Raw genomic sequence first — 56,793 nt, 5'->3', positions numbered from 1 at the left:
CCATGTTATACTTTACTTGCAAGCAGGTATTGTAAACATGGGTTAGTTATAAAGGAGGATAACTGACAATGAAACAACAGATTTACAATACTGCACTTTATCTTAGGTTGAGCCGAGATGATGAATTACAAGGCGAAAGTTCCAGCATTACCACACAAAGAAGTATGTTGCGTCTATATGCAAAAGAACATCATTTGAATGTGATTGATGAATATATTGATGACGGCTGGTCAGGAACAAATTTTGAAAGACCGAGTTTTCAAAGAATGATTGAGGATATAGAGGCAGGAAAAATCAACTGTGTTGTAACAAAAGACCTTTCTCGACTTGGCAGAAATTATATTATGACAGGACAATATACAGAATTGTATTTTCCCAGCCATAATGTTCGTTACATAGCGATTGACGACGGTGTGGACAGCGAAAAAGGCGAAAGTGAGATTGCACCATTTAAGAACATCATCAACGAATGGGTGGCAAGAGATACGAGCCGTAAAGTGAAATCAGCCTTTAAAACAAAATTTGCAGAGGGTGCGTATTATGGGGCTTATGCTCCGTTAGGATATAAGAAACACCCCGACATCAAAGGAAAACTGTTGGTTGATGAGGAAACAAAATGGATTGTTGAAAAAATCTTCTCTCTAGCCTATCAAGGTTACGGTAGTGCAAAAATCACAAAGATACTGCGAGAAGAAAAAGTCCCGACAGCGTCTTGGTTGAATTTTACAAGGTATGGTACTTTTGCACATATCTTTGAGGGAAAGCCCGAAAGCAAGCGTTATGAGTGGACGATTGCACAAATCAAAGGAATTTTGAAAAGTGAAGTCTATATCGGAAACAGCGTTCATAATCGACAATCAACCGTTTCTTTCAAAAGCAAGAAGAAAGTACGAAAGCCTGAAAACGAATGGTTTCGAGTAGAAAGTACCCACGAACCGATTATTGACAAGGAAATGTTCTATCGTGTGCAGGAACAGATAAAATCAAGGCGTAGACAGACAAAGGAAAAGGCAACGCCGATATTTGCAGGGCTTGTTAAGTGTGCGGATTGTGGCTGGTCTATGAGATTTGCAACAAATAAGGCAAATAAGACGCCTTACAGTTATTATGCTTGCAGTTACTACGGACAGTTTGGCAAAGGTACTTGTTCTATGCACTATATCCGTTATGATGTGTTGTATCAAGCCGTATTGGAACGATTGCAGTATTGGGCTAAGGCAGTACAGCAAGACGAAGAAAAGGTGTTGCATAAGATACAAAAGGCTGGGAATGCAGAGCGAATACGGGAAAAGAAGAAAAAGGCAAGTGCCTTGAAGAAAGCCGAGAACCGACAAAATGAGATTGACCGTTTATTTGCGAAAATGTATGAAGATAGAGCCTGTGAGAAGATAACAGAACGAAACTTCATTATGCTGTCGGGTAAATATCAAAAGGAACAGATAGAACTGGAACAGCAGATAACCAACCTAAGAGAAGAATTAAGTAAAATGGAACAGGATATGATAGGTGCTGAAAAGTGGATTGAGTTAATCAAGGAGTATTCCGTACCAAAGGAACTGACAGCACCGTTATTAAATGCAATGATAGAAAAAATACTCATTCACGAAGCAACAACGAATGAGGAGAACGAAAGAATACAGGAAATAGAGATATACTACCGATTTATTGGAAAAGTAGACTGATAAATAGGGTTCATATCTTTAACTAAGGGAAACTGGTGAGGGCGAGCTGGATCTGGATGTCCGTTTTCCTGCTCCCCAGACGGAGGACACCCTGGACTGCACTCTGCTGGAGGGCGAACTGGCGTCTAAACTGCTGGCAGCTCTGCGGGAGCAGGATCTCTTGGAGCTGGCTGCTGAAATTGCCCCAGGCTGGGATCTGCCCGCCAAGGTGGTGCAAAGCGGACTTGAAACGCTGCGCTCCCATCTGGAACTGGTGCGGGGCAATACAGCCCGGCTGTATGAGATGGTGTAGAAAATGATTTAGGGGATGAATAGCTATGGAGCAAAAACGCCCGGCAGATATATTTCAGGAGCTTCTGGACTACCTATGGAACGGCCTGGATCTGGAGGAAAAGGGCTGGAAGCAGCTGAAAAAAGGCGACTTCAAAAAGAAAATGAAAAACGGGCTGACCTATCAGATCTGCTTTGACCGGAGCCGCTACAACTACATAGACTACGAAATCGGCCATGGAAATGTGGAGATGGGCTTTACCTGTATCATAAAGCAGGGAGATGATTACCTTTACTCTTTCAAAATAGAACCGACAACAGGCGGTTCATTCTTTCGGATGCTGACAGAGGACCTGTGGCTGGACACCAGGCTGCTGAACACCTTCCTGCCCCTGATTAAAGCCCACTACCTCAATTTTATTGACTGCTTTGAAGCAGACCCAGTAGGGGCGCTCCAGTCGGTCTGCGCCCCCTTTACCCAGCCGGAGGATTACAGCTGGCGCATTCATGTGGATGAGCAGATGGTGGAACGGTACGGAACACCGGAGCAGCTGGCGGAGTACCGCCATCAGGCGGAATTGCGCGGAACGCCTGAACACAAGGCAAAGAACTGGATAGGTTCGATGTTGTTCCACCTCTCCCACGCCAACGATGTGGATCAAGCCTGGGCCTCAAGCCGCACCAGAGAGGAGCTGGACCAGGTGGTGGAACCCTTTGTGCAGGCCAAGCGGCAGACAGGACAGTGGACGCAGGAGGATGAGGCGGGCTATCAGCTCTACCGGCAGGAAACAGATTCGAAGAAGCGCACCTTTCGGGTATGGTATCTCATCGCCACCCCCCGCGGCCTGCCGAAAGAGTTTGTCCAGAAAGAGCTGGAGTTTCGGTGGAAGTTGTTCCCAGAAAAGAAGGAGGAAACCAAATGAGCAATAAAGCTTTCCAGAAAAAACTGGACGACAAAAAAGATCCCCGGCCCGGTGGTCCCTATCTCATTCAGATGCTGTTCAAAGAGCAGGTAGAAATGCCGGATAAAGAAAAAATGACTGCCGTAATGGAGAAGCACATCGGATCGACAGAGTGCTTCTGTTATGATAAGAAAATGGCCGGCTTTGCCGCACAGGAGCATATTGCAGAGTTCAAGGAGGGAAAATGCCCGGTGCAGCTGATGGTGATGAAATGCGACGAGTTCAAGGGCAAAGGCTTTGATGCCTTCCCGATGAGCCAGATGTGGGACTGCCAGGAGAACCGGGAGCGGATCTTCCGGGAGTGTAAATATCAGGTGGTAGCCACCGATATGCTGGCAGCGGCGCTTCCGGCGCTGGAGCGTGCCAATCTGGATGCCGACTTTTTGGAGGCTCTGGCGGAGCTGTACCCCACCTGTGAGGCATTCTATTTTCAGAACTGCGGCAAGCTGTTTCTGGCAGAGGATGTGCGCTCTCATCAGATTGAGGGCTCGGATCGGTTCATCCGCTTTGGTGTCAATGTCCGATTCTTCAACATTGAGGGCACGGAAGATATGCTCATCGACACGGTGGGTATGAGCACCCTGCTCCTGCCTGACCTCCAGTACCACTTCCACGACATGAACCCCAACTGGGTGGTAAACCACGCCTACAATGTGGCATCGTACATATTGGAGCATGATAACCCCATTCAGGATGGGGAAACCATAGACGGCGTGGCGGATGGCCAGATGTGCCGGGAGATTCAGTGGAAGTGCCAGTATGAGGACGCCCTGATCCAGCCGCCCAGAGAAGTATTGGATATTTGTATGGGAGAATATGCTGCAGGGAGACGGTAAGAGATGAATGGAATTATAATTGTAATGGGCATTTTGCTGATTTCCATGATGATACATCTGCTTTTGAGAAGAAACTGGCTTGGATTACTTGTATTTTTCTTTGTTCTGTTTCTGATATTTGGTACAGGACATCGTACATGATACCAGAAATGAGACTTTGTTTACATGGCCAGTACCCATTTTCGAAATTTATTCAGGAAGTCTACATTTCGTAGGTTGTTCCCTGTAAGCACTGGGGGGGCTGATGACGACAAGTTCTACGGCATTCAGTCTGATTTTTTCTTGAAGCTTTTTTATGAAACAGGACAATTTTTTCCATGTTTTGTTTTTGCAGCCACACACCCATCAAAACCGAATCGTTTTACAACCAAATAATGCAGAAGTCTAAAAATGAACAGTGCCCCTCCTGAAAACCAGGAGAGGCGCTATTTTTAAAAGAAAAATGTGATCATTTCAATCAAACATAAAAATGTCCCAAAACCTAAGAGTGGACGGTATTCTAAAGAATACCACCCCAACTCTTGACAAAGAGCCAAAAAATTAGGACGCCGTCGCAACGCCGCCCATATAAAAACCGTAAAACAGTTTTTTTATACTGTCTATAGTATATGCTGTACTCATGAAAAAGTCAATCCAGAAAGAAATCTCGTTTCTGGCAAATTTCTCCCGTTTTCCGTCGTAGTACTAGGAAATTTCCGTCGTTTTCTTCTTGTCATTTTTTTATTTCTTTTCCTGCATCTCGATTTTTCCTTTATTTACAGCAAATTTTCAATGCCCTTTTGGGGCTTTTTTTATTAAAAAAAATTTTTTGATATGTTATAATAATAGCACTCTATAGCACTTTATTCGGAGATCGGTTATGGCATACTATTTAAGAAAAGAGAACAAGAAAAAAGGTACCTATTTGCAGATGTATGAATCTCACTGGGATAAAGAAAAGAAACAGCCGCGTTCAAAAAGTGTCATATAAGAACGGGAAAAAGATAACTCCTGTGATAGGAATTGATAAAGAGAAGGTTAATGAGGATCTGAAGTATGCAGGATACAACCTTATGGTCACCTCAGAGTTGGATATGGAACCGCTCCAAATCTATGAGACCTACCACAGCTTATGGAAGATCGAAGAATCCTTCCGGATCACAAAGTCTTATCTGGATGCACGCCCGGTTTACGTGCACAAAAAAGAAACAATCTATGGGCATTTTTTAATCTGCTACTTTAGCTTGTTTCTTTTAAGAGTGCTTGAGATTAAAGTTTTTAAAAATCAGATTAATTCTTATGATCTGATTGATTTCATACGGGACTTCCGGATTGTCAATAAAGGAGATGGCTCTTATATTAATATTTCTCGAAACCAGACAGTAAACGAAAAAGTCAAAAAAGCTACTGGCCTAACGAATCTTGATGCTTTGTTTCTCACTGAAAAAGAAATCAACAATCTTTTTCAGAACTGTATCCTCCTGGACTCCTGAGTACTATGTTTTGAGAGAAACGACGGAAGTCAGGGTATATGATTTATTCTATCCGATTTCATATACAGGTCAAGTATTTTTGTAATTTTCCCCCTTGACATCATCCGGATTATGAAGTATAAATAGTAAAAAAGCAGGAACCACATTTCAGACAGGTCTGTCTTTTTCTTATGAATTTCTTTGAAATCAAAATTTTTTCTTTATTTTCAAAATTTCCACTATTTTATTCAATTCAAAATTTTCCATTCATAAAAGTATTCTATTTCCAGGGAGGAGTCTAAAATTGAAAAAAATAATAGCCTTTTTGAAAGGAAATCTGGTATTTCTGATTCTTTTGGCTGCCATTTTGTATGGAAATCAGCGTTTTGACCGCTATCTGATCCGTACGGGTTCCATGGAACCGGAGCTGCAGACAGGGGCAATTGTGGCAGCGGATTCTCGAAGAGCGCCTGAAAAAGGGGAGATTGGCGTTTATTTTTCAAATGGAAACGCAGTGATCCATCGTGTGATTGATATTACGGAGGATGGATATTGGTTTCAGGGAGATGCGAACCCGGAGCCGGACACAGTTTGTATTTTGAAAAAGGATGTAAAGGGAACCGTAGTCTTCCGGCTGAATGCAGCGGCTCCGATCCTGAGAGAGGTATTCAGGTTGTCCGAAATAGGATGATAACACAGGTGGCTTCCTCCGGCGTTTCAGGATGCGGTCATCGTTGTTATAAAATATAATAGCCCGGTTGGGCGGAAGGAGATTTTTATGGGATTCAGCAAAAAAACGAAAGCAGCAGTTTTGGCAGGAGCAATGACGCTTGGAGCAGTCAGCGGTGCATATGCGTATTTTTCTGGCACGGCAGAAACAAAGTCCAATGTGTTTAATATTGTGGCAGGCCAGTCGGATCAGAAGGATACGGCAGGTACTATTTTGGAGCCGGGTTGGAATCCGGCAAACGCCGTGGATCTGGAGCCGGGGCAGGAGGTAACAAAGGATCCGTCTTTAAAATCAAATGTGGAATATCAATCATGGGCATTTTTACAGGTGGAGATTCCGGCAGTTACTGCACAGAAGAAGGGAGATCTTTCAGATCAGGTGTATGATGCGGTGGTTTTGAATGGGATTGATGGTGCAAAATGGGAGAAAATCAGGGAAGATATTTCCGGAGAGCCGGGGACGGACAGCGTGTATATTTACGGACTGAAAGATCCCCTGGCCCCAGGAGCGGAAACACCTAAGCTTTTTACCAGCTTTACGGTGCAGGATTTTACGAAATTAGAGGCCGTATCAGATTCTGTCAATGTATCGGGAAGCCTGATCCAGACCACAGGACAGCCTACATTGGATGCGGCTGCAGCAACACTGGGGCTAAAGTAGGAATAGGATGAGAAAGAGAAGGTTGTGTACAGTTTTGGCGATCATGTGCCTTACAGGGGCTTTTCCTGTATACGCCTCCGAAACTTCACAGGTAGCCATTGAGCTGGATGCAGAAACAGATGGGGCAGAGGAATATTTTCCCGGATCAACAGCAGGATACAGGCTGACGCTTAAAAATAAGCTGGGTCCATCCTGGGTACGGGTAAAGTTTCGGTTTTCCAGAAAAGGCCTGAATGCCCCTTTTTCAGATAAAAACCTCATGATCCTTAAAGGCTGGGAAAAACACGGGGAATATTACTATTATACAAAAAAAGCAGAAGCCAGGACGGATATCCCTGTGACAGATGGGATTCTGATTCCGGATGCCCACTTAGTCTTAAAAGGAACGCAGGTAGAAGTGGCTGTTGATGCACAGGCTGTACAGTACAGTGCATTTCGCCCGGATTTTTCCGGAAAAAATCCATGGAAAGGGGCGGAGATTATCCATTCTGCATCCATATCCAAAGGACACGGTGGTTTTAAAGGAGGCTCAAAGTTTTATCCATACCCGTCTCCTCAGGAAAAGGCAGAGTGCTCTATGGGAAAATGGGAACTGGCGGATGAGAGAAAGAGGCAGTGGAAATACGGTGACGGCAGGGGAAATTATATAAGAGATGCCTGGGTTTATACGCCCAATCCCTATGCTCCGGTAAAGAATACGTGCAGCTGGTTTCATTTTGGAAAAGACGGGATCATGACGGTTGGCTGGTATCAGGCGTCAGATGCTCTGTGGTACTATACCAGTGAAGTAAGTGATGGGAATTTGGGAATGCTGATCAAGGGATGGCACAAGGACGGGCAGGACGGCAAGTGGTATTTTCTTGACCGCAGGACAGGAATCATGCTGTCAGGCTGGCAGGAAATAGACGGAAAAAGTTATTATTTTGCCGCAGAAGAGGACATTCCCGGACAGACCTGGTTTTGGAAAACGGGACTGGGAAAATGGATCTATGAAAAGCTGGGATATAAATCATACGGCAGTATGTATATGGACGAAAGGACGCCGGATGGCTGTCTGGTAGATAAAAATGGAGTCTGGGATGGCAAAATGGGGATGGAGAAAATGGATGAGAGCAGATAGGCGATATACATTTTTAAAAAAGCTCAGATTTGGGGCAATTACAGCTCTTTTAGCAGTGCTTATGGTATTTCCGGCATATGGACAGTATGGCGGAAGCTCAGAAAAAATAAGAAATGATTTTTCAATCAGGGGCACGGGATATTCGATTGAATACAGTCTTAATGGAGGAGCATGGAAAAAAGGATATAGTCCTCCGGTGAAATACGAAAGAGGAGAGACTGTGATTCTGCCTGAAAAGTCAGAAATGGTATATGGAGGATATAGCTTTTCAGGATGGTTTCGATCCCCTGATTTCAGTGGAGAGCCGGCTGTACAGATCGGGCCGGATGAATCAGGTGATATTTTACTGTATGCCAGATGGGATTGTGATCATTCCCAGGGAAACGATATGAAATATGATGGTCAGACACACTGGTTTTACTGCAGAGTATGCGGGGAAATTACAGAATACGGAAATCACAGCTTTTCCTCTTTGCTGATTAAGGAGCCCGACTGCATCACGAATGGAATCCACAGATATTCCTGCCGATGTGGATATGAGTATGATGCGCCGGATGTGGCAGCTCTGGGTCATGCATGGAAAAATGGTCTGGATTATAATGAGACGTATCATGTCCGTTTTTGCAGCAGATGTCGGGCTGAGAGAGAAAAGGCAGACCACAGCCTTTTGTGGCAGGAAAATGGTTCTCAGTGCTGGCAGGGATGCAGCGGCTGCGGATATACCCGGAACAGATATAACATTTCTCTTATGTACAATATTGGGGCAATGGCTGCATCGGACTGGTGGAGCCAGAGCAATCAGATTAAAGTGGAAAGCAGGAGTGTATCCATCCGGCCGGGTACAATGCTGCTGGTTTCAGTAGATTACAGGGTGGACAGCAGTCCGTTTCGGTTTAATGTTGATTTCTATCCCGATGAAGCCGGATGTGAAATTCATTTGTCGGGAGAAACTTACAGACAGCACATAAACTGGTGGACCGGAGCTATGCCCGGATATGCAACGCAGTTCAGATTATTTGATAACCTGAATACCTCCTGTAATCCTTCAAACAGGGCGATTTTGGAAAACTGCAGGATTTATAAAGTGAATACGGCAGCAGGAGTATGGATGCCGGCAAAGAAGGGACTGTATCGTATCCCGGAAGGGATGACAGCAACTCCGTCTCAGGCAGGAAAGAAAACGCCGTCTCAGGCCGGTAGAAAAACACCGTCTCAGGCAGCTAAAAAGACTCCTTCTCAAATCAAAAGAAAATCCCCGTCACAGCTTTGCCGCTTCTAACATTCACATTTTCAGCAAAAATCGATTCTTCTCATATTCAATGATCCCATCTCTCTGCATTTTAGAAAGCTCATTGCACATGGTACTGCGGTCCACACCCAGATAGTCTGCCAGCTGCTGGCGGTTATAGGGAATTATGAAGGAACTGCTTCCAAACTGTTTGGCACATTCTGAAAAATAGGACATCAGACGCCCGCGGATGGATTTTGAGGTAGTGTGCTTCATTCTTCGGGAAAGCTGAAGGCTTTTGTCAGTGCATACAGTCAGCAGGTTTCTGGCCAGCCTTGCATGAAAGGGGCAGGTATTGGAGCAGGAGGTCAAGACCCGCCCCACATTCATAAACAGCACGGTTGCGGGCTCGGCGGCAGATACAGTGATCAGCAGAGGTTGTCCCGGAATACAGGCATATACTTCGGCAAATACGCAGCCGGGTGCTGCATTGCCCAGAATACTTGTATTTCCCCAGATATCACCGTAGGAGATAAGAACCATACCGGAGAGTACAACACCGATATTTTCCGTGATCATTCCCTCGGAGAGAATGATTTCTCCCTTTTTATAACTGCGTGTCACAGTATTCAGACAGCTTAAAAGAGATGTGATTTCGTGTTCCTCCAGTCCACGGAACAGCTGTGTATTGGATAAGTTCATTTTTTCTCCTTTTGTTGTAATAACAACAGATTTTCATGTTTGATTATATCATAATAAGTACCGAAGAAGATGATTTAAAGCTGTTTTTTGATTAAATGCGTAATGGATACTGGAACTTTAGGATAAGAGCCGTCTTTTGCGGCTCTTTTGTGTTTGTGTGTCACGGGCGTGCCTTAACTGTAAGCAAATGTTGTGAAAAATTTGACAGTTATAATACATACTCCATCTAACAGTCATATGGCTCCTCTTCGACATGCTTCCGGCTGTATATCCTTGCATCCACACATCCAAGAGCGTCCTTCCAATTCCCATTCTCCGCATATCCTCCGATACAAATCTTTTTAAAGTATTCTGATAAAAAGCACCGCAGACAAAGCCATTGGAGCAGAGCAGGGATTTTAAATGGGAGATCAGCTGCCGATAGTCATCTTCTGACCAGTCATCCGTAAAGGGATCATCCCGGATGATCCAGCTTCCATGCTCTCTACGCCAACATTTTACAACGGTTTGATGGCGGATGAAGTGATCAAATAAGTTTTGGTTCATGTCCTTGGTGTGCAAAATTTTATAAGATATCATAGTTTCGTTCCTTGCTGAATGTTTATTGCCAAGCTGGCTGCATGTATTTTTATGATACCGCATCCAGGTTTGTATTTCAAGCGGTCAGAACCCCTGCCCGTTTTCCAGATTGTGGACAGTGGTTTTTATGACGCCTGTTGTTTTTGGAAAAAAGGAAGACAGCTGCGGAGATTTTGGAGAAGTACAGGATACTCTTCAGATTTTCGGAGGTACAATTACTATAGGAGGTGTGCTGCTGTATTCCTGTGTGGAGAAGAGGCGATGAAAAATAAGATTGAAGTTGTAATATAACAGTGCCGGATATTTCTTGCATACGAGAATAGTTTGTATTAGAATAGACTACATCAGTTATAAAACGGAGGAAGTATTTATGGCGCGTTCCCCATCGCTGGTGGATATGACCAGCGGCTCTATTATAAAAAAGGCTCTTATTTTTGCCATTCCTATTTGTGTGGGAAATATCTTGCAGCAGCTTTACAGTACAGTAGATACGCTGGTTATTGGGAATTACTGTGATGCAGCAGCTTTGGCGGCGGTGGCTACAAGTTCTCAGCCGTTGGAAATTCTGCTTTGCATCTTTCTGGGAATCGGATCGGGGATTTCGATTCTGGTTTCCCAGGCCATGGGAAGAAATGACGGAAAGCGGATGGGGAGGCTTACCTCCACGGCAGTATGGTTTTTGTATCTCTGTGCGGTTCCTCTTTCTGTGGTGGGGGTGCTGGCAGGTCCCTGGCTTTTAAAGCTGATGAAGGTGCCGGCAGACGCCATGGAGGGAGCGGTTGAATATCTCAGGATCACTACGTTGGGCTGTCTGGGAAATATGGGATACAATTTAAACGCCGGGATATTAAGAGGGCTTGGGAACAGCAGTGCAACCCTGATTCTTTTGATGATTACCTGCCTGGTAAATATTGTGCTGGATCTGGTTTTTGTGGCTGTATTCGGAATGGGAGTGGCAGGGGCAGCTCTGGCGACAGCCATCGCAATGATAATGTCCTGGCTGTTCAGTATACTGTATATCAGGAAGCATTACAAAGAGCTGGCTATGACGTTTCTGCCCCATAGCTATGACAGGGCAATGGTCAGACAGATTCTGAGCGTGGGGCTTCCTCTCGGATTAAACTCAGCTTTATATTCGGTCGGCCATCTGGTGATGCAGACGTTGTTTAATACCCAGGGTTCTGCTTTTGTGGCAGGCTGTTCTGTTGCGGGAAAGGTGAATGCTATTGCTAATATTGCGATAACTTCCTTTTCCTCTGCGGCAACCATTTTTGCAGGTCAGAATCTTGGGGCAGAGGATTACAGAAGGCTTCGCAGAGGAGCTTTAATAATTCCAGTATTTTCAGGAGCTATTACCCTGGCTGCCGGTCTTTTGCTTACAGCCGGCTGCCGTCCGGTGCTCCGTTTTTTTACAAGGGATGAACAGGTTCTTGAGATGGCAGTTCACTATATTCGCGTGGTTCTGCCATTTACCTGGTGCTATGCGGTATTTAATGGGATTATCTGCTTTGTGAATGGAATTGGAGAGATCCGTTATCCTACCATTGTGAATCTGCTGATGCTGTGGGCAGTCCGGATTCCCGCAGCCTGTCTGATCGGATGGCTGGGATATGGAAGAAACGTAATGGCAGGAATCCCCATAAGCTTTGTAGCGGGTCTTCTGGCCATGCTTCTGTATTTCCGAACAGATAAATGGAAAGAATTGTGCAGGAAGGCAGAGAAGCAGGAAAAAAATAAAAGAAGGTAACAAAATACGCTCTGACAGAAGAGGAAATGTCTGTCGGGGCGTATTTTTAAATAAAAGATTGAAAAATATTACTATATAGGTAACAAAAAATAAAATATAATACGATATTCACAATAATTAGAAACTATTTACATATCATTATGAATAAAGTATGATGGATTCATCAAAAAAATCTCACAAATCGAAAAAAAGGAGAAGCGATTATGAAAACATTTAATGTATGTATTGTAGGCGGCGGAAGTACATATACATTGGGATTTTTAAAGTCCTTTGTACGCCTGAGAGAAGAATTTCCACTGAAAAAACTGGTATTGTTTGATATAGATGCGGAGCGTCAGGAGCCGATTGGTAAATATGGCGAAATTTTATTTAAAGAACGTTTTCCGGAACTGGAATTTTCCTATACCACAGATGTGAAGGAAGCATATGAAGGAATGGATTTTATCTTTATGCAGATGCGCGCTGGCGGCTTAAAGATGCGCGCCAAGGATGAGCATATTCCTCTCAGTATGGGACTCATTGGTCAGGAAACCTGCGGAGCCGGCGGAATGGCATATGGACTTCGTTCCTGTGTAGATATGATTAAAGCAGTTCACGATATCCGTACCTATGCGCCCAATGCATGGATTTTAAATTACTCCAATCCGGCAGCAATCGTTGCAGAGGCTCTTCGCAGAGAATTCCCCGATGACAAGAGAATTTTAAATATCTGTGACCAGCCGGAAAATGTAGTCCGTTCCGTAAGCCGCCTGTTAGGATGTAAATGGGAAGATCTGGATCCGGTATATTTTGGCCTGAATCATTATGGCTGGTTTACTCATGTATATGATGCACATACAGGCGAAGATCTTTTGCCAAAGGTTCGTGAAATGGTGAAGGAGAAAGGATTTTTGCCCCAGGATGCGGAGCAGAGAGATCAGTCCTGGCTGGATACCTATGGAATGGTTCAGACGATCATGGCAGATTTCCCGGAGTTTCTTCCAAATACATACGATCAGTATTACCTGTATCCCGATTATAAAGTAAGCCATCTGGATCCCAACTTTACCCGTGCAGATGAGGTTATGGCAGGAAGAGAAAAAAGGGTGTTTACCGAATGTGCAGAGGTAATTAAAGAAGGAAAATTGGGAGATAAATTCCATGCAATATCAGATGCTCATGCAGAGATGATGATAAAGGTGGCAGAGGCGATTGCGTACAATAAAAATGACCGCCATATCCTGATCGTGGAAAATAACGGCGCGATTGCAAATATGCAGGATGATGCAATGGTTGAGGTGGTCTGTGAGCTTGGTATTAACGGACCGAGACCTATGCGCGTGGGTAATATTCCGCAGTTTAATTTAGGACTTCTGGTTAATCAGGTTTCCTGTGAAAAGCTGATCGTAGATGCATATTTTGAAAATTCTTATCAGAAGGCACTGGAGGCATTTACTCTGAACCGTCTGATCAATGATGCAAAGAAAGCAAGAAAAGTTCTGGATGCGCTGATTGAAGCGAATAAGGGGATGTGGCCGGAATTGCGGTAATCATACATAATCAGAGAATATATGTAAAATCGGGGGTTTACAATGAATAAGAATAAAGTTATGGACTTTTTTTCAGCCCTTGGACGGAGCTTACTGATGCCGATTGCAGCTTTAGCTGCCTGCGGCATCGTCCTGGGACTGAGTTCTGCACTGATGAAAGCACAGGTTGTAGAGGCGCTGCCATTTTTACAGCTTCCGGTTCTTCAGTTTGTAATTTTAACTTTGAATAAGGTAGCAGGCGTTGTTTTTACCTTGATCCCGGTGCTGTTTTCTATTTCCATTGCCTTTGGTCTTGCAAAGGAAGAAAAGGAAATAGCGGCATTTGCAGGCTTTATTGGCTACTATACCTTTTTGGTGGCATCGTCCTGTATGATAGGATCCGGGTTCATGGATTTCAGCGCGTTGAAGATTTCCGCGATTCTTGGTGTGGAAACACTGGACATGGGAGCGGTAGCAGGTATTATTTCAGGTTTGGTTACTGCAAAGATTCATAACAAATATCATAAAGTACAGTTTCCCGTAGCAATTTCCTTTTATGGAGGAAAACGATTCGTAGCGATTGCCGTAATTATGGCAATGGCAGCAGCCGGTCTGATCGCTCCTCTGGTATGGAAGCCGATTTCTGCAGCCATTGACGGGTTGGGCGGCCTTATTTCCGCAACCGGTCTGGCAGGCGTATTTACCTATGGTTTTTTGGAACGCCTTCTGATTCCGACAGGACTTCACCATGTGCTGAACGGTCTTTTCAGAACCACATCTCTTGGGGGTGTTTATGAGGGCGTAGAAGGCTGTCTGAATATTTTCCTGCAGTTTATTGATAAGGTTGATATCAATGAACTGGCTCCGTTTACGGTATTCCTTGGACAGGGTAAAATGCCGATGATGATGTTTGGACTTTCCGGCGCGGCTCTCGCCATTTACCGTACTTCTCCGGAAGAAAAGAAGGGAAAGGTAAAAGCCCTGATGATCGCAGGCGTGGCAGCCAGCGTTGTTTCCGGTATTACTGAGCCTCTGGAATTTTCATTTATGTTTATTGCACCTGCATTGTTTGTATTTCATGCTGTTATGGGCGGTCTTTCGTTCATGCTGATGGCAGCGCTTCATGTGATTATCGGAAATACTGGAGGCGGATTGATCGACTACCTGATCTGGGGTGTGTTCCAGCCCGGATCCAACTGGTACTGGGTACTTGTAGTAGGCCCCGTATTCTTTGTTGTCTACTATTGGGTGTTTAAATGGTATCTGACAAAAAAGAAGCTTTCAATCGATGTGGCAGATGAAGAGGAAACAGACGGGAAGCAGGGTGTTTCCATGGATGAGCAGCAGAAAGCAAAAGCGGTAAAGATTATTGAAGGACTTGGCGGCTTTGGCAACATCGGTGTGGTAAATAACTGTCTGACAAGACTTCGTGTGGATATCAAGGATATGGCTCTTGTTGATGAGGATATTCTCAAGAAGACAGGGGCAATGGGATTTGTACGATCGAGTGATACGCATATTCAGGTTATTTACGGCCCGAAGGTAGAGCGGATCGCATCCGATGTGAGGGAAGTATTAAAATATTGATCAATAAAAAGAGAACTTCTGATTTGAAAACTTGGATCAGGAGTTCTCTTTTATTGTACCCTGTGCTGCCAGTTCAATAATCAGCTGGATCAGGGTGATGATGCCGAGACGGGAATTGATATCTACATGATGACATTCTTCATTCTGATCATTGCTGCACATCCAGATGGTGCTTAAAGAAAGCAGAGGACTGTTTTTTTCACTGGTAAGGAGAATAGTGGTAATTCCTCTTTTTTTGGCACATTCAAAAATCGGAAGATAGCGCTGAGAATCTCCGTGGGCGGAAATCATAAATAAAACAGAATCCGAGGTGATCTCATGGATCAGTCCAGCCAGAAGGCGGTGCCATTCGATAAGAATCGATGGGTGATCCAATGTATTTAAAACGACCTGAAGATATTTTGCCGGGACAGAGCTTAAATTGGAACCATAGATATATACGGGATTGTCGCCGGTAAGATAGTCGGCAATGCGTTTTAATTTGTCTGCATCGACAGCTTCCATATTATCTCTAAACAGAGCCAGGGAATGGGAAATCAGATCATTAGGAGAAAAAACGGGTTCCTTCATCTGTTTTAACTCATGACGGAGCTGGTATTTAAATTCATTATATCCATTTAAGCCCAGTTTTTGACAAAAACGAACGATGGTAGCGTTTGAGGTATAAAGAGCAGAACTCAGGTCATTTAAATGAGTGTGGACAGAGAGGGGAAGGTTTTTTTCAAAATAATCCAGTATGCTCTTTTCTGTTTCCGTAAGCTGCATACGGTGCGCTTTTTCAAATAATGGAATCATGGGTATCTCCTAAACGTTTGTATTCCAGATAGCTGCGGATAATCATGTGTATCACATAAAAGACCGGAAGGCGGGATGTGAATTCCGCACCCTGGTTTTCACGTTCGTTTGTAAAAAAACGGAAATTGATGGTTCCCAGATTAGCAAGGGCATTGCTGGTATAGGGAGAAATGGTCAAAATAGGGATATGATTCATACTGCCTATTTTTCCCATTCGAATGGTTGGTTCAAAGTTTCCAGTAGTACTGATCAGGATCAGAAGACACTTATTTTTCTGGTTTTGCAGGATGTGGGCGGACATTTTGGAGGATTCCAGCAAATATACATTTTGCCTACCGATGGAAAGCAGCAGTTTTTCAAAGTAATTGCTGAGGATAGACGTAAGTCCGCCGGGGGCCCATACATAGATCGGGCAGTCACTGTCAAGATAATGAAAGGTTCTGGAAAGCTGTTCTTCTGAGATCAGGCCGGCAGTGCCGTCAATATTAAAGCACATGGAATCCATCAGCCTCTGAATATCAAAGTCCGGCTTTTTTTCGGGAGAGGACGGAATGTCATGGATCATAGTTTGATGGCGCAGCTGATACTTAAATTCTGCAAATCCGGAATATCCCAGTTTCCGGCAAAAACGTAAGATCGTAGCGGAAGAGTAGGATACCTGGGCAGAAAACTCCCGAATATTCATATCCACGATGGCATCACCATGTTCGTATACATATTTTAAAATATTCAATTCATTATTGCTTAAAGAATTGATCGTAGAATCGCTTAGATGAAGGCTGACCATATATTCTCCCTGATTATGTAAAAATAAACTGAAATAATCATATATCAATCGATGTAAAAATGCAAGATACACCTACAGCTTAATCTCAACCCTGTAATCATCATCGATCAATCTAAAGTTTACATGATGCGCCTGAGCCAGCCTTAGAACCTGGGCGTTTTCCAGATTGTGTCCAGATTTATTATTTGCGGGGGGATTGCCTTTCTGGAGCTTGTAAAACGATACAGGAACGGGCGGGTCATGCTGGACAGGCAGAAAAATCCTACTCGCGATGTGGGGACACAGTATATCCGCTGGTTTGATGAATACGCAGGCAGCTTCTTTAAGGTATCTGCCAGGGATGAGCGTCCCTATATCTGCGGGGAACGCTGCTGGCAGCTTCGGTGTGAATACCTCCATCAAAATAAAGGATTTTTAAATGATGAAAATGAGGATACAGTTCATCTTCACCTAGGTGTAAACTGTGGCACATCTCTCTGTGAACTGGACAGAACAAGAGGCCAGGCAGACAGGAGCGACATTCGGATTGATATCGAGCAGTTTTGTCTGAGGATGTGTCAGGCGGCAAAAAGCTACTATGACCAGGTTCATAAGGAAAAAAATTTCAGCCTTTACAATACGCCGGTTCTCGATTTTATCCAGATCCGTCAGAAGGTACGAACGGATGACCTGCTTATTATCATGCATGGAAACAAAGCTTATGCCAATGGACTTAAGGCTGTTTTAGAAGCGTTTCCCGGTCATATCCTTTGTTTTTCCACCTGGGAAGAGAAAAGAAAAAAACTGGGAAATCGGAAGCCATCTATCTGGATCCTGTCAGAGAAATTGGCAGAGGAGGCAGATCCAACCGGGAATAGCCAGGATGCATCCAGGGTGATTCTTCTGACCGGAAAAGAATGGCTGCCGAAGGAGAAGGCCGGCCTGACGGTTCTTACTATGCCATTGAAGCCGGAGGCTTTACGCAGAGCGGTAAAAGAACATTTGCAGTAGAGGAGATAAGATGCAGAATATGATGATAACTGTTTTGGCAGGAATTATTTTGGCAGCAGCCATCCGTCTGCGTAAAAAAAACAGAGAGCTTGGGCGGTTAAAGGAGCAGATTCATCAGGTGAAGGAGGAGACGAAAGCGCTGCAGGCTCAGGTACAGACCCTCCGGATAAGGATTTCCGATCAGGAATCTGCGGAGGACGAGCTGTGGGATTGTGCAAATACCATTCATCTGTATGCAGCACTTTCTAAAGAGGAAGCGAGGCAGCCGTCTTTCAGGGAAAAGCAGGAAGAGATTTTACAGGCAGATGTTTAAAATGTCTGCGGCTTCCTGAAGCGTGGATGTTTCCTTAAGAACTCTTTGCAGCGGTCTGGGCGGCACTGCTGCAGCTGCTCAGTGCATTTTTTATAAGTCGGGTTTGAAATAATCATTCTGGCCTGCGGCGCTCTTACGATTGTTCCGGACATCCCGGGAATAAAACAGGATAATGTATATCTGGTAAATGATATTCTCAGCCATTGTTCTTGCCTTTGGTTCCAGACCGGATACAGCCCTTTGGGAAACTCTGACAGAGAAAGAAGGGGGATATCGTATTGGAGACGGCCTTAAAGCAGGAGATGCAAAGAAAGCAATCTATGAAGTAACCAGATTGGCATTGGAGCTGTAGAAAATGTTATTGACATATGCCGTAAACAGAGTTATACTCCAAAATATAAATGGCATATGCCATAAACGAGCCGAAAGAGGTGAGTACGATGCCAAGGCCCAAAAAGTGCCGAAAGGTGTGCCAGATGCCGCAGATAAGGGAATTTCATCCTTTGGGCAGAGCCTGCGGTGATCCGGCAGTGATCCTGACTGTGGATGAATATGAGGCAATCCGCCTTATCGACAGACAGGGGTTTTCCCAGGAGGAATGCAGTGCCTATATGCAGGTTGCCAGAACTACGGTTCAGCTTATCTATAATTCCGCCCGGAAAAAGATAGCAGAGGCACTGGTAGAGGGACGGGTTCTGCGCATTGAGGGCGGGGACTATCAGCTTTGCAGCGGAGAAGAAGAGTACTGCGGCTGCGGAGGCTGTAAAAAACACCGTCTGGGCTGTGCACAAAAGCTGACGAAGGAGGAAAAAAGGATGAAAATCGCAGTTCCGTTGGATGAAAACAGACAGGATGTGTGTATTGTTTTGGCCCGCGCACCCTATTTCCTGTTCCGTGAAAACGGCAGGGATACAATCGTGGAAAATCCGGCAGCCAAAGCATTGGGAGGCGCAGGGATTCAGGCAGCGCAGTTTCTGGTGGACAGCCGTATCGATACTCTGCTTACAGTCCGCTGCGGAGAGAATGCGGCAGAGGTCTTTAAGGCCGCAGGTATAAAAATTTATAAATCCGCAAATAAAGCCGCTGCGGATGATCTGGCTGCATTGGAGGAGGGAAGGCTTGAGGAGCTGACTCACTTCCACGGCGGCTACCATGGTGTACAATGAAAATCGCCTGCTTGAGCGGCAAGGGCGGTGCGGGGAAAACTCTGGCTGCAGTGAATCTTGCAACAGCAGCCGGAAATGCAGTATATATTGACTGTGATGTGGAAGAGCCCAACGGACATTTATTTCTGAAGCCCGATCGGACAGAGGAGGTAACAGTAAGCGCTCTTTTGCCGGAGTTCGATCCCGGCCGCTGCACCGGCTGTAAAAAATGCGTGGAATTCTGCCGCTTCCATGCTCTGATGTATATCAGGGAAAAACCCATGGTATTTTCTGAGGTCTGCCACAGCTGCGGCGGCTGCAGTCTGGTTTGCCCGGAAAATGCTGTTACAGAAAGAGAAAAGCCGGTTGGAAGGCTGCAAATCGGGATGGCGGGAGATGTGAAAACAGTGACCGGTATTTTAAATCCCGGAGAGGCGTCAGGCATCCCTGTTATTCGGGAAGCGCTTAAACAGGCAGAGGGGCTGACGATTATAGACGGCCCTCCCGGAAGCGCCTGCAGTGTGATGGAAAGTGTGATGGATGCGGACTTCTGTATTCTTGTGGCAGAGCCTACAGCCTTTGGCTTTCACAATTTCCAGATGGTTTATGAGCTTGTGACTCTGTTGGGGAGAAAATGCGGCGTTATTATCAATAAAGAAGAGACTCCCTATGAACCGCTGGAGGATTTTTGCAGGGAGCATGATCTTAAAATACTGTGCCGTATCCCCTATTCTCCCAGGATCGGAGCCATGGCGGCAGCAGGAGAACTCGTTTCCCGAAAAGACCCTGAGCTTGGCAGACTGTTTGCAGATGTGCTGAAGCAGATTGGAGGTGTCTTATGAAACATCTTTTGATCCTCAGCGGAAAGGGAGGCACTGGAAAGACTACCACCGCAGCGGCTTTTATTCATTTTTCTCAGACAAGGGCAATGGCAGACTGCGATGTGGATGCGCCTAACCTTCATCTGGTAGCGGCTCCTCCGGTTTCTCCGGAAATTTCCGAATTTCTGGGAGGGGAGAAGGCTGTGGTTGATCCTGATAAATGTGTTGGCTGCGGGATCTGTGCGTCCCACTGCCGGTTTAATGCTCTTGAAAAGGAAGAGGGAAGATATCGGGTAAATGAATATGCCTGCGAGGGCTGCGGTGTGTGCGCTTATGTATGTCCCCAAAAGGCAGTGTATCTTGCGGAGGATGTGGCAGGCAGAAAGGAACTGTATCTGGGCGAGAGGATATTTTCTACGGCTGTTTTGAAAATGGGCCGGGGAAATTCCGGAAAGCTGGTAACAGATGTGAAGATGGCCATGCTGAAGCATGCTCCGGAAACGGAACTGGCCATTATTGACGGATCTCCCGGCATTGGATGCCCGGTGATTGCGTCTGTCAGCGGAATGGATCTGGTGCTTATAGTGGCAGAACCCAGCCAGTCGGGAATCAGCGATTTGAAACGGCTGGTAAAAACCGCCAGAACATTTCAGGCAAGTTTGGCAGTCTGTGTCAATAAATGGGATGTAAGTCCGGAACATGCGCGGGATATAAAGGAGTTCTGCAAAGAAGAGGATATTCCGTTTGCAGGCGTGATTCCCTATGATAAAAACGTATCATTGGCAGTGAATGCAGGAAAAAGCATTGCAGATATAGACTGCCCTGCCAGAGATGCGTTAAAAAATATATTTGAAACTGTAAACCAGATCTTAAAGAAAGATGAAAAAGGAGTAAGATGATTATGAAAATTGCAGTAGCAGCTATGGGCAGCGAGGTTGCCGGACATTTTGGACATTGTGAGAACTTTATCTTTTTTGATGCAGAGGACGGTAAGATTGTGGCTGAAAATTCCGTCCCCAATCCGGGCCACCGTCCCGGCTTTCTGCCGAATTTCCTGGCTGATAACGGAGCCCAGGTAATTATCTCCGGCGGAATGGGCGGAGGAGCTGTAGATATCTTTAATGAGCGCGGTGTAGAGGTGATTGTAGGTGTTCAGGGTGACGCCAGAACTGCAGTAGAAACCTATCTTCGGGGCGAGCTGATTTCTACCGGATCGATCTGCCACAATCATGAGCATGCAGATGAGTGCGGCGAGCATCACTAAAGATTGAAAAATGATTCTCCGCCTATTGACATTTTTATACAAATATTGCAAACTATAATAAGTAGTTTCTAAAACTATATTATAGGGCGGAGGAATTAGATGTGGTACAGATTATAACGGATTCTTCTGTGATGTATACAGAAGATGAGGCAAAAGCAATGGGGTTTGAGGCAATTCCCCTGTGCATACATATAGGAGATCTGGAAGGCCGGGATCTTCAGATTGATATGGAGGAATTTTACCGGCGTATTCAGGAAGGGCAGGTTCCCAGATCCTCTCAGCCTCCCATCGGGGAGGTGCTGGATGCATATGCCAGATATCCGCAGGATGAGATTGTCCATATTTCCATAGCAGAAGGCCTTTCCGGCACCTATCACGGAGCATGCAGCGCCAGAGAAATGACAGAAAACCCTGAGCGGATTACGGTGTTCAACAGCAGAACTCTGTGCGGGCCTCATCGATATATGACAGAACAGGCGCAGAAGATGAAGGAAGAGGGAAGAAGTGCTTCTGAGATTCTGGAATGGTTAAAGGAGGCTGCCCAAAAGACAGAGTCCTTTTTGATCCCGCAGGACTTTTCCTTTTTAAAGAGAGGCGGAAGGCTGACTCCCGTTGCAGCGGCCCTTGGTTCTGTTTTGAAATTAAAGCCGGTTATGAAGCTGACGGAGGATGGAACCAGAATTGACAATTTTTTTGTAAAGCGTACCATGTCTGCCGCTGTAAAAGGAATTATGGAGTACATGAAACAGAAGGACATCGGGCAGAACCATATTTTATATATTGTCCATGCTGCGGCGAAAAAAGAGGCGGAGAATATCCGTACTATGTTTGAAACCGCATTTGCAGGTCTGGAAATTCATATACTGGAGCTGAGTCCGGTGTTCGTGGCTCAGGGAGGGCCGAAGTGTGTGGCAATTCAATATATTCACCGTTAAATTTTGAATGTATTTGTACCGGTATATAAAAACTCCTGGCTGATTACCCTGTACGGGATCAGTCAGGAGTTTTTAGTTTACAGATCCAGCTTTAAATCGCCGTCCTTAATCCAGCCCATTTTCCGAAGCGCTTCTCCGAAAATAAAGGTCAATACAGCGGGGAGGAGGAAGCAGACGAAAAGGATTCCCAGCCACATACTGGTTCCGCCTCCCATGGCAGTGTAGATTCCGATGGGGCCTACCAGGCCGCAGGTTCCCATTCCTGAACCGGCAGGTATATTTTCCAGATGGAATACCATAGTGGCGATAGGGCCTGTGATCATGGATGCAAGTGTGGGGGGAATCCAGATCCGGGGATTTAAAACAATATTTCCCATTTGAAGCATGCTGGTTCCCAGCCCCTGAGCCATCAGGCCGCCGATTTTATTTTCCCGGTAACTCATAACGGCGAAGCCGATCATCTGTGCGCAGCAGCCTGCGGTAGCGGCGCCCCCGGCCAGACCATCCAGAGAAAGGGCAATACAGATGGCTGCGCTGCTGATGGGAAGGGTTAACGCGACGCCGATGAGGGCAGAAACGAGGATTCCCATGATAAAGGGCTGCATTTCTGTAGCAGTTTTTACAAGATTGCCGAACCAGCTCATAAAGCCTGCCACCCCCGGTCCTACGAACTGTGCTACCAGCACGCCGGAGATGATAGTAACTCCCGGAGTGACCAGAATATCCAGACGGGTTTCTTTTGACACGATTTTTCCCAGCTCTGCGGCTGCGATAGTAGCTACCAGAGCGCCTACAGGCCCTCCCAGGGCGTTTCCGGCAATACCTACGGTTGCGGCGGAAAAGAGGACAAGCTGGGGAGCTTTTAAGGCATGGGCAATGGCAATACCCAGAGCCGCGCCGGTAGCGCTTTTGGCATAGTCTGCGATTACATTAAAAATTTCAATGTGGAACTGCTGTCCAAGAGTTCCGAAAATGGTGCCGATCAGAAGGGAAGCAAAAAGGCCGAAGGCCATGGCTCCCAAGGCATCAATCAGATAGGTCTGGACGGTGATGCTGACATTTTTCCGTTTAAGGAAATCCTTGATACTGGCTGCTGACATAATAGATTCTCCCTTTTTTCTGCTGCCGGAGCCAAAATCACAGGGAAATCCTGCAGATGTCGGTTCCAGGCAAGGTTTGCTAGGGATTTTATCACATATTTACGAAATTGCAAGGATTTTGAAGAATTTCACAAGAGATTGTTAAGAAAATAACAAAAAAATACCTCCCTGAATGACAGGCAAAACAGCTCTGTGAATCAGGGAGGTATTTATATAAGAATTACTCTGCCTTTGTTGTTTCTGCTTCCTTTATTTCTGTAAGGGTTTCGGCAGAAGCTTCTTTTGTCTCAGAATCTGCCTGGGGAAGTACGTCTACGCGGTTTACCTCCATATAAATTCCGGGCATGGAACGGGTCATGGCTTCTGTGTGGCTTACTACACATACGTCGCCTTCCTGAAGCTTCTCAATGTCGTCCACACTGTCTTTGCTGATCATAAACTGATTTCCGTCAGCCTGCTCAAAGAGCACATTTTCTTCTTCGATGGCCTGTACGGTACCGATGGAATCCTGATAGGTATCATCTGCAGTGCGGATGGAATATACCTGAGGAAGCTGTCCGGGAAGGGACATGGTCATAACCATGGAATGGCTGATCACATAGGTTTCTCCGTCCTTTAATTCTTCCGGTAAAACAGTGAAGTCGCTGATATTGCAGATAAAATCTCCGTGGGTATCATTGTGGAAGACCAGCCTGCCGTCTTCTGCAAATTCACTGTCTTTTACATAAACAGCTTCTGTGCGGACTACGTCCTCGGCCAGAGCCTCTGTTTCTGATCCGCCGGTTTCCGGCGCTGCAGTAGTTTCTTCAGTCTCATCAGGTTTGGCTTCTGTAGAAGGAGCCTGTGTTTCTGTCTGAGGAGCAGATGTAGAGGCTGTCTGGGAACTGCCGCATCCGTTTAATAACATGGTTGCTGTGATAGCTGCCATAGCTGCTGTGGTGATAAATCTCTTTTTCATAATTAAAATCTCCTTTTGAGTTTGTTTTCTTTTTACATGTATGATTATAGCGGATAGATATTACAAAAACGATCACTTTCTTTTGACTATTTTATAATAATTTCTGACTTTTTTGTTAAGGAGGAGGGGAAATATTAAAAAATGATAGGGAAATCTGGTTTACAACCCCTTCCAATGTGATAAAATAAGGAATGATTTTGCAATGGAAGGAGCCTTGGGCTTATGATAAAAAAGAGAGATGAAATACCGGCGGAAGCCACCTGGAAGCTGGAGGATATGGTAGAGAATAGGGAAGCGTGGGAGAAGCTGTATGAAGAAGCGGTCCGGGAAACAGACCGCTATCAGGAGTTTAAGGGAACACTGGGACGGTCGGCGGATCGGCTTTTTGAGGGGCTTTCATTTGATGATTCTATTTCACAGAAAATAGAACGGCTGTATGTATATGCCAGAATGCGTTCCGATGAGGACACGGCGGGACAGCAGGCCCAGGATATGTTTTCCAGAGCCCAGAACCTGTCTTTTCGGGCAGGAGAGCTGTCGTCCTATATGGTGCCGGAGATTCTTTCAATCCCGGATGAACAGCTGGAAGCGTTTCAGAGGGAGAAAAAGGAGCTTGGGCTGTATGGCAGGCTGTTAAGCCAGCTGCTTAAGAGAAAGACCCATACGCTTTCCGATGAGCTGGAGGCGCTTCTGGCTGCTTCTCAGGAGGCCACGCAGGGGGGAGCACAGGTATTCCGTATGTTTAATAATGCAGATGTGCGCTTTCCATCCATTACCGGGGAGGATGGGAGAGAGCTTCCTGTAACCCATGGAACCTATATTTCCCTGATGGAGCATCCAGACCGCAGGATACGCAGGGAGGCATTTCAAAGTTTGTATAGTGTATACAGACAATATTCAAACACCCTGGCAGCTGCTTTTGGCGCAAATGTGAAGCAGGCTGTATTTTATGCCAAAGCACGAAAGTATACCTCCAGCCGGGAATATTATCTGAGTTCGAATGAGGTGCCTGAAGGGGTGTATGACCGTCTGGTGTCATCGGTGAGGAAGAGCCTTCCTCTTATGCACCGCTACATGTCCCTGAGAAAGAGGCTTCTTGGGGTGGATGAGCTTCATATGTATGACGTTTATGTTCCTCTTACATCACAGGGGAATACACATTATACCTTTGAAGAGGCAAAGAAAATAGTGAAGGAGGGACTGGCTCCACTGGGGGAGGAATATCTGTCCCTGCTTGAGACAGGCTTTGAGGGCCGCTGGATTGATGTATATGAAAATGAAGGAAAGAGAAGCGGAGCTTATTCCTGGGGGATTTACGGCTGCCATCCCTATGTGCTGTTAAATTTCCACGGCACTTTAAATGATGTATTTACACTGGCTCACGAGATGGGGCACGCCATTCATACCTGGTATTCCAATGAAAACCAGCCCTATGTCTATGCAGGCTATAAGATTTTTGTGGCAGAGGTAGCGTCTACCTGCAATGAGGCCCTTCTGATCCGCTATCTGCTGAAGCAGTGTAAAGAAAAGAAGGAACGGGCGTATTTGTTAAACCATTTTCTGGAAAGCTTCCGGGCAACTCTGTTCCGTCAGACCATGTTTGCGGAATTTGAAAAGACAGTTCATGAGCTGGGAGCAGCGGGAGAGAGCTTGACTTCTGAAAAGCTGTGCGGAATTTACCAGAAATTAAATGAGGATTATTTTGGGCCGGATATGGTTTCTGATTCGGAAATTGGTTATGAATGGGAAAGGATTCCCCATTTTTATACACCTTTTTATGTATATCAGTACGCAACCGGTTTTTCGGCTGCCGTTGCCATCAGCCGCCGGATCATGGAAGGGGAGCCGGGGATTTTAGAGGGCTATAAGCGGTTTTTAAGCGGAGGCTGCAGTATGGAGCCGGTGGAGCTTTTAAAGCTGTGCGGCGTGGATATGTCTGAGAGCAGGCCGGTGGATCAGGCAATGGAGTTCTTTGGAGAGCTTCTGGATGAATTTGAGGTATGCATGAAATGACAATGGACCGGACGGAAGGTGATTTAAAGTAAGGGTAAATTTGGAAACAGGAGGAATGTATTATGTTGGGAACCATTGCAAATACCGGCGCAATTCTCACGGGCTGCGTAGTGGGAAGCACCTTAAAGAAGGGAATCGGAGAAAAGTATAAAACTGTGATGATGGATTCCATGGGGCTGGCAGCCACAGCCCTTGGAATCAATTCCATTGCAGAAGCCATGCCTGAATCACAGTATCATGTGCTTTTTATTGTAAGTCTGGCCCTGGGCGGCCTGATCGGTACAGGGCTTGATCTGGAGGCTGTTTTTGACCGGGCTGTGGGAAGGATTTCCGGCAGCTCTGAGCTGTCTAAGGGACTGTCCACAGCGATCCTGCTGTTCTGTGCAGGCACGCTTTCGATTCTGGGGCCCATGCAGAGCGCCCTTCTGGGAGATAATACCTTCCTTTATACCAATGCTGTTCTGGACGGAATTACTTCTACGGTACTCAGCTCTGCCTTTGGCTTCGGTATCGCCATTGCGGCAGCGGTGCTTTTTTGCTGGCAGGGGAGTATCTATCTGCTGGCAAGTGTGATTGAACCCTTTATTACAGACGCTCTGATGACGGAAATCAGTCTGGTAGGCGGAATTTTGATTTTAAGCAGTGGTCTGGGCATACTGGGAATCAAACAGATCCGTACATTGAATCTGCTCCCGGCCCTTCTGGTTCCGCCTGTGGTAATTGCCCTTCTGACAGCAGTGGGGCTTGGATGAGGAGTACATATGCCGATTGGAGGATGATAAAATATGAACTGGAACTTTTACTTTTCCGGTATTTTATATGCAAAGATACGGGAAGAAACGGAAGCTCTGACGGCCCGGATTCTGGATATTGAAACAGGAAATCTGGGCGAAGAAAGACCTTTCGGAGAAAAGGAAAATGTATTTTTACAGAAGCTGTGCAGCCGCAGCATCGCAGGCTTTTTTGAAAAGAAAGCAGCTTATGAGGAGAAAATTGCACAGGAGCCGGAAGTCTTTACTCTGGACGGGGAACGGTTTACAAACCGCCGGAGCGAGTCCTATATCCAGAGAGATAAGAAATTTCCAATGGACTTATTTTATGAAAATGGAAAAATCTGGGCAGTTTTAATGAGTGGACGCGATTATACCGGCATTCTGGTAAAAGAGGGTATGGAAGAGAATACGGTTCTGAAAATCTGGGATGAGGTATATCCTGACAGGCAGTGTTTTGGCGTCCGGTTTCTGGGAACAGAGTTTGTAAAGACCAGGGACGGGGAAATGCTGGCTTCGGATGTATATCTTCCCTCAGAGGGACAGCGTTTTCCCACGGTTCTGATCCGTACCCCTTATGGTAAATCAAGAGGGTTGGAAGGATATTACCGCTTTGTCCAGAGAGGCTATGCAGTGGTGATTCAGGATGTAAGAGGACGGGAGGACAGTACAGGGGAATGGATGCCCCAGTATTATGAAATTGAAGATGGAGATGATGCCTTAAACTGGATTGCTGCCCAGTCCTGGAGCGACGGGAGTGTGGGAATGACCGGAGGCTCCTATCTGGGATATGTTCAGTGGGCTGCTGCTGCCAGCGGAAATCCTCATCTGAAGGCCATGCTTTCCAGCGTATGTGCCGGAAGCGCCTTTGTAGACCTTCCAAGAAGGGGCGGCTGCTTTGACTCAGGCATGCTGGCATGGTGCTTTGCTGTGTCAGAGCAGAGGATGCGTCCGGATCTTATGGAACAGGAGAACTGGGATGAGATTCTGGATATCCGTCCCATTGAGGATATTCCGAAAAAGGCTCTGGGGCGGGAGTTGCCCTTTCTGACAGAATGGCTGAGGCATAAGGATATGGACGAATTCTGGAAAAAGGGAAACTGGCATCTCAACTATAAGGGCGGACCGGTTCCTGCGCTGATCATGTCCGGCTGGTTTGATGATAACGGAATGGGAACCTCAGAGGCTCTGGAGCTGGTAAAGGACTGGCCTGAGGGAACCTGGAAGGCAGTGCTCGGTTCATGGAAGCACAGCGGCAATGCAGACTATGATCTCCACGGTATTCATATGGGGCCGGATGCCCTGCGCTATGATATGGATATCCTCTGTATGAAGTGGCTGGAGCATTTTTTAAAGGGAATAGAGAATGGCATTGAGAGGACGCCTGCGCTGGAATATTATACTCTGGGTGATAATACCTGGAAAAACGGGCAGTGCTGGCCGCCGGCCAATACAGAAGAAGCAATCCTTTACCTGAACGGAGCAGAGGACGATTCAGCTGCCGGAAATGGAGCCGCCTGCGGTCAGGGAAGCCTGAGCTTTAGGGCTCCTGAAACAGGTGGAAGGGATTCCTATTTTTATGATCCCGGAAATCCGTCCGTACATATTATAGATATGTCTGAAAATGAACTGGAGGTTCCGGAGGACTATACGGTGATCGAACGGCGGGAGGATATGCTTTCCTATACCACAGAGCCCTTTAAGGAGCCCTTTACGATTACGGGCGAACTGGCGGTGAAGCTGTATGTTTCCTGTGACTGTCTTGATACAGATTTTATGGTCCGAATTACAGATGTAGATGAAACAGGGCGGTCCATTAAGCTGGCGGATGGTGTTTTATGTGCAAAATACAGAAATGGCTTTGAACAGGCTGAGTATCTTAAGCCGGATCAGATTTATCCTGTTACTATCCGCACCACCAAAATATCCAATACGTTTCTTCCAGGCCACAGCCTTCGGCTGACGGTTACATCCAGTGGTAAAAACTTCATTTTCCCCAACAGCAACACAGAAGATGGCTTTGACAGCACTCGTATGGAAAAAGCCCATGTCACGGTACACCGGGGAGCACAGACGCCGTCCGCAGCGGTGATGATGAGAGAGAAGGACTGAGGGAAAGGACAGGGCGTTTCGGGGAAAATGGGTACTGTTCAGACGGTGAAAACTATGATAGAATTATAACATATCACAAGATAAGAGGAGGATATTATGATCCGTCAGTTAATTGAAAAAATACAAAAAACCAAGGCGCCGATCTGCGTAGGCTTAGATCCCATGCTTTCCTACGTTCCGGAGCATATCCAGGCGGCTGCTTTTGAGCAGTACGGCGAGACATTAGAGGGAGCGGCAGAGGCAATCTGGCAGTTTAATAAGGAAATTGTAGATCATACCTTTGATCTGATCCCGGCTGTTAAGCCTCAGATTGCCATGTATGAGCAGTTTGGTATTGAGGGCTTAAAGGTATATAAGAGAACTGTAGACTACTGTAAGGAAAAGGGGCTGGTTGTAATCGGCGATGCAAAGAGAGGCGACATCGGCTCTACCTCCGCAGCCTATGCCACCGGTCATATCGGAAGCGTACAGGTAGGCTCTAAAACCTACAGCAGCTTTGACACAGATTTCCTTACGGTAAACCCATATCTGGGCACAGACGGTGTAAAACCATTTGTAGACGTATGCAACAGCCATGACAGAGGCCTTTTCGTTCTGGTAAAGACCTCCAATCCTTCCAGCGGCGAGTTTCAGGACCGCTTGATCGACGGACGTCCGCTTTACGAGTGGGTGGCAGAGAAGGTAGTAGAGTGGGGCAATGCTTCCATGGACGGAGATTACAGCAATGTAGGCGCAGTAGTAGGAGCAACCTATCCGGAGATGAGCCGTATTTTAAGAAATCTCATGCCTCATACCTATTTCCTGGTACCGGGCTACGGCGCTCAGGGAGGTACTGCTGAAGACTTAAAGCACTGCTTTAATAAAGACGGTTTAGGAGCCGTTGTAAATTCCTCCAGAGGTATTATTGCGGCCTACAAGCAGGAAAAATATAAAAAGTTCGGTACAGAGCATTTTGCAGAGGCATCCAGACAGGCTGTGATGGATATGGTGGCAGATATTAACAGCGTACTGTAAGATGAATTACGGCATCAGGACGGAAATGGAAATAGGAGAATGTTCATGGCAAAGTTAAAGATGACAGCCTCTGTGGTTTCACAGGCACAGCTGGCTGAAGGTATTTATGATTTAAGACTGAAGGCCCCGGAGATTGCGTCACAGGCAGCGGCAGGACAGTTTGTATCCGTCTATTCCAAAGACGGCTCCCGTCTGCTTCCAAGACCCATCAGCCTCTGCGGAATCGACAAAGAGGCCGGACAGCTGCGTCTGGTATACAGAGTAGCAGGGGCAGGCACAGAAGAGTTTTCTGCATTGAAGGCAGGGGATACGGTCGATATCCTGGGGCCTCTGGGAAATGGCTTTTCTCTTCTGGAAGGGAAAAAAGCCTTCCTGATCGGCGGCGGTATCGGTATTCCTCCTATGCTGCAGCTGGCAAAGGAGCTGTGTGCGCTGAATGGTTCTGAAATGGTTCAGTCTGTGATCGGCTATCGCGACAGCCAGCTGTTTTTGAAGGATGAATTTGAAGCTTACGGTTCGGTTTATACTGCTACAGAGGATGGAAGCCGGGGAACAAAGGGGAATGTGCTGGATGCAATCCGCGAAAATGGACTTACTGCAGATGTGATTTATGCCTGCGGTCCGACCCCTATGCTTCGCGCCTTAAAGGCATATGCGGCAGAGAACAACATTCAGTGCTGGATTTCTCTGGAGGAGAAGATGGCCTGCGGTGTGGGCGCCTGTCTTGCCTGTGTCTGCCAGTCTAAGGAAAAGGACGAGCATTCTCAGGTGCACAATAAGCGTATCTGCAAGGACGGCCCTGTATTCCTGGCAGATGAGATTGAACTGTAAAGGAGGACGGCCCTGTGAATATGAGTGTAAATATCGCCGGAGTGGAATTTAAAAATCCGGTGATGGAAGCCTCCGGAACCTTTGGCTCCGGTATGGAATACAGTGAATTTGTAGATTTAAACCGTCTGGGCGCTGTTGTTACAAAAGGCGTGGCAAATGTACCCTGGCCCGGAAATCCCACTCCCAGAATCGCGGAGACCTACGGCGGTATGATCAATGCCATTGGTCTGCAGAATCCGGGAATTGACGTATTTGCAAAGCGTGATATTCCATTTTTGAAGAAATACGATACAAAAATTATTGTGAATGTCTGCGGCCGTTCCACAGAGGACTACATTGAGGTAGTAGAGCGTCTGGGAGAAGAGCCGGTGGATATGCTGGAGATCAACATTTCCTGCCCCAATGTAAAAGAGGGGGGAATTGCTTTCGGTCAGGACCCAAAGGCGGTTGAGGCGATTACAAAGGCAGTAAAGGCTCATGCAAAGCAGCCGATTATTATGAAGCTCAGTCCCAATGTGACAGATATTACCGTGATGGCAAAGGCTGCTGAGGCAGGCGGTGCAGATGCGATTTCCCTGATCAATACCATAACGGGAATGAAGATTGACGTGGAGCGCCGTACCTTTGCCGTAGCCAACAAAACAGGCGGACTTTCCGGCCCTGCTATCAAGCCGGTGGCAGTGCGTATGGTGTATCAGGCAGCTAATGCGGTTAAGCTCCCCATTATTGGAATGGGCGGTATTGCCAATGCAGCGGATGCTCTGGAGTTTATTCTGGCAGGTGCTACGGCTGTAGCCATTGGAACAGCCAATTTCCACAATCCATATGCAACTGTGGAGACCGTAGACGGTATCCGGGCATATATGGAACGCCACGGAATAGAGGATATAAAAGAACTGATCGGCGCTGTGAAATAAGCAGCCGAAGCAGGGATAGAAACGATGACGAAAGCCCGCGGGAGTCAGAATCCGGCGGGCTTTCACTGACAGACGCTTTTACAGGGGGGAAGCAGCACTCGAAAGGAGAAGGGCATGGACAATCAGAGATATAACGTACTTTTTATACAGACAGATCAATGGTCTCAGAATTTTATGGGGTATAGAGGATGCAGTGAAATTATGACTCCCACCATTGACCAGCTGGCAAGAGACGGGGTGATTTATACAAACTGCTACAGCACCTGTCCGGTATGTATACCGGCCAGACGGAGTCTGATGACAGGTATGAGCCCCAGAAGCCATGGTGACAGGGTATACAGCGACCGGATGAAGATGCCGGAAGCGAAAACACTGGCCCAGGCATTTTCGGATGCCGGATATCAGACTGTGGCAGTGGGAAAGCTTCATGTGTATCCCCAGAGAAACCGTATTGGTTTTAATGAGGTGATTCTTCAGGAAGAGGGACGCTATGAATTTGGCGTTCTGGACGATTATCAGATATGGCTGGCGGAAAACGGAGCGGTAGGGCAGGAGTTTTCTCATGCTATGGGAAATAATACATATTATACGACTCCATGGCCCCTTGAAAGACGGATGCATCCTACCGTGTGGACTACGGCACAGATGGTGCGGCAGATTCAAAGGAGAGATCCTACACGTCCTTCCTTCTTTTATCTGTCCTATCAGTTTCCACATCCGCCGTTGGTTCCGCTGAAGGAATATCTGGATATGTATAAAGACGAGGATATTACTCTGCCGCCAGCAGGAGACTGGGTTGACGACAGCTTTATCATGAAGGAAATGACAGAATCCGGCAGGCATTACAGCGACAGAGAGATAAAGCTGGCAAAGAAAGCCTATTTTGCCCAGTGTACTCTGATTGATCATCAGATTCGTCTGGTACTGGGAGCGCTGAGGGAAAATGGAATACTGGATAATACACTGATTGTGTTTGCCAGCGACCATGGGGAAATGCTGTTCCAGCATAAGATGGCGGGGAAACGCAGTTTTTATGAAAATTCATCCCATATACCGCTGCTCTTTTCAGGAAAGCCTGTAGCTTCCCTGAGGGGAAAGAAGGATACGCGTCTGGCCTGTCTGGAGGATATTATGCCTACCCTTCTGGAATTCTGCAAAATTCCGGTGCCGGATACGTCAGAAGGGGAAAATCTGTTTGGTGAGAGAAAGCGTCAGGTTCTGTTTGGAGAAATAAGCGAGGGGCCAAGAGCTACGCGCATGATCCATGACGGACGCTTTAAACTCATTTATTATCCATGGGGAAACAGGATTCAGCTCTTTGATCTTGAACAGGACCCAATGGAAATGAAAGATCTGTCAGGGAGGTCTGAGGTAAGGCAGATACAGGAAGCGCTGGAAAAGGAACTGATGCAGCAGCTGTACGGAGAAGATGTAAACTGGATTTCGGACGGAAAACTGACAGGCGTAGAGGCGCCGAAATACAGAGAAAAGGCAGATTATGGTTTTTCCAATCAGAGGGGGCTTCACTGGCCGGTGGTTATGCCTGTTTCAAAGGATTCGGCTGGAAGCTGACAGGAATGATAAAATAAAAATGATCCATACTAGTCATAAACAGGAGGAACCCAACATGAAATTCAGTGAAATGCCCTATGAACGGATTGATTTTGATGCCGCCAAAGAGGAGCTTTCCTCTATTATAAAGGCTTTTCAGGAAGCCGGTACGCCTCAGGAACAGATGGAGGTCCACAGACGCTACTATAAGCTGATGGGCCGCATCAAAACCCAGGCTACTCTGGCGGAAATCCGTCACAGTATTGATACCACAGATCCCTTTTATGAGGAAGAGAAAACGTATTATGACCAGGAAATGCCCGCATTTTCCAATCAGGAGGTGCAGTATAAGAAGCTCCTCTTTGCTTCTCCATACCGCAAGGAGCTGGAGCTGGTCATCGGCGGGCCTGCATTTAAAAATATTGAGCTTGCGGCAAAGTCTGTAAGCGAGGCAGTGATCCCTTTGATGCAGGAAGAAAATGCCCTTGTGACAGAGTACGAAAAACTGCTTGCCGGCGCAAAGATTGACTGGAAGGGAAAACTCCTTAATCTTTCCATGATGACGCCATATTTAAACCATGAGGATCGGGAAATCCGGAAAAAGGCGGCTGCAAAGGTGAATGCGTTTTATGAGGGGATTGCAGACCAGCTGGATGAACTGTATGATAAGCTGGTAAAAAACCGTACGGCGCAGGCAAAGAAGCTCGGCTTTGAGACCTATACAGATCTGGGCTACTGTCGTATGAACCGCAACAGCTACGGAAGAAAAGAGGTAGAGCAGTTCCGGGAGCAGATTAAAAAGGACTGGGTGCCCTTTGCGGAAAAAATGTGGGAAAACCGCAGGAAACGTCTGGGTCTTGACACCTTGTACCACATGGACGAGGGCTTAAGCTTTCCGGAGGGAAGTCCCAAACCAACGGGAACCCCGGAGGAAATCTTAAAGAGCGGGCAGAAAATGTATGAGGAATTATCCCCTGAAACCAGAGAATTTTTCGACTTTATGATGGAAGGGGATCTGTTTGATGTATTTGCCCGTCCCCATAAGCAGGTGGGAGGCTATATGACCTATCTGCCTGATTATCATGCTCCTTTTATTTTCGCCAACTTTAACGGAACCGCCGGGGATGTGGATGTAGTGACCCATGAGTGCGGCCATGCATTTCAGGGGTATATTTCAGGAAAAGATCCTATTATGGAGCATTCCGATATTACGATGGAAACGGCAGAAACCCATTCCATGTCTATGGAGTTTTTCACTAATCCGTGGATGGAGCAGTTCTTTGGCAGCAGGGCCGGGGATTTCTTAAAATCCCAGCTGGAGGATGCGGTAGTATTTATCCCCTATGGCAGTATGGTAGATGAATTTCAGCACATTGTATACGATCATCCGGAAATGACTCCGGCAGAGCGAAAGGATATCTGGAAAAAATTAGAAAAGCAGTACAAGCCCCACCTGACATATGAGGAGGAATCTTCCTTTTATTCAGAAGGCGGCTTCTGGCAGCGCCAGCACCATATTTACAGCTTCCCATTTTATTACATTGATTATGTAATTGCTCAGACGAATGCCTTTCAGTATAAGATCTGGATGCAGAAGGACTACAGAGCAGCCTGGAAAAGCTATCTGGCGTTTTGCGAAGCCAGTGCTTCAGACTTTTTTACCTGTATGTTAAAGGATGCAGGTCTGGATTCCCCCTTTGAGCCGGGAATCATCCGGCGGATTGCGGCAGAGTTGGAAGAAATTTATAATCAGATGGAAACAGATTATTTATAAGCGGGGTGATTTTGGCAGAAGATTCTGTGGCTAGCGGAATCTTCTGCTTTGCTGTATGCTTTTGGCAGAGTGTTTGTTTTGCAGAAAAGGGAAGGAGAAAAGAAGATTTCACATGAAAGAACGCAGAGAGGTATTAGATTATGGAATGACCTTTCAGGATGTGTATATAGATACGCCGTTTCACGATCCGAACTGGGTACTTCTTAGATATAAAAAGAATCGTAAAGCCTTTGCCTGGACGTATGAGAGAAATGGGACTATGTGGGTGAATGTAAAGGTTGATCCTCAATGGAGAGAATTTTGGAGAAAGGCATACCCTTCCATACAGCCGGGATACCATCAAAATAAGGAGCACTGGAATTCAATCCCTTTAGACGGGAGGATTCCGGATGAAATCATAAAGAGGATGATAGGGGAAAGCTATGATCTGATCGGTGGGGGAAAGAAGCAGTAAAATGATTCGATTTATAGTTAGCTTAAACAAAGCGTGCTTGACAAATGATAAAAATTATCATAAACTAACTTCGCAAGAATACAGATGAACGTCGTTTCAGAGTATGAGAAAGGACAAAGAAAAATGACACTGAAGCATTTGGAAATAGGAAAGAGTGCTGTCATAAAGGCAGTTGGCGGGGAAGGCGCTCTGCGCCAGCATTTTTTGGATATGGGGGTGATACCGGGAGCAGAGGTAACGGCTGTGAAGCTGGCGCCCATGGGAGATCCCATGCAGCTGCAGATCCACGGTTATGAGCTGACTCTGCGCCTGGATGATGCGGATCAGATCGAGATTGAACCCATTGACATCCGTACCCGCAGCCATGAGGGGGCAAAAAATATTAACAACAGTGTTCATCCCGGCCTGGGAGAGGATGGAAAATATCATGTGAAGGGAGAGGGAAATCCCCTTCCTGAGGGTGAAATTCTTACATATGCCCTGGTAGGCAACCAGAACTGCGGTAAAACCACTCTGTTTAACCAGCTTACCGGAGCCAATCAGCATGTGGGGAATTTCCCCGGCGTTACGGTAGACCGCAAGGATGGCCCCATCAGGGGGTATGCCAATACGCGGATTACGGATCTTCCGGGTATTTATTCTATGTCTCCCTATACAAATGAGGAGATCGTATCCAGAAACTTTGTGCTGGAGGACAGGCCGAAGGCGATCATCAATATTGTAGACGCTACCAATATTGAACGCAACCTGTATCTTACCATGCAGCTTCTGGAAATGGATGTTCCCATGGTAATTGCCTTAAATATGATGGATGAGATCACAGGAAACGGAGGCACCATTGATGTAAACGGGATTGAAGCCATGCTGGGAGTTCCGGTAGTACCGATTTCTGCGGCAAAAAATCAGGGTGTGGATGAGCTGGTAAAGCATGCAATTCACATTGCCAGATATCAGGAACGTCCGGGGCGTCAGGATTTTTGTGATGAAAATGAATTTGGCGGAGCCGTGCACAGAGGCATCCATGCGGTCTGCCATCTCATTGAGGATCATGCAAAGAGCGCGGGAATCCCGCTGCGATTTGCAGCCTCTAAGCTGATCGAAGGCGATACGCTGATTTTAAAGCAGTTAAAGCTGGATCAGAACGAAGAGGAAACCTTAGAGCACATCATTTTACAGATGGAAAAGGAACGGGGGCTTGACCGCAGCGCAGCCATGGCGGATATGCGTTTTTCCTTTATTGAACGGATCTGCGAAAAAACCGTGGTAAAGCCAAGAGAGAGCAGGGAGCATATCAGAAGCCGGAGAATTGATCAGGTTCTGACTGGAAAGTATACGGCGATCCCCTGTTTTATCGGAATTATGGCTGCGGTCTTTTACCTGACCTTTAATGTGATCGGAGCATGGCTTCAGGGGATTCTGGAAATAGGCATCACGGCTCTGACAGAGTGGGTGGACGGAGCTCTTACAGCAGCTCATGTAAATACGGTTCTTCACGGCCTTGTGATTGACGGTATCTTTTCCGGAGTAGGTTCTGTGCTTTCCTTCCTTCCGATTATTGTAACGCTGTTCTTTTTCCTGTCCATGATGGAAGACAGCGGATATATTGCAAGAGTTGCCTTCTTTATGGATAAGCTGCTGCGAAAGATCGGCCTTTCCGGCCGGAGCATCGTGCCTATGCTCATCGGTTTTGGCTGTACTGTTCCTGCAGTGATGGCGACCCGGACGCTTCCAAGCGAAAGGGACCGTAAGATGACCATTCTCTTAACACCCTTTATGAGCTGTACGGCAAAGCTTCCGATCTATGCCTTTTTTGTCAGCGCCTTTTTTCCGGGACATGGCGGCCTTATTATGACAGGCCTTTATATTCTGGGAATTCTGGTGGGTATTTTAGCGGCAGTCTTATTTAAGAGCACCCTATTTAAAGGGGAGGCGGTTCCTTTTGTAATGGAGCTTCCCAACTACCGTCTGCCGGGGGTTAAAAATGTAAGCCAGCTTTTATGGGAAAAGGCTAAGGATTTTCTGCAGAGGGCTTTTACCGTAATTCTGGTAGCTACGGTGGCTGTGTGGTTTTTGCAGAGCTTTGACTTCCAGTTTAATCTGGTAGAGGATTCATCGGGAAGTATCCTGGCTGTGATTTCCGGCTGGCTGGCTCCGCTGTTTGCGCCTCTGGGACTGGGGGACTGGCGGATCATTACCTCTCTTGTCAGCGGCTTTATGGCAAAAGAGAGCGTGGTATCTACTCTGGAAGTCCTCTTTGCAGGCGGGGTAGAGACAGCCCTTACCACATTGGCAGCAGCATCCCTTCTGGTGTTCTGCCTGCTCTATACGCCTTGTGTGGCAGCGATTGCCGCTGTGAAGCGTGAACTGGGCGGAAAATGGGCGGTTTTAGTTGTACTGTGGCAGTGCGGGATTGCGTGGATTGCGGCTATGATCGTTAAAATCATTGGAAATCTGATGGGAGTGATGTAAATGAATCCGTGGAATCTGGTAACTGGCCTTCTGGTATTTGCTTCTCTTGCAGCTGCGTTGAGGAAGCTATGGAAGGATAAGAAAAATGGAACAGGCGGCTGCTCCGGGAACTGTTCCGGCTGCAGCGGCTGCTGTGGACATTGAGAGAACGTATATGTGGGATCTGGGCTTGCCAGGTCCCATTTTTAGACAAAAGACAAGACGGGAGATGATACGACATGATGGGAAAAACACATATGATAGCCGGGATCGGGGCCGCTGTGCTGATCTCGCCCCCTGATACTATCGGCGGCTGCCTTCAGGCTCTTTTAGGAGGAGCTCTGGGTGGACTGATCTGCGATCTGGACGTACAGTCCAGCACTTACTGCCGGGATGCGCGGGTCGTGAGAAATACAGCCCTGCTTTTAGGGGCTGTGATCTTATTTTTAGACTGGAAATGGAGCACCGGAATCTGGGATCATATCGGTTCCCATCTGGGGAGCAGGCAGCTTCTTGGACTTGGGATTTTTCTGGTGATAACCATTGCAGGAAAGCTGTCCTCCCACAGAAGCTTTACCCATTCTTTCCTGGCACTGGGGTTTTTGATGGCTGCGTTTTACTTTCTGTATGCTCCGCTGATCCCCTATGTGGCAGCAGGCTTTCTTTCCCACATGTTTTTGGATCTGTTAAATAAAAAGCCGGTAGAAATTTTTTATCCATATAAAAAAGGTGTTTGCCTGCGGCTGTTTTCTGCGGATGGGCTGGCAAACAGGTTGATCTGCACCGTAAGCCTTGTTTTTGTTGTGGTTCAGATGTGGGATATTATGTGGAAGCTGGTTCTGGGCGCGGCAGGCCGTTTTTAAACTCTGGGCTTATCCATGGATGGTATGATTGTATGAGATTACGGATTTTAATGCGTTAGAAAATAAATTTCGTTTAATTTGATGTGTGACAATGATTCATACCTGTGCTACAATGTCATAACTGAAATCTGTAAGAATGGAAAGGAAATCTGCAATGGAACAGGATATGACAAAAGGAAGCCCTTTTCGGGTTCTGATCATGTTTACACTGCCTCTTGCAATTGGAAATATTTTCCAGCAGCTTTACAACATGGCAGATACCATCATTGTGGGGCGCTATGTGGGTGCGGATGCGCTTGCAGCAGTAGGATCAACGGGAACCGTGATGTTTTTATTAAACGGCTTTGCACAGGGCATTACAGCCGGATTTGCCGTGCTGACCTCCCAGCGCTACGGGGCAAAAAAGATGGACGGGGTAAGACAGAGCGTATCGAACGGTATCCTTCTTTCTCTGATCGGCGCCATTGGCTTTACGGCAGCCAGCCTTTTATTTATGCGTCCCTTGCTGCATCTGATGAATACGCCGGAAAACATTTTTGCGCAGGCTTATGAGTATATTTCCCTTATCAGCCTGGGAATGGTGGCCAATGTATTTTATAACCTGTTTTCTTCCTATCTGAGAGCTGTGGGAAACAGCCGTATGCCTCTTGTTTTTCTGGTGCTGTCGGCCTGTTTAAACGTAGTGCTGGATCTGATTCTGATCATCAACTTTAAAATGGGAGTAGCCGGAGCTGCCTGGGCGACTAACCTGTCTCAGGCAATTTCTGCTGTATTATGTGCAGTCTACATCTATAAAAAGGTGCCGGCCCTGATGCCGGAAAAGCGCCACTGGCGATTCCACAAGGGCGATACCCGCTATCAGCTGGCTACGGGGATTCCCATGGCGCTGCAGTTTGCCATTACCTCCTCGGGAACCATGGTGATGCAGTCAGCGATTAATCTGTTTGGCTCTGAGGCGGTGGCCGCCTACACGGCAGCCGGAAAAATCCATGGCCTGCTGACCCAGGGAATGGTAGCTATGGGGCAGACGATGGCTGTATACAGCGGCCAGAATTACGGAAAAGGTGATGCAGGACGAATTCGCCAGGGTGTCCGTGCGGCTTTGATCATTGAGGTAATCTATTCGGTGGCATCTGCAGTGGTCGTATCGGCAGCTCTGGGGCCAAGTCTGGGTCTGTTCTTCTCAGGGGAGGTAGATCTGGCGGCTATGATGCCCTGGGCCAGAACGTATACAACCATCTGTACCCTGTTTTATGTGCCTTTATGTACTATTTTTATCTTCCGAAATACCATGCAGGGCTGCGGATACGGCTTTCTGCCTATGATGGGCGGAGTGGTAGAGCTGGCAGCCCGTCTGATCGTAGCAGTGATCGCTATGGATATTCACAGCTATTGGCTGGCCTGCGCCTGCGATCCTGCCGCCTGGGTGGGAGCCGGTCTGTTTACAGGCATTTCCTATCTGTATATAATAAAGAAGATTGAGAAAAATCTGGGGAAGGGGACGGCAGTTCATAAATCATAAAAGTAAGATAACTTTAAGAATATCTGCACCTGCAAAAAACGGACGCGGCGGCTGTGATCACATGGCTGCTGCATCCGTTTTCCAGTTTGAGAGGGACATAGATATATTCACCTTGAACATAACGCCGCAGTTCTTTTGCCGGCGCGTTCGGAAGAATAAGCTGTGCATCACATTGCGAAATGTGCAAAATGACCTTCTGCTGTTTTTGAAGACATATAAAAAAGATAAAACTAATAAAAATAAATGTAAAACACAAGGAAATTCAAAAATAATTTCGACGAAAGCGATAAAAAATATGCATAAAATTTGTGCACTTCTTACAAAGTTACGCAAAACGTATCGTAAAATAGTCGGATAGTTTCGGATGAAAGGTTATGTTATACTTTATATATGACGAGGGAAATGTTTACGAACGGAGTGAAAAGACAGCCGATGAAGTCAAAAAAAATCACAATCAAAGATGTTGCAAAAGAGGCAGGCGTTTCAGTTGCAACTGTATCCAGAGCGCTTAATGGCTTGGGTGGAATTGGGAAGGAAACCAGAGATCATGTATTGGAAATTTGCGAACGCATGGCCTATGTACCCAGTACACTCGCCAGCGGATTGACGATGCGTCATACAAGAACGCTGGGGATTGTGGTGCCGGATATTACCAGTCCGTTTCATGCACAGCTGATGGTGCTTCTTACCAGCGAGGCACAGCAGTATGGTTATCAGGTGCTTCTCTGCAATAGTTTTCGGGATTATGAAACAGAGATGGAATATTTCAAGCTTCTGATCAGTAATCAGGTGGAGGGGATCCTGTTTTATCCTGTGGGAGATATGAGCTCCAAAAATCTGTATCAGTATATGCGGTACGTTCCGATCGTTTCATTAAATGAAATGCCGGATAACAGCCCGATTCCCTATGTGTGCGGTGATGAGCGCAAGGGTGGAAGTCTGGCAGCCGAACGCCTGATTCGGGGAGGATGTAAAAAAATTCTCTGCATTGGTATCAAGGAAGACCGTCTGGTTCATCGTTACCGGGTGGAAGGGATTATGGATGAGGCTAGACAGTGGGGAGCAGAGATTGAGGTCTACGAGAGTGATAAAAACTATAAAAGCAGTTTTGATCGTGGATATGGACAGGCAAGTGAACTGATACGGGAAAGCCTCAGGCCGGGAGGAGAGCCGCTTCCGGATGGCATCATTGCGGCCAGTGATGCAACAGCCAACGGAGTAATCAAGGCATGTATGGAATATGGAATAGCGATTCCTGACCAGATGTCAGTGATAGGTTTTGATGATATCAACGGTGCGGTTCCTGCAGTGGAACTGACGTCAGTGTCGATTTCACACAAGCTTCATGTGAAGCGTGCAATTAATCTTTTGATCCGTATGAAACGGGAACGTACCCTGAAGGAGCAGGAACGGGGGATAAAACTTCGACCGGCTTTGGTAGAACGAAGTTCCTGTCAGGCGGTCAGAGGCAGTGGCATATATAAACAATAGTTTTTTGGGGAACTGCAGACATACATCACAAGGAGGTACGAGTATATGGTTGATCTGAAACAGAAACCATTCTATCTGTCAGATGAAGATATCCGTTGGGTAGAAGAAACGATTGCATCCATGACGGATGAAGAAAAAATTGGGCAGCTGTTTATTATGCTGGATCGAAAAAAAGATTTTGATGAGACGAAAGAGATTTTTGATCGTTTTCATATCGGAGGATGCCGTTACAGCAATGAGCCGGCAGAAAAGATTTATGAACAGAACCGTTTTTATCAGGAACACAGCAAAATTCCGGTTTTAATCGCGTGCAACTGCGACAACGGCGGTGACGGAGCCTGCGGCGGAGGAACGTATGTAGCCACGGCGGCGGCATGTGGAGCTACGGATGATGACAGTACTGCTTACAGCGTAGGATATGTGAGCGGAAGAGAAGCTGCAGCTGTGGGATGCAACTGGGATTTTGGCCCGGTTTGTGATCTTCTTTATAACTGGCGCAATACGATCGTAAATACCAGAGCATATGGCAAGGATCCTGAACTGGTAATAAAAAATGCAAAGGCATATGTGAGAGGTGTCAGGGAAAGCGGACTTGCTGTCTGCTGCAAACATTTCCCAGGCGATGGAATTGAGGAACTGGATCAGCATCTTGTTATGGGTGTAAATACAATGGAGTGTGATGAGTGGGATTCTACTTTCGGTCATGTTTATAAGGAAATGATCGACAGCGGAATTCAGAGCATTATGGCGGGTCATATTGCGCTGCCGGAATACTCCAGAAAGCTTCGTCCGGGTATAAAGGATGAGGATATTATGCCGGCAACACTGGCGCCGGAACTGATCACGGATCTTCTGAGAGGTAAGCTTGGATTTAATGGACTTGTTCTTACGGATGCCTCCCATATGGCTGGAATGACAGCTGCTATGCCAAGAAGTCAGCAGGTGCCCGGAGCAATTGCAGCAGGCTGTGATATGTTCCTCTTCTTTAATGATATCGAAGAAGATTTTGGCTACATGATGGATGGTTATAGAAATGGAATCATCACAGAAGAGCGCCTTACAGATGCGCTGCGCCGTATTCTTGGATTAAAGGCTTCTTTAAAGCTTCACGAAAAGAAGAAGAAGGGTACGCTGATACCTGAAAAGGAGGGGCTTTCTGTTGTGGGATGTGCAGAACATCTTGCTATGGCAGCAGAAGCAGCTAAAAAGAGTATCACCCTTGTAAAAGATACTCAGCACAATCTTCCTGTTACACCAAAAACTCATAAGAGAGCATATGCTTTTGTAATCAGCAGTCCACCTATCTCACGTAAAAACCAGCATGATCCTGTAAAGCAGCTGGTAAAGGAGGAGATGGAGAGGTTTGGTTATGAAACCACCATGCATGAAAGCTATTATGATCTAGTATTGGATGATGGCATTACAAAAGAAACTGAGCTGCGTTCCGTGATAATCGGAAAGGTAGAAGAGTTTAAAAAGAAATACGATGTGGTATTTGTATTTATCAATATGAAGGGATATGCTCAAGCCAATAATGTGCGTCTGGAGTGGTCCATCGGTCATTCTACGGAGATTCCGTGGTATGTAAAAGAACTTCCTACCATATTTATTTCTTTAAATTATACCAACCATTTGTTGGATGTGCCTATGGCTAAAACCTTTATTAATGCTTATGCCCCTACCAGAGAAGTAATTCGTCAGACCATTGAAAAGGCAGCTGGTGAGGCGGCGTTTGAAGGAACCTGCAATGATAACGTATTCTGCGGCCGCTGGGATACTAGGCTGTAGAGAGAAAGGGGGAATTAACCTATGAATACAAAAGGATCAAAGAAAGCGCGCAAGGACTTTTTTACAGGTATGGGATTTATTCTTCCCAGTCTTTTGGGATTTTTGATTTTTACCTTTATTCCTGTAGTAATCTCCCTGTGCCTGAGCTTTACAAGCTGGAACTTTATGGAAGGTATAGAGGGAATCAAATTTAATGGTCTTGCAAACTATATCCGTCTCTTCTCAGATGAGTGGTTCCTTAATTCCTACAAGAACAACATTATATTTACTGCAGTAACAGTGCCTGTTCTGATCGCACTGGGACTTGTAATGGCTACTATTATCAACAAGTACATTTATGGCGGCGGTGTAGTGCGTACCATGATCTTCATTCCTTATATCGCCAGTGTTGTTGCTGTATGTACGGTGTGGATGGTTCTTTTACAGCCCAGTTACGGACCAGTTAATGAATTTTTCCGTTCCATCGGAATCGCAAATCCTCCAGGCTGGCTGGCTGACTTTAAGTGGTCTCTTCCATCGATCATGATCATATATGTATGGCAGCAGGTTGGATACTATTCTATCGTATTCCTGGCAGGTTTAAAGGGACTTCCAGAGGATGTGTATGAAGCTGCAAAGGTAGATGGTGCGTCTTCGATCCGTCAGTTCTTTTCATTGACAGTGCCGCTGATTTCCCCTACAACCTTCTTCCTTACAATTATGGGTATCATCGGTTCCTTCAAGGTATTCGATCAGATCAGTGTACTGACCCAGGGCGGTCCTGGAAGCTCCAGCTCCGTTATGGCTTACTATGTATACCGCACTGCTTTCGATTACTTTGAAATGGGTTATGCCAATACCCTGGCATGGGCGCTTTTCGTACTGGTATTCATTGTTACACTGGTTCAGTGGAAGATGCAGGCAAAGTTTTCAAATGAGTAAGGAGGGGCATACAGGTGAAAAAACTCAATATTACAAAAGTAATCCTGACAGCTATTTTTTGGGCAGTGGGTATTTCCATGGTGCTGCCTCTGATCTGGATGATGTCTACTGCCTGTAAGGTAGAGGCGGATGTATTTAACTTCCCTATTCAGTGGATTCCTCCCCGTTGGAATCTGGTGGAAAACATGAAAGAAGTCTGGGGAGGTACCTATAACTTTGGATTGTATTACTTAAATACTATAAAGGTAACACTGGGAGCAACTTTTCTTCAGGTATTTGTTTCTGCTCTGGGCGCTTATGGATTTTCCAAGGTGAAATTTAAGGGACGTGATAAAATCTTCCTGGCTTACCTTGCAACCATGATGATCCCGCCTCAGGTTACCATCGTTTCACAGTTCATTATCATGCGTGAGATCGGACTTTACAATTCTCATGCAGGTCTGATCCTTATGCTGGCGTTCAGTGTATACGGCGTGTTCCTGCTTCGTCAGGCAATGCTTGCTATTCCTGAATCCCTGTCTGAGTCAGCCATGATTGATGGTGCAGGTCATGTAACTATCTTTTTCAGGATTATTATGCCTATGATCAAGCCATCTCTGGCTACACTGGCAACCCTGAAATTCGTATGGACATGGAATGATTACCAGGCTCCCTTGGTATTCTTAAACAACCGTGCACTTTATACGATCCAGCTTGGTATGAAGCAGTTTGCTTCTGAATCAGGAAGTTATTATTCTCTGATCATGGCTGCGGCAGTTTCCGCAATTTTGCCATTGATCATTGTGTTCCTGTTCTGTCAGCGGTTTGTAGTAGACGGAATTGCTACAGGAGCAGTAAAGGGTTAACAAATGTATTATATATATAATTTAAGGAGGGTTTTTAAAATGAAAAAAAGCAAACGGTTTTTTGCAGCCATGATGGCAGCAGCCATGACAGCAGGAATGCTGACAGGATGCGGCGGCGGAGCTAAAAAGGAATCAGCAGCTCCTGCAGAGAGTGCTCAGGGCGGCAGCACAGAGGCTGCCAAGGAAGGTGAGCAGGTTAATCTGCGCTTTGTTTCCTGGCAGACAGCTAACAAGGAACTGGATAAGAAGGTAGCAGAGGCTTACACAAAAGAGCATCCTAATGTAACCATTACATATGACTACTATGGTGATATGACTGCAGCAGAGTACTACAAAAAGGTAGATATGATGGTAATGGGCGGCGAGGAAATGGATATCCTGATGGCATCTGCATTCCCGGAGCATGCTCAGAGAGCAGCATCCGGCGCATATCTGCCTCTGGAAGAGTTCTTTGAGAAGGAAGGTGTAAAACCTGAGGACGCATATGCTATCGTACAGAAGGTTGACGGAAAGATGTATGGAATTCCTGGAGATCTGAAGTCATGGTTTGTACTGATTAATAAGAACTATCTGGATGAGGCTGGTCTTCCTGTTCCGGAGCTTGACTGGACATGGGCAGATTATCGTGACTATGCCAACAAGATGACACAGGGTGAAGGCGCAAGTAAGCGCTATGGTTCCTATTTCCATTCCTGGGATCATTATAACTACATGGGAATGTGGTCCAACTATCCGGACAACCCAATGTTCAATGCTGATATGACGGCTGTAAACTTTGATCATCCAATGTTTAAAGAGTGGCTGCAGTTCCGTTACGATATGGAAAATGAAGATAAGTGCCAGGTTCCTTATGCAGACGTTAAGTCTATGAACATGAACTACCGTGATAAGTTCTTCAACGGACAGATCGCAATGCTGCCAATCGGAAGCTTCATGATTCCTGAGCTGGATGACCAGGATAAGTATCCTCACGAGTTTGTAACTACCTTTGCACCAATTCCTGCATGGGAAGATGCAGAGCCAGGAACTACCTATACAGAGTCCCATTTCTACAGCATCAGCAAGACATCCAAGCATCCTCAGGAAGCTTATGACTACATCCGTTTCTATACCACAGAGGGTATGCGTATCCGTGGCATCAGTGTTTCTGCAGAAAAGGGAATCGATAAGATGGAATTCGTTAATATGCAGATCGAAGATCCTAAGTATGTAGATGTAGAAGCATTAAAGAACGTAATCAACAATCCGGCTTGGAAGGATAATCTGTATGCAAATGTTCCTTCTTACAATAAGGAGTTAGCAGCTATGATGACAGATGAAAGTGCTAAATTCTTATTAGGAACAGAAAGCCTTGATAACGTAATTGATTCCATGATGAAAAATGGTACTCAGATGATGAAGGATAAGGCAGGCAAGTAATTAAGCAGAATGAATCGGGGGAGGGGTGGTATGCCCCTTCCCCTTTGCTATTCTAATGAAAGAGAGGAATATTTATGCTGTATCCGAAAATGACAGAAAGCAGAATGGTTTTTGATTTAAATGGAGTATGGGATTTTTGTCTTATGAATGGGGAGGCAAAGGGGGAAATTATGCCTATGCCGGTACCTTCTTCTTATAATGATATCTACACTGGCCGCGATTTTGCAGATCATGTAGGAAATCTGTATTACAGAAGAACGTTCACAGTAAGTTCCCGGATGCTGGAAAAACGTCTGTTTCTTCGGTTTGGAAGTGTAACTCATAAGGCAGAGGTATGGCTGAATGGAACTTGTCTTGGAAAACACTCTGGCGGTTTTCTTCCATTTTCCTTTGAAATTACGGAGGCGGCCAGAGCAGGGGAAAACGAACTGGAAGTAATTGTAAATAATATAGTAGATGAAACAACGCTGCCGGCAGGCCGTATGGTGCATCAGAAGTTTCCGGGGCTGCCGGAAGAGATTCATAACCTTCCTAATTTTGATTTTTACAATTATTCCGGAATTATGCGTCCTGTCTGCCTTTATACTGCTCCTGAATCATACATTGAAGATATCAGTATTTACGGAAAAATGGACGGAAGCTTTTACTGGGATGTAAAGGCAAATGGAGAGGGAACAGTATCTGTACGTCTTTTGGATGCTGCGGGAAATGAAGTTGCAGCGGGCGAGGGCTTTAAAGGAACAGGACGGATTGATCAGGTACAGCTGTGGGAACCCGGACATCCGGTTTTATACAGTCTGGAGGTTACTCTTACAGGAAGTGACGGAGAAAAGGATACATACACTGAAGTGTTCGGATTCAGGGAGGTATCGATTCGTGACTGCCGGATTCATTTAAACGGTAAGCCGGTATATTTAAAGGGATTTGGAAAACATGAAGATTCACCTGTTCACGGACGCGGCTTTGATATGGCATACAATGTAAAGGATATTGGTTTGTTAAAATGGATCGGTGCCAACTCTTTCCGTACCAGTCATTATCCATATTGTGAAGAGATGCTTCAGCTTTGTGACAGAGAAGGAATTTTAGTCATTGATGAGGCTCCTGCGGTAGGACTGAACGCCGGCTTCACGGCTACAGGACTTCTGGGAGGCAATCCCAACGGAACATGGAAGCTTTTTAAGACGGCTGAGCATCACCGTCAGGTTCTGCGTGATATGGTTCAGAGAGATAAAAATCATCCCTGTGTTATTATCTGGAGTGTTGCAAATGAGCCTGCCAGCCAGGAGGACGGAGCAAAGGAATATTTCGAACCATTGTTAAATCTTGTTCGGGAATTGGATGAACAGAAACGTCCGGCTACACTGGTTACATATGAAGGTTCTAACCCTGTCAGCTGCAAGGTGGCTGAAATCTGTGATCTTTTGATCATCAACCGCTATCGCGGCTGGTATGATACGGAGGGAAATCTCAGAGGAGCAGCAGCTCTTTTAAAGGATGAGCTTGAGGGCTTTCATAAGCGGTGTCCCGATAAACCTATTATGCTGGGAGAATACGGAGCAGATACCATTGCCGGTTTCCATGATATAAATGCCCGTATATTCAGCGAAGAGTATCAGGTTGATTTCCTGCGGGCATATGGTGAGGTTTTTGACAGTCTTCCATATATAACAGGTGAACATGTATGGAACTTTGCAGATTTTGCAACAGCAGAGAATATCAAACGCGTTGGGGGTAATAAAAAGGGAGTGTTTACGCGCGACCGTAGTCCTAAAATGGCAGCCCATTTCCTGAAGGAAAGATGGGAAGGAATATCATAAGGACAGTTGGGATAAGAACTGTCAAATAGAGGTGAGTATGTCAAACATAATAGAAAAATATGTGAAAAAAAAAGAATATCTGGTTTGTGTGGATTCTGACGGCTGTGCTATGGATACAATGGATGTGAAACATTTTCGCTGCTTTGGTCCATGTATGATCCGGGAGTGGAAGCTTGAGCAGTGGAAAGAGGAAACAGAGAAGCGTTGGAATGACGTTAATCTGTATACGATGACCAGAGGAATTAACCGCTTTAAGGCGCTGGAGGCGGTACTGCGCTGGGTGGACGGGCATGTATGTAAAATTGAGGGGCTGGAGGATCTGGCAAAGTGGACAGACACTGCAAAGGAACTTTCACCGGCTAATCTGATGGCAGCCATTGAGGCAGGAGGCGGAGATATCTTAAAAAAGGCCTTTGACTGGTCGGCTGCTGTAAACCGGGAGATTGATGCCCTGCCGGAAAGTGAAAAACTGCCCTTTGAGGGAGTAAAAGAAACGCTGGCTATGATTCATGAAAAAGCAGATATTGTTGTTGTCTCTTCCGCTAATGCACAGGCTGTGGCAGAGGAGTGGCAGACCCATGGGCTGGCTGGACATACTGACCTGATGCTTTCTCAGGATGCAGGTAGCAAACAGTTTTGTATCAATGAACTGTTAAAAAAGGGCTATCAGACAGATCACGTTCTGATGGTAGGGGATGCGCCGGGAGACCGTTCGGCAGCCAGAAATAACGGAGTCCTCTATTACCCGATCCTGGTTAAAAAAGAGACGTATTCATGGAAGCGCCTTCAGGAAGAAGGAATGAAACGGTTCCTGACAGGTACTTTTAAGGGAGAATATGAACGGCAGCTGGAGCAGGAATTTGAGGATAACCTGACACCGAAAACCGAGCAGTAAGAAAGGAAGCCGTAACAGGATGAATATTCTTGTAATAGATGTTGGAACCTCCAGTATGAGGGGAATCCTGTTTACACAGGATGGAGAAACATTAACACAAAGGCAGCAGCTCTATCAGGTTACTTACGGGGAAAAGGGCTGGGTCTGGCAGGATGCTTCTGACTGGGAAAATGCCTTATATGGTATTATCAGGGAAATCACTGCGGAGACAGAGGAAAAGGGATGGAGGGTGGATGCCATTGCAATTACATCCCAGCGTTCATCTGTTATTCCGGTAGACCGGGAATTTAAGCCTCTGTGTCCGGCTGTTATGTGGCAGGATAAGAGAACCGGTGATATCTGCGACAGTCTCAGAGATAAAAACGACAAGGTATTTTCGCTTTGCGGATCCAGGGTGAATCCGGTATTTTCTGCCAGCAAGATGACCTGGATCCGCCGGGAACTGCCAGAGGTATACAGCAAAACAAGGACATTTATGGTAATTCCGGATTATCTCATATTCTGTATGACAGGTGAAGTATGTACAGATTATACGTATGGAAGCCGGTCTCTGCTTATGAATATACGGAAGCGTCAATGGGATCCGGAACTTCTGGAACTGTTTGAAGTAGACGAGGAAAAGCTGTGCCGCCTCATAGAGCCGGGAAGTATCTGTGGTTATACATCCGGAACATTCCGGGAACGCACCGGATGCCCAGAAGGGGTTCCTGTGATCACTGCAGGTGGAGACCAGCAGTGCGGGGCTATCGGACAGGGAGTAGTAAAAGAAGGAATTTTATCAGTTACAGCAGGAACAGGAGGATTTCTTGTTGCAGCATTAAATGAGGTACCATCCAATCTTGAGCAGGATGTAATCTGCAACGTATCATCTGTAAAGGGTCAGTATATTCTGGAATCCAGTGTTTTGACATGCTGTTCTGCATTTGACTGGTTTAAAAGAGAATTTTACGGAAACTGCAGCTATGACGAGCTGAACCGAGATATAGCATCTGTTCCGCCGGGATCCCATGGCTGTCTGTGTCTTCCATATTTCCAGGGACGTTCTACTCCGGACTGGAACAGTCAGGCCAGAGGTGTATTTTCAAACATAACCCTGGGAACTACACGTGCTGATATGCTTCGAGGCCTTCTGGAAGGAATCTGCTATGAAATCGGCAATGGAATTGAAGCCATGAAAAAATATGTGGAACTGTCGGAAATCTGTGTCAACGGAGGACTTACAAACAGCGAACCATTTAATCAGATCCAGAGCGATGTATATGGAACACCAATCGTGCGCCGTGGAAAATCAGATGCAACGGCAAGAGGTGCATTTATGGTAGCGGCAGCAGAAATGGGCGTATACAGATCTGTGGAAGAGGCATTCAGGATGCTTAAGAAAAACAGTGAAGAACGGATATATGTTCCGTCAGAAGCATATACCGGGCTGTACAGGGAAGCCAGAGAGCAGATGAATCAGATGTACAGACAGATTTACAGCAGATAAAACGGATGACACACCCAATATAAAAAGGAGACGATGCGCAATGAGTAAAGTGAATGAAATCACAAGAGAAAGCTGGATTATGAGCACTTTCCCTGAGTGGGGAACCTGGCTGGTAGAGGATATTGAAAATGAGGTTGTCGAGCCCGGAAATGTAGCTATGTGGTGGCTGGGCTGTACCGGAATCTGGTTTAAAACACCGGGAGGAGCTAATATCACAATTGATTTATGGTGCGGAAACGGTAAGAGAACCCATGGAGACGGTAAGATGAAGCCGGGACATCAGATGGCCAATATGTGCGGCGGCCGTGCTATGCAGCCAAATTTAAGAAACGTTCCTTTTGTAATTGATCCATTTGCATTCAAGCAGGTTGATGCAGTTTTAGCAACACACTATCATCAGGATCATATGTCGGCAGAATGGGCTGCTCATGTGATCCAGAGCGGTATGACAACGACAGATGAAAACGGAAAAGAAATTCCGGTTCCGTTTATTGGCCCTCAGAAATCAGTTGATACCTGGATTGGCTGGGGCGTACCTGCAGAACGGTGTCAGGTAGTACATCCGGGAGATGTAATCAAGATTAAGGATATTGAAATTGTATGTCTGGATTCCTTTGATCGTACCTGTATTGTAACAACTGATAAGACTGGACCGGACAGAGAAGAACTGACAGGAGTATGTCCTACTGATATGGATGAGAAGGCAGTTAACTATCTGGTAAAAACTCCCGGAGGAAATATATATCATTCAGGTGATTCACATTTCTCCATTTATTTTGCAAAGCATGGAAAGGATCATGATATTGATGTGGCTTTTGGATCCTTTGGTGAAAATCCAGTGGGCATGCAGGATAAGATGACTTCAACAGATATTCTGCGTATGGCAGAGAATCTTAAGTGTAAGGTAGTAGTTCCTATTCACTGGGATGTCTGGACAAACTTCCAGGCTGACTGTGAGGAGATCCGTCTTCTTTACGATTTTAAGAAAGACAGAAATGAGTATAAATTCCACCCGTTCTTCTGGCAGGTAGGCGGAAAATATGTATATCCGCAGGATAAGGATAAAATGTATTATCACCATCGCCGTGGCTTTGAGGATTGCTTTGAAGCACCTCAGAATATCCCGTTCCGCTCTTGTCTGTAAGACTTCTTCATTGACACAGCAAACATAATCTGATATAGTAATTCACTGTACGAAGCGAGAGGATGAAAAGCCGAGCGTGGCTGGCAACCTCTCGTTTTGTTGCGATATACACTGATAAATGAAAGAGGAAAACAGCAGTTTATGGATATTGTAAAATTTGAAGAGTTACAGTTAGACGAGCGGATCATCCGCGCTATTACGGAGATGGGCTTTGAGGAGGCTTCTCCCATCCAGGCTCAGGCGATCCCGGTTGTGTTAGAGGGCAGAGATATGATTGGCCAGGCTCAGACGGGTACGGGAAAGACGGCAGCTTTTGGCCTCCCCCTTCTTCAGAAGGTTGATCCAAAGGTGAAGAAACTTCAGGCAATTGTGCTTTTGCCTACCAGAGAGCTTGCAATCCAGGTGGCAGAGGAGCTGCGCCGTTTTGCCAAGTTTATGCACGGCGTTAAGGTTCTGCCTATTTATGGAGGACAGGACATTGTGCGCCAGATCCGGGCTTTAAAAGACGGTACCCAGATCGTAGTGGGAACACCGGGCCGCGTGATGGACCATATGCGCCGCAAAACCGTGAAAACAGACCATGTGCATACCGTTGTACTGGATGAGGCGGACGAGATGTTAAATATGGGCTTTTTAGAGGATATGGAGACAATCTTAAGCCAGCTTCCCGAAGAGCGTCAGACGCTGATGTTTTCAGCAACCATGCCCCAGGCGATTGCAGAAATTGCCAGAAAATTCCAGACTGATCCTGTTACCGTGCGTGTGATCAAAAAGGAACTGACCGTTCCCAAGGTGACCCAGTATTATTATGAAGTAAAGCCGAAAAATAAGGTAGAGGTTATGTGCCGTCTTCTGGATCTTTACGATCCGAAGCTTTCTGTGGTATTCTGTAATACCAAGCGCCAGGTGGATGAGCTGGTTCAGGCCCTTCAGGGAAGAGGATACTTTGCAGAGGGCCTTCATGGAGATTTAAAACAGGTGCAGAGAGACCGTGTCATGGAGAGCTTCCGCAAGGGGCGCACCGATATTCTGGTGGCAACCGATGTGGCGGCCAGAGGTATTGACGTAGGAAATGTAGAGGCAGTATTTAATTACGATATCCCTCAGGATGACGAGTATTACGTACACCGCATCGGCCGTACAGGAAGAGCGGGAAGAGAAGGAAAGGCCTTCAGTCTGGTTGTGGGCAGAGAGGTTTACAAGCTCAGAGATATCCAGCGCTACTGCAAGACAAAGATCATCCCTCAGGCGATCCCGTCTTTAAATGATATTACGGAAATCAAGGCGGAGAAGATTTTAGATCAGGTTCAGGAGACTTTAAATGACAGCGATCTGGCAAAAGTGGTAAATATCCTGGAGAAAAAGCTCATTGAGGAGGACTATACGTCCCTGGATGTGGCAGCAGCCCTTCTTAAAATGGCCATGGGCGATGATAATGAGGATATCATTGACAATTATCTTCCCGCCAGATCCTTAGACGATCTGGACAGCTTCGGCAGAGGGCGTGGAAGAGAACGCAGCCGGGGTGGCAGAGGAAACCGCAAAGGCGCTACCGACCGCGCTGCAGTAGATTATGTGATCAATGGCGCCGGGGAGCATATGGCCCGTCTGTTTATCAATATTGGAAAGGCCCAGAGGGTAACTCCGGGAGATATCCTGGGAGCCGTGGCAGGCGAATCCGGCATTCCCGGCCGGCTGGTGGGAAGCATTGATATGTATGACGGCTACACCTTTGTAGATGTTCCGGCAGAATATGCGGAGAATGTTTTAAAGGCCATGAGCCATGCAAAGATCCGGGGAAAAAATATCCATGTGGAAAAGGCAAATTCCAGACGGTAACAGAACGTAAAGAGAGAAGGAATCAGCAGTGAAGGTAAAAAAGGCAGAAGAGGCGGTAAAGACAAATGTGATGCGTCTTTTAGAGGCAGCAGGCATTCCATTTGAAACAGGAACCTATGAGGTAGATGAAAATGATCTTTCCGGTAGCCATGCAGCCGATCTCATGGGTGTGGACCATGATACGATGTATAAAACACTGGTGTTAAAAGGCGAGAAAAAAGGATATCTGGTGTGCTGCCTGCCTGTAGATGAGGAGCTGGATCTTAAAAAAGCGGCAAAGGCAGCCGGAGAGAAGAAGGTGGAAATGATCCATGTAAAGGATATGCTTTCCGTGACCGGCTATATCCGGGGCGGCTGTTCACCCATTGGCATGAAAAAGAAATTTCCTACTTATATAGAGGAAACAGCCCAGCTTTACGATAAAATTACAGTCAGCGCCGGTCAGAGGGGTGTTCAGGTTACATTATCTCCGGAAACTTTAAGGGGATATACGGACGCTGTTTTTGCGCCTCTGATCTGAAAACTTTGAAAAATCAGCTTGAAAAACACAGCGCTTTGGGGTATAATAATGCCATGATAAATGAGACAGATTTGTGATTCCTGGGGTGTTCGATTTCTTACCAATTTTGAACCTACATTTGACAAAAGGGATTCCAATATTTTTAAGCGGATGTCACGCCTCCGTACGAGTGGAAGGCAGAAGCTTAAGTGAGGTTGCCCACCTAGCATTGCTAGGCGTCAATATGTAAGAGCCGGCACCTTGGGGTCACAGATGATAAAAGCAGCGGGGGTATTCTCGCTGCTTTATTTTATATCAGGAGAATAATGGGATGAATGGTAAAAATAAGATGATTGCCTGGATTGCCGGTATCATTGGCGTCATTATCCTGCTGATTGTGGTGATCGTACGGATAGAACCGGAAAAGGAAGGCATCACACGGGCAGAGGTTTCCAAAGCCCTGGCTTTGGCGCTTGCAGACCGGAAAGAGTGTGAGGCCGAAGCAAAACAGCGGGAAAAATCCTGGTTTTCGGAGCAGGAACAGGATAACTGGTTTGTGAAATATATGGATCTGCTCTATGAGAGAGGATATTTAAACCCGGAGCTGACCCCGGCAGATCTGGAAAGCGCTCAAAAGGAGTTTACCTATCAGGAGGCAGCTTATACAGCGGCAAAGTTTTCAGGCCGTTTAAAGCGGCAGGTGGGTTTAAAGGATAAAAACAGACAGAAGCCATTTCCGGCAGATCAGTGGTGGGAGCTTTACAGAGAGATTTTAAAAGAGGCAGACCCGGATGAAAATGTAAAAGAAATCACTGCCATTTTATATGGAACTCCATCTAATATACAGGGAGCGCCAAGCTGGACTGCATACACCACAGAGGGGGAGTATGGCTTTCAGGGACTGGCCCTGGATGCCTGGCTGGACCATGAGATCCGGTTTATGGTTCGGGGAAATGAGATTGCCGCTGTGACGGCGGTAAAAAACGGCAGTGTGGTCTACCGCAATATATGGCTTTCTGAGGTAAAGGACGGCGTGTTTAAGGCTTATATGGGAGCGGCGTCCAGAGAGTTTAAGGCAGAAGGAAAGCTGGCGGAGGAAGCGAAAAAGACAGAAGGCCGTCTGGCTCCCAATCTGGCAGATCTCTATGTGGAGCATGGCCGTCTCAGCCGGGTAACGGTGAAAAAGGAACGGATTCACGGAAAAATCCTTTCGGTTACAGAAGATACGGTAGAGATTGAAGGATACGGGACCATTCCTCTGGATGAAAATTTTTACGTATATAAGCTGTTCGGGGAATTTAGTGTTCTGGGAGCCGCAGACATTCTGGTAGGTTATGATCTTCAGGAGTTTGTGGCAGCAGATGGAAAGCTTTGCGCAGCCCTTTTAGAGAGGCCTTTTGACGCCAGGACCATTCGAGTCCTTTTGATGGATACGGGCTTTAAAAATCTTTTCCATAAAAAGGCAGAGCTTGAGTTAAACTGTGACGCCAGACTGGTCTGCAAAAATGATGACGGAGACAGCAAGGAGAGTACCCTGAAAAAGGGGGAGGTGCTTACCCTCACGGCGGAGGATGAACGGCTGAAACACGGCCGTATGACCATTATCCCGGAAAAGGAAGAGGGAATTACGATCTGCTCCCTGGAGCGGGCACAGGGACAGCCCGTATACAGCGGTTCGCTGGAAATTAAAAAAGAAGAGGAAGGTCTGGTTTTGATCAATGAGCTGTATCTGGAGGATTATCTTAAAAAGGTAGTTCCCAGCGAAATGCCTGCTTCCTATGAAAAGGAAGCCTTAAAGACCCAGGCAGTCTGTGCCAGAACCTATGCTTACCGTCAGATTCAGGGAAATACATACGGAGCGTACGGTGCTCACGTAGATGACAGCACCAGTTTTCAGGTTTACAATAATACCCAGACCAATGAACGTACCGATCAGGCGGTGGATGAAACATATGGACAGCTGCTTACCTTTGATGGAGAACCCATTGACGCCTTTTACTATTCCACCTCCTGCGGTCATGGGGCGGATGGAAGCGTATGGGGGAATACAGGAGAGAATCTTCCTTATCTCAGATCCATGCAGATTAAAAATGGAGCCAGGGAGCTTACGATGGAGGATAACGATACCTTTGATGCGTATATCCGTTCCAGAAATATTACATCCTATGATGCAGAGTATCCAATGTTCCGCTGGCAGACGGAGATCA

At 46.2% G+C, this 56,793-nt stretch carries 51 protein-coding genes and 1 other RNA gene (1 of these 52 cut by a window edge); 46 read left to right on the top strand and 6 right to left on the bottom strand.

Features of this window, described 5'->3' with window-relative positions; genetic code table 11:
• Positions 1-68 precede the first annotated feature (68 nt).
• From WKT10_RS11000 to WKT10_RS10985, 4 genes are all read left to right on the top strand, one after another.
• Positions 69-1,682: a recombinase family protein gene (locus WKT10_RS11000; protein ID WP_257353590.1), complete on the top strand. Its 1,614-nt coding sequence runs from the start codon at positions 69-71 to the stop codon at positions 1,680-1,682.
• Between the two features lie 160 nt (positions 1,683-1,842).
• On the top strand, positions 1,843-1,974 hold the full coding sequence (locus tag WKT10_RS10995) for a hypothetical protein (protein WP_340277210.1): 132 nt from the start codon (positions 1,843-1,845) through the stop codon (positions 1,972-1,974).
• Positions 1,975-1,999: 25 nt separating this feature from the next.
• Positions 2,000-2,875, top strand: coding sequence for a spondin (locus tag WKT10_RS10990; RefSeq protein WP_337434017.1), 876 nt, complete (start codon positions 2,000-2,002; stop codon positions 2,873-2,875).
• A complete protein-coding gene (locus WKT10_RS10985; protein ID WP_340277208.1) occupies positions 2,872-3,750 on the top strand; it encodes a DUF4261 domain-containing protein in 879 nt (292 codons plus the stop codon). The genes WKT10_RS10990 and WKT10_RS10985 overlap by 4 nt, the downstream gene beginning before the upstream one ends.
• Before the next feature lie 189 nt (positions 3,751-3,939).
• Here the strand turns inward: WKT10_RS10985 and WKT10_RS16050 are convergent, their stop codons facing one another.
• A complete protein-coding gene (locus WKT10_RS16050; RefSeq protein ID WP_417301129.1) occupies positions 3,940-4,092 on the bottom strand; it encodes a DUF6718 family protein in 153 nt (50 codons plus the stop codon).
• 560 nt (positions 4,093-4,652) lie between these two features.
• On the opposite strand from WKT10_RS16050, the gene WKT10_RS10980 reads away from it, so the two are divergent.
• The 5 genes from WKT10_RS10980 (at position 4,653) to WKT10_RS10960 (ending at position 8,990) form a co-directional block, all read left to right on the top strand.
• Entirely contained in the window at positions 4,653-5,222 is a 570-nt protein-coding gene (locus tag WKT10_RS10980) for an IS1634 family transposase (protein WP_445293013.1), read from the top strand.
• A gap of 283 nt (positions 5,223-5,505) precedes the next feature.
• Positions 5,506-5,892 carry a signal peptidase I gene (locus WKT10_RS10975; protein ID WP_337932222.1) on the top strand — a complete coding sequence of 129 codons (387 nt, stop codon included), beginning with the start codon at positions 5,506-5,508 and terminating at the stop codon, positions 5,890-5,892.
• A gap of 87 nt (positions 5,893-5,979) precedes the next feature.
• A complete protein-coding gene (locus WKT10_RS10970; RefSeq protein ID WP_337434014.1) occupies positions 5,980-6,591 on the top strand; it encodes a hypothetical protein in 612 nt (203 codons plus the stop codon).
• Positions 6,592-6,598: 7 nt separating this feature from the next.
• Positions 6,599-7,711: a hypothetical protein gene (locus tag WKT10_RS10965; RefSeq protein WP_337434013.1), complete on the top strand. Its 1,113-nt coding sequence runs from the start codon at positions 6,599-6,601 to the stop codon at positions 7,709-7,711.
• A complete protein-coding gene (locus WKT10_RS10960; RefSeq protein ID WP_340277203.1) occupies positions 7,698-8,990 on the top strand; it encodes an InlB B-repeat-containing protein in 1,293 nt (430 codons plus the stop codon). Before WKT10_RS10965 ends, WKT10_RS10960 begins: the two co-directional genes overlap by 14 nt.
• Positions 8,991-8,993: 3 nt before the next feature.
• Here the strand turns inward: WKT10_RS10960 and WKT10_RS10955 are convergent, their stop codons facing one another.
• Positions 8,994-9,641, bottom strand: a complete 648-nt coding sequence (locus WKT10_RS10955) for a Crp/Fnr family transcriptional regulator (protein WP_340277201.1) — start codon at positions 9,639-9,641, stop codon at positions 8,994-8,996.
• Between the two features lie 949 nt (positions 9,642-10,590).
• On the opposite strand from WKT10_RS10955, the gene WKT10_RS10950 reads away from it, so the two are divergent.
• The 3 genes from WKT10_RS10950 (at position 10,591) to WKT10_RS10940 (ending at position 15,062) form a co-directional block, all read left to right on the top strand.
• Complete coding sequence (locus WKT10_RS10950; protein ID WP_340277199.1) at positions 10,591-11,967, top strand: MATE family efflux transporter; 1,377 nt, start codon at positions 10,591-10,593, stop codon at positions 11,965-11,967.
• Between the two features lie 203 nt (positions 11,968-12,170).
• Complete coding sequence (locus WKT10_RS10945; protein WP_066549632.1) at positions 12,171-13,496, top strand: 6-phospho-alpha-glucosidase; 1,326 nt, start codon at positions 12,171-12,173, stop codon at positions 13,494-13,496.
• 42 nt (positions 13,497-13,538) lie between these two features.
• Complete coding sequence (locus tag WKT10_RS10940) at positions 13,539-15,062, top strand: PTS transporter subunit EIIC (protein WP_340277197.1); 1,524 nt, start codon at positions 13,539-13,541, stop codon at positions 15,060-15,062.
• 36 nt (positions 15,063-15,098) lie between these two features.
• Here the strand turns inward: WKT10_RS10940 and WKT10_RS10935 are convergent, their stop codons facing one another.
• Together WKT10_RS10935 and WKT10_RS10930 are read right to left on the bottom strand one after the other, a co-directional pair.
• Complete coding sequence (locus WKT10_RS10935) at positions 15,099-15,857, bottom strand: MurR/RpiR family transcriptional regulator (RefSeq protein WP_337434009.1); 759 nt, start codon at positions 15,855-15,857, stop codon at positions 15,099-15,101.
• Positions 15,841-16,644 (bottom strand): MurR/RpiR family transcriptional regulator, encoded by an 804-nt coding sequence (locus WKT10_RS10930; RefSeq protein ID WP_340277195.1) that lies wholly within the window; start codon positions 16,642-16,644, stop codon positions 15,841-15,843. The genes WKT10_RS10935 and WKT10_RS10930 overlap by 17 nt, the downstream gene beginning before the upstream one ends.
• Before the next feature lie 168 nt (positions 16,645-16,812).
• Here WKT10_RS10930 and WKT10_RS10925 point away from each other — a divergent pair, with 168 nt between their 5' ends.
• The 8 genes from WKT10_RS10925 (at position 16,813) to WKT10_RS10890 (ending at position 22,112) form a co-directional block, all read left to right on the top strand.
• A complete protein-coding gene (locus WKT10_RS10925) occupies positions 16,813-17,634 on the top strand; it encodes a hypothetical protein (RefSeq protein ID WP_340277194.1) in 822 nt (273 codons plus the stop codon).
• 10 nt (positions 17,635-17,644) lie between these two features.
• Positions 17,645-17,947, top strand: a complete 303-nt coding sequence (locus WKT10_RS10920) for a hypothetical protein (protein ID WP_340277192.1) — start codon at positions 17,645-17,647, stop codon at positions 17,945-17,947.
• A gap of 187 nt (positions 17,948-18,134) precedes the next feature.
• Positions 18,135-18,299 carry a hypothetical protein gene (locus tag WKT10_RS10915; RefSeq protein ID WP_337932204.1) on the top strand — a complete coding sequence of 55 codons (165 nt, stop codon included), beginning with the start codon at positions 18,135-18,137 and terminating at the stop codon, positions 18,297-18,299.
• A gap of 88 nt (positions 18,300-18,387) precedes the next feature.
• A complete protein-coding gene (locus WKT10_RS10910) occupies positions 18,388-19,113 on the top strand; it encodes a DUF134 domain-containing protein (protein WP_340277190.1) in 726 nt (241 codons plus the stop codon).
• Positions 19,110-19,934 carry an ATP-binding protein gene (locus WKT10_RS10905; RefSeq protein WP_337932200.1) on the top strand — a complete coding sequence of 275 codons (825 nt, stop codon included), beginning with the start codon at positions 19,110-19,112 and terminating at the stop codon, positions 19,932-19,934. Before WKT10_RS10910 ends, WKT10_RS10905 begins: the two co-directional genes overlap by 4 nt.
• Positions 19,931-20,812 (top strand): nucleotide-binding protein, encoded by an 882-nt coding sequence (locus WKT10_RS10900; protein ID WP_337932198.1) that lies wholly within the window; start codon positions 19,931-19,933, stop codon positions 20,810-20,812. Before WKT10_RS10905 ends, WKT10_RS10900 begins: the two co-directional genes overlap by 4 nt.
• 2 nt (positions 20,813-20,814) lie before the next feature.
• Positions 20,815-21,177, top strand: a complete 363-nt coding sequence (locus tag WKT10_RS10895) for a NifB/NifX family molybdenum-iron cluster-binding protein (RefSeq protein ID WP_337434004.1) — start codon at positions 20,815-20,817, stop codon at positions 21,175-21,177.
• A 101-nt stretch (positions 21,178-21,278) separates the two neighbouring features.
• Entirely contained in the window at positions 21,279-22,112 is an 834-nt protein-coding gene (locus WKT10_RS10890) for a DegV family protein (protein WP_337434003.1), read from the top strand.
• A gap of 77 nt (positions 22,113-22,189) precedes the next feature.
• On the opposite strand, the gene WKT10_RS10885 is transcribed toward WKT10_RS10890, so the two are convergent.
• Both WKT10_RS10885 and WKT10_RS10880 read right to left on the bottom strand, forming a co-directional pair.
• Complete coding sequence (locus tag WKT10_RS10885; RefSeq protein ID WP_337434002.1) at positions 22,190-23,212, bottom strand: PTS transporter subunit IIC; 1,023 nt, start codon at positions 23,210-23,212, stop codon at positions 22,190-22,192.
• 220 nt (positions 23,213-23,432) lie between these two features.
• Complete coding sequence (locus WKT10_RS10880; protein WP_337434001.1) at positions 23,433-24,170, bottom strand: hypothetical protein; 738 nt, start codon at positions 24,168-24,170, stop codon at positions 23,433-23,435.
• A 225-nt stretch (positions 24,171-24,395) separates the two neighbouring features.
• On the opposite strand from WKT10_RS10880, the gene pepF reads away from it, so the two are divergent.
• The 26 genes from pepF to WKT10_RS10750 all read left to right on the top strand — a co-directional run.
• Positions 24,396-26,183, top strand: coding sequence for an oligoendopeptidase F (gene pepF / locus WKT10_RS10875; RefSeq protein WP_340277212.1), 1,788 nt, complete (start codon positions 24,396-24,398; stop codon positions 26,181-26,183).
• A 62-nt stretch (positions 26,184-26,245) separates the two neighbouring features.
• A complete protein-coding gene (locus tag WKT10_RS10870) occupies positions 26,246-26,935 on the top strand; it encodes a DUF554 domain-containing protein (RefSeq protein ID WP_340277186.1) in 690 nt (229 codons plus the stop codon).
• A gap of 33 nt (positions 26,936-26,968) precedes the next feature.
• Positions 26,969-29,065: a CocE/NonD family hydrolase gene (locus WKT10_RS10865; protein ID WP_340277184.1), complete on the top strand. Its 2,097-nt coding sequence runs from the start codon at positions 26,969-26,971 to the stop codon at positions 29,063-29,065.
• A gap of 96 nt (positions 29,066-29,161) precedes the next feature.
• The gene (gene pyrF / locus WKT10_RS10860; RefSeq protein ID WP_340277182.1) at positions 29,162-30,079 is read left to right on the top strand and encodes an orotidine-5'-phosphate decarboxylase; all 918 of its coding nucleotides are present in this window, start codon (positions 29,162-29,164) and stop codon (positions 30,077-30,079) included.
• Between the two features lie 45 nt (positions 30,080-30,124).
• The gene (locus WKT10_RS10855; RefSeq protein WP_340277180.1) at positions 30,125-30,910 is read left to right on the top strand and encodes a dihydroorotate dehydrogenase electron transfer subunit; all 786 of its coding nucleotides are present in this window, start codon (positions 30,125-30,127) and stop codon (positions 30,908-30,910) included.
• A 14-nt stretch (positions 30,911-30,924) separates the two neighbouring features.
• Positions 30,925-31,827 (top strand): dihydroorotate dehydrogenase, encoded by a 903-nt coding sequence (locus WKT10_RS10850; protein WP_066549573.1) that lies wholly within the window; start codon positions 30,925-30,927, stop codon positions 31,825-31,827.
• Between the two features lie 114 nt (positions 31,828-31,941).
• Entirely contained in the window at positions 31,942-33,399 is a 1,458-nt protein-coding gene (locus WKT10_RS10845) for a sulfatase-like hydrolase/transferase (RefSeq protein WP_066549572.1), read from the top strand.
• 55 nt (positions 33,400-33,454) lie between these two features.
• Entirely contained in the window at positions 33,455-35,152 is a 1,698-nt protein-coding gene (locus tag WKT10_RS10840; RefSeq protein WP_066549569.1) for a M3 family oligoendopeptidase, read from the top strand.
• 112 nt (positions 35,153-35,264) lie between these two features.
• Complete coding sequence (locus WKT10_RS10835) at positions 35,265-35,606, top strand: MmcQ/YjbR family DNA-binding protein (RefSeq protein WP_296037924.1); 342 nt, start codon at positions 35,265-35,267, stop codon at positions 35,604-35,606.
• A 123-nt stretch (positions 35,607-35,729) separates the two neighbouring features.
• Entirely contained in the window at positions 35,730-38,075 is a 2,346-nt protein-coding gene (gene feoB / locus WKT10_RS10830; protein WP_337932122.1) for a ferrous iron transport protein B, read from the top strand.
• The gene (locus WKT10_RS10825; protein ID WP_081422975.1) at positions 38,076-38,219 is read left to right on the top strand and encodes a FeoB-associated Cys-rich membrane protein; all 144 of its coding nucleotides are present in this window, start codon (positions 38,076-38,078) and stop codon (positions 38,217-38,219) included. It abuts the gene before it with no gap.
• Positions 38,220-38,293: 74 nt separating this feature from the next.
• Positions 38,294-38,917 carry a metal-dependent hydrolase gene (locus tag WKT10_RS10820; protein WP_317438730.1) on the top strand — a complete coding sequence of 208 codons (624 nt, stop codon included), beginning with the start codon at positions 38,294-38,296 and terminating at the stop codon, positions 38,915-38,917.
• Between the two features lie 154 nt (positions 38,918-39,071).
• Positions 39,072-40,439 (top strand): MATE family efflux transporter, encoded by a 1,368-nt coding sequence (locus WKT10_RS10815; RefSeq protein WP_337433992.1) that lies wholly within the window; start codon positions 39,072-39,074, stop codon positions 40,437-40,439.
• Between the two features lie 432 nt (positions 40,440-40,871).
• A complete protein-coding gene (locus tag WKT10_RS10810; protein WP_167544887.1) occupies positions 40,872-41,930 on the top strand; it encodes a LacI family DNA-binding transcriptional regulator in 1,059 nt (352 codons plus the stop codon).
• A gap of 45 nt (positions 41,931-41,975) precedes the next feature.
• On the top strand, positions 41,976-43,718 hold the full coding sequence (locus WKT10_RS10805) for a glycoside hydrolase family 3 protein (RefSeq protein ID WP_066549549.1): 1,743 nt from the start codon (positions 41,976-41,978) through the stop codon (positions 43,716-43,718).
• Positions 43,719-43,739: 21 nt separating this feature from the next.
• A complete protein-coding gene (locus WKT10_RS10800; RefSeq protein WP_066549547.1) occupies positions 43,740-44,639 on the top strand; it encodes a carbohydrate ABC transporter permease in 900 nt (299 codons plus the stop codon).
• Between the two features lie 14 nt (positions 44,640-44,653).
• A complete protein-coding gene (locus WKT10_RS10795) occupies positions 44,654-45,484 on the top strand; it encodes a carbohydrate ABC transporter permease (RefSeq protein WP_242963016.1) in 831 nt (276 codons plus the stop codon).
• Between the two features lie 39 nt (positions 45,485-45,523).
• On the top strand, positions 45,524-46,903 hold the full coding sequence (locus WKT10_RS10790; RefSeq protein WP_066549543.1) for an ABC transporter substrate-binding protein: 1,380 nt from the start codon (positions 45,524-45,526) through the stop codon (positions 46,901-46,903).
• 74 nt (positions 46,904-46,977) lie between these two features.
• Entirely contained in the window at positions 46,978-48,723 is a 1,746-nt protein-coding gene (uidA, locus tag WKT10_RS10785; protein ID WP_340277171.1) for a beta-glucuronidase, read from the top strand.
• 37 nt (positions 48,724-48,760) lie between these two features.
• Positions 48,761-49,618, top strand: coding sequence for an HAD family hydrolase (locus tag WKT10_RS10780; RefSeq protein ID WP_340277169.1), 858 nt, complete (start codon positions 48,761-48,763; stop codon positions 49,616-49,618).
• Positions 49,619-49,637: 19 nt separating this feature from the next.
• Positions 49,638-51,104: an FGGY-family carbohydrate kinase gene (locus WKT10_RS10775; RefSeq protein WP_296037895.1), complete on the top strand. Its 1,467-nt coding sequence runs from the start codon at positions 49,638-49,640 to the stop codon at positions 51,102-51,104.
• 40 nt (positions 51,105-51,144) lie between these two features.
• Entirely contained in the window at positions 51,145-52,248 is a 1,104-nt protein-coding gene (gene ulaG / locus WKT10_RS10770; protein ID WP_317438739.1) for an L-ascorbate 6-phosphate lactonase, read from the top strand.
• Positions 52,249-52,389: 141 nt separating this feature from the next.
• Positions 52,390-54,087: a DEAD/DEAH box helicase gene (locus WKT10_RS10765; protein ID WP_317438740.1), complete on the top strand. Its 1,698-nt coding sequence runs from the start codon at positions 52,390-52,392 to the stop codon at positions 54,085-54,087.
• A gap of 70 nt (positions 54,088-54,157) precedes the next feature.
• Positions 54,158-54,607: a Cys-tRNA(Pro) deacylase gene (ybaK, locus tag WKT10_RS10760; RefSeq protein ID WP_296038034.1), complete on the top strand. Its 450-nt coding sequence runs from the start codon at positions 54,158-54,160 to the stop codon at positions 54,605-54,607.
• Positions 54,608-54,681: 74 nt separating this feature from the next.
• Positions 54,682-54,858, top strand: a non-coding RNA gene (gene ssrS, locus WKT10_RS10755) — 6S RNA.
• A 59-nt stretch (positions 54,859-54,917) separates the two neighbouring features.
• Positions 54,918-56,793: the 5' portion of a SpoIID/LytB domain-containing protein gene (locus WKT10_RS10750; RefSeq protein WP_337932103.1), read on the top strand. It continues 410 nt past the right edge of the window; 1,876 of the gene's 2,286 nt are visible here — the first part of the coding sequence; the start codon lies at positions 54,918-54,920; its stop codon lies off the right edge, out of view.

It is taken from the genome of Enterocloster sp. HCN-30185 (genome assembly GCF_037890305.1).
Taxonomy (GTDB): domain Bacteria; phylum Bacillota; class Clostridia; order Lachnospirales; family Lachnospiraceae; genus Enterocloster.
The sequence above is the reverse complement of the archived record's forward strand: the minus strand, read 5'-3'. Positions and strand labels throughout refer to the sequence as shown.

Excerpts from the sequence above, each read along its gene's own strand:
- WKT10_RS10985 (WP_340277208.1), top strand. The coding sequence starts at position 2,872 with ATGAGCAATAAAGCTTTCCAGAAAAAACTGGACGACAAAAAAGATCCC.
- WKT10_RS10815 (WP_337433992.1), top strand. The coding sequence starts at position 39,072 with ATGGAACAGGATATGACAAAAGGAAGCCCTTTTCGGGTTCTGATCATG.
- WKT10_RS10810 (WP_167544887.1), top strand. The coding sequence starts at position 40,872 with ATGAAGTCAAAAAAAATCACAATCAAAGATGTTGCAAAAGAGGCAGGC.
- WKT10_RS11000 (WP_257353590.1), top strand. The coding sequence starts at position 69 with ATGAAACAACAGATTTACAATACTGCACTTTATCTTAGGTTGAGCCGA.
- WKT10_RS10895 (WP_337434004.1), top strand. The coding sequence starts at position 20,815 with ATGAAAATTGCAGTAGCAGCTATGGGCAGCGAGGTTGCCGGACATTTT.
- WKT10_RS10800 (WP_066549547.1), top strand. The coding sequence starts at position 43,740 with ATGAATACAAAAGGATCAAAGAAAGCGCGCAAGGACTTTTTTACAGGT.
- WKT10_RS10845 (WP_066549572.1), top strand. The coding sequence starts at position 31,942 with ATGGACAATCAGAGATATAACGTACTTTTTATACAGACAGATCAATGG.
- pyrF (WP_340277182.1), top strand. The coding sequence starts at position 29,162 with ATGATCCGTCAGTTAATTGAAAAAATACAAAAAACCAAGGCGCCGATC.
- WKT10_RS10930 (WP_340277195.1), bottom strand. The coding sequence starts at position 16,644 with ATGGTCAGCCTTCATCTAAGCGATTCTACGATCAATTCTTTAAGCAAT.
- WKT10_RS10805 (WP_066549549.1), top strand. The coding sequence starts at position 41,976 with ATGGTTGATCTGAAACAGAAACCATTCTATCTGTCAGATGAAGATATC.
- feoB (WP_337932122.1), top strand. The coding sequence starts at position 35,730 with ATGACACTGAAGCATTTGGAAATAGGAAAGAGTGCTGTCATAAAGGCA.
- WKT10_RS10840 (WP_066549569.1), top strand. The coding sequence starts at position 33,455 with ATGAAATTCAGTGAAATGCCCTATGAACGGATTGATTTTGATGCCGCC.
- WKT10_RS10910 (WP_340277190.1), top strand. The coding sequence starts at position 18,388 with ATGCCAAGGCCCAAAAAGTGCCGAAAGGTGTGCCAGATGCCGCAGATA.
- WKT10_RS10855 (WP_340277180.1), top strand. The coding sequence starts at position 30,125 with ATGGCAAAGTTAAAGATGACAGCCTCTGTGGTTTCACAGGCACAGCTG.
- ybaK (WP_296038034.1), top strand. The coding sequence starts at position 54,158 with ATGCGTCTTTTAGAGGCAGCAGGCATTCCATTTGAAACAGGAACCTAT.
- WKT10_RS10775 (WP_296037895.1), top strand. The coding sequence starts at position 49,638 with ATGAATATTCTTGTAATAGATGTTGGAACCTCCAGTATGAGGGGAATC.
- WKT10_RS10885 (WP_337434002.1), bottom strand. The coding sequence starts at position 23,212 with ATGTCAGCAGCCAGTATCAAGGATTTCCTTAAACGGAAAAATGTCAGC.
- WKT10_RS10900 (WP_337932198.1), top strand. The coding sequence starts at position 19,931 with ATGAAACATCTTTTGATCCTCAGCGGAAAGGGAGGCACTGGAAAGACT.
- ulaG (WP_317438739.1), top strand. The coding sequence starts at position 51,145 with ATGAGTAAAGTGAATGAAATCACAAGAGAAAGCTGGATTATGAGCACT.
- uidA (WP_340277171.1), top strand. The coding sequence starts at position 46,978 with ATGCTGTATCCGAAAATGACAGAAAGCAGAATGGTTTTTGATTTAAAT.
- WKT10_RS10780 (WP_340277169.1), top strand. The coding sequence starts at position 48,761 with ATGTCAAACATAATAGAAAAATATGTGAAAAAAAAAGAATATCTGGTT.
- WKT10_RS10765 (WP_317438740.1), top strand. The coding sequence starts at position 52,390 with ATGGATATTGTAAAATTTGAAGAGTTACAGTTAGACGAGCGGATCATC.
- WKT10_RS10865 (WP_340277184.1), top strand. The coding sequence starts at position 26,969 with ATGAACTGGAACTTTTACTTTTCCGGTATTTTATATGCAAAGATACGG.
- WKT10_RS10870 (WP_340277186.1), top strand. The coding sequence starts at position 26,246 with ATGTTGGGAACCATTGCAAATACCGGCGCAATTCTCACGGGCTGCGTA.
- WKT10_RS10835 (WP_296037924.1), top strand. The coding sequence starts at position 35,265 with ATGAAAGAACGCAGAGAGGTATTAGATTATGGAATGACCTTTCAGGAT.
- WKT10_RS10990 (WP_337434017.1), top strand. The coding sequence starts at position 2,000 with ATGGAGCAAAAACGCCCGGCAGATATATTTCAGGAGCTTCTGGACTAC.
- WKT10_RS10820 (WP_317438730.1), top strand. The coding sequence starts at position 38,294 with ATGATGGGAAAAACACATATGATAGCCGGGATCGGGGCCGCTGTGCTG.
- WKT10_RS10960 (WP_340277203.1), top strand. The coding sequence starts at position 7,698 with ATGAGAGCAGATAGGCGATATACATTTTTAAAAAAGCTCAGATTTGGG.
- WKT10_RS10935 (WP_337434009.1), bottom strand. The coding sequence starts at position 15,857 with ATGATTCCATTATTTGAAAAAGCGCACCGTATGCAGCTTACGGAAACA.
- WKT10_RS10955 (WP_340277201.1), bottom strand. The coding sequence starts at position 9,641 with ATGAACTTATCCAATACACAGCTGTTCCGTGGACTGGAGGAACACGAA.
- WKT10_RS10950 (WP_340277199.1), top strand. The coding sequence starts at position 10,591 with ATGGCGCGTTCCCCATCGCTGGTGGATATGACCAGCGGCTCTATTATA.
- WKT10_RS10880 (WP_337434001.1), bottom strand. The coding sequence starts at position 24,170 with ATGAAAAAGAGATTTATCACCACAGCAGCTATGGCAGCTATCACAGCA.
- WKT10_RS10790 (WP_066549543.1), top strand. The coding sequence starts at position 45,524 with ATGAAAAAAAGCAAACGGTTTTTTGCAGCCATGATGGCAGCAGCCATG.
- WKT10_RS10915 (WP_337932204.1), top strand. The coding sequence starts at position 18,135 with ATGATATTCTCAGCCATTGTTCTTGCCTTTGGTTCCAGACCGGATACA.
- WKT10_RS10825 (WP_081422975.1), top strand. The coding sequence starts at position 38,076 with ATGAATCCGTGGAATCTGGTAACTGGCCTTCTGGTATTTGCTTCTCTT.
- WKT10_RS10920 (WP_340277192.1), top strand. The coding sequence starts at position 17,645 with ATGCAGAATATGATGATAACTGTTTTGGCAGGAATTATTTTGGCAGCA.
- WKT10_RS10905 (WP_337932200.1), top strand. The coding sequence starts at position 19,110 with ATGAAAATCGCCTGCTTGAGCGGCAAGGGCGGTGCGGGGAAAACTCTG.
- WKT10_RS10970 (WP_337434014.1), top strand. The coding sequence starts at position 5,980 with ATGGGATTCAGCAAAAAAACGAAAGCAGCAGTTTTGGCAGGAGCAATG.
- WKT10_RS10965 (WP_337434013.1), top strand. The coding sequence starts at position 6,599 with ATGAGAAAGAGAAGGTTGTGTACAGTTTTGGCGATCATGTGCCTTACA.
- WKT10_RS10940 (WP_340277197.1), top strand. The coding sequence starts at position 13,539 with ATGAATAAGAATAAAGTTATGGACTTTTTTTCAGCCCTTGGACGGAGC.
- WKT10_RS10945 (WP_066549632.1), top strand. The coding sequence starts at position 12,171 with ATGAAAACATTTAATGTATGTATTGTAGGCGGCGGAAGTACATATACA.